57 protein-coding genes, 1 tRNA gene and 1 pseudogene (2 of these 59 running past the window's edge) are annotated in these 55,883 nt (G+C 60.5%); 36 read left to right on the top strand and 23 right to left on the bottom strand.

Features of this window, described 5'->3' with window-relative positions:
* Positions 1-1,464 carry the 5' end (the start) of an efflux RND transporter permease subunit gene (locus HAT86_RS04100; protein WP_167193679.1) on the bottom strand. The gene continues 1,638 nt to the left of window position 1, outside the view, so the window shows 1,464 of its 3,102 coding nt (coding positions 1-1,464); its start codon is at positions 1,462-1,464; its stop codon lies beyond the left edge, outside the window.
* Positions 1,465-1,484: 20 nt separating this feature from the next.
* Complete coding sequence (locus HAT86_RS04095) at positions 1,485-2,621, bottom strand: efflux RND transporter periplasmic adaptor subunit (protein WP_167193677.1); 1,137 nt, start codon at positions 2,619-2,621, stop codon at positions 1,485-1,487.
* 233 nt (positions 2,622-2,854) lie between these two features.
* Between HAT86_RS04095 and map the strand changes: the two genes are divergently transcribed.
* Positions 2,855-3,685 carry a type I methionyl aminopeptidase gene (gene map / locus HAT86_RS04090; protein ID WP_167193675.1) on the top strand — a complete coding sequence of 277 codons (831 nt, stop codon included), beginning with the start codon at positions 2,855-2,857 and terminating at the stop codon, positions 3,683-3,685.
* Here the strand turns inward: map and HAT86_RS04085 are convergent.
* A complete protein-coding gene (locus HAT86_RS04085) occupies positions 3,682-4,317 on the bottom strand; it encodes a TetR/AcrR family transcriptional regulator (RefSeq protein WP_167193673.1) in 636 nt (211 codons plus the stop codon). The two genes, map and HAT86_RS04085, sit on opposite strands and share 4 nt — an antisense overlap.
* A gap of 108 nt (positions 4,318-4,425) precedes the next feature.
* On the opposite strand from HAT86_RS04085, the gene HAT86_RS04080 reads away from it, so the two are divergent.
* The gene (locus HAT86_RS04080) at positions 4,426-6,468 is read left to right on the top strand and encodes an NADH:flavin oxidoreductase (protein ID WP_167193671.1); all 2,043 of its coding nucleotides are present in this window, start codon (positions 4,426-4,428) and stop codon (positions 6,466-6,468) included.
* A gap of 78 nt (positions 6,469-6,546) precedes the next feature.
* Here the strand turns inward: HAT86_RS04080 and HAT86_RS04075 are convergent, their stop codons facing one another.
* The 3 genes from HAT86_RS04075 to HAT86_RS04065 are packed head-to-tail and all read right to left on the bottom strand — an operon-like array spanning position 6,547 to position 9,403.
* Positions 6,547-7,545, bottom strand: coding sequence for a YcjF family protein (locus HAT86_RS04075; RefSeq protein ID WP_167193669.1), 999 nt, complete (start codon positions 7,543-7,545; stop codon positions 6,547-6,549).
* Positions 7,542-7,991 (bottom strand): GNAT family N-acetyltransferase, encoded by a 450-nt coding sequence (locus tag HAT86_RS04070; RefSeq protein ID WP_167193667.1) that lies wholly within the window; start codon positions 7,989-7,991, stop codon positions 7,542-7,544. Before HAT86_RS04070 ends, HAT86_RS04075 begins: the two co-directional genes overlap by 4 nt.
* Entirely contained in the window at positions 7,988-9,403 is a 1,416-nt protein-coding gene (locus HAT86_RS04065; protein WP_167193820.1) for a YcjX family GTP-binding protein, read from the bottom strand. The genes HAT86_RS04070 and HAT86_RS04065 overlap by 4 nt, the downstream gene beginning before the upstream one ends.
* A 109-nt stretch (positions 9,404-9,512) precedes the next feature.
* Here HAT86_RS04065 and truA point away from each other — a divergent pair, with 109 nt between their 5' ends.
* Positions 9,513-10,283 carry a tRNA pseudouridine(38-40) synthase TruA gene (gene truA / locus HAT86_RS04060; protein WP_167193665.1) on the top strand — a complete coding sequence of 257 codons (771 nt, stop codon included), beginning with the start codon at positions 9,513-9,515 and terminating at the stop codon, positions 10,281-10,283.
* Positions 10,284-10,339: 56 nt separating this feature from the next.
* On the opposite strand, the gene HAT86_RS04055 is transcribed toward truA, so the two are convergent.
* Positions 10,340-11,725: an aminotransferase family protein gene (locus tag HAT86_RS04055; RefSeq protein ID WP_167193818.1), complete on the bottom strand. Its 1,386-nt coding sequence runs from the start codon at positions 11,723-11,725 to the stop codon at positions 10,340-10,342.
* Between the two features lie 400 nt (positions 11,726-12,125).
* On the opposite strand from HAT86_RS04055, the gene HAT86_RS04050 reads away from it, so the two are divergent.
* The 6 genes from HAT86_RS04050 to HAT86_RS04025 all read left to right on the top strand — a co-directional run bounded on the left by HAT86_RS04050 (position 12,126) and on the right by HAT86_RS04025 (position 17,762).
* Positions 12,126-13,124, top strand: a complete 999-nt coding sequence (locus HAT86_RS04050) for a taurine ABC transporter substrate-binding protein (protein ID WP_167193663.1) — start codon at positions 12,126-12,128, stop codon at positions 13,122-13,124.
* 93 nt (positions 13,125-13,217) lie between these two features.
* Positions 13,218-14,027, top strand: a complete 810-nt coding sequence (locus tag HAT86_RS04045) for a taurine ABC transporter ATP-binding protein (RefSeq protein ID WP_167193661.1) — start codon at positions 13,218-13,220, stop codon at positions 14,025-14,027.
* Positions 14,024-15,289, top strand: a complete 1,266-nt coding sequence (locus HAT86_RS04040) for an ABC transporter permease (protein WP_167193659.1) — start codon at positions 14,024-14,026, stop codon at positions 15,287-15,289. Before HAT86_RS04045 ends, HAT86_RS04040 begins: the two co-directional genes overlap by 4 nt.
* 186 nt (positions 15,290-15,475) lie before the next feature.
* Positions 15,476-16,084, top strand: coding sequence for a LysE family translocator (locus tag HAT86_RS04035; RefSeq protein WP_167193657.1), 609 nt, complete (start codon positions 15,476-15,478; stop codon positions 16,082-16,084).
* Positions 16,085-16,244: 160 nt separating this feature from the next.
* A complete protein-coding gene (locus HAT86_RS04030) occupies positions 16,245-16,658 on the top strand; it encodes a Spy/CpxP family protein refolding chaperone (RefSeq protein WP_167193655.1) in 414 nt (137 codons plus the stop codon).
* 141 nt (positions 16,659-16,799) lie between these two features.
* Positions 16,800-17,762, top strand: a complete 963-nt coding sequence (locus HAT86_RS04025; RefSeq protein ID WP_167193653.1) for an acetyl-CoA carboxylase carboxyltransferase subunit alpha — start codon at positions 16,800-16,802, stop codon at positions 17,760-17,762.
* Between the two features lie 229 nt (positions 17,763-17,991).
* Here the strand turns inward: HAT86_RS04025 and HAT86_RS04020 are convergent, their stop codons facing one another.
* Entirely contained in the window at positions 17,992-18,639 is a 648-nt protein-coding gene (locus HAT86_RS04020) for a GntR family transcriptional regulator (protein ID WP_167193651.1), read from the bottom strand.
* Positions 18,640-18,687: 48 nt separating this feature from the next.
* Positions 18,688-19,380 (bottom strand): M48 family metallopeptidase, encoded by a 693-nt coding sequence (locus HAT86_RS04015; RefSeq protein ID WP_167193649.1) that lies wholly within the window; start codon positions 19,378-19,380, stop codon positions 18,688-18,690.
* Between the two features lie 116 nt (positions 19,381-19,496).
* Here HAT86_RS04015 and HAT86_RS04010 point away from each other — a divergent pair, with 116 nt between their 5' ends.
* Together HAT86_RS04010 and HAT86_RS04005 are read left to right on the top strand one after the other, a co-directional pair.
* The gene (locus HAT86_RS04010) at positions 19,497-19,820 is read left to right on the top strand and encodes a TIGR02300 family protein (RefSeq protein ID WP_167193647.1); all 324 of its coding nucleotides are present in this window, start codon (positions 19,497-19,499) and stop codon (positions 19,818-19,820) included.
* Positions 19,821-19,905: 85 nt separating this feature from the next.
* Positions 19,906-19,981, top strand: a tRNA-Ala gene (locus HAT86_RS04005).
* Positions 19,982-20,152: 171 nt separating this feature from the next.
* Here the strand turns inward: HAT86_RS04005 and HAT86_RS04000 are convergent.
* Together HAT86_RS04000 and HAT86_RS03995 are read right to left on the bottom strand one after the other, a co-directional pair.
* A complete protein-coding gene (locus HAT86_RS04000; protein WP_167193645.1) occupies positions 20,153-20,917 on the bottom strand; it encodes a BKACE family enzyme in 765 nt (254 codons plus the stop codon).
* Positions 20,914-22,236 carry an aspartate aminotransferase family protein gene (locus HAT86_RS03995; protein ID WP_167193643.1) on the bottom strand — a complete coding sequence of 441 codons (1,323 nt, stop codon included), beginning with the start codon at positions 22,234-22,236 and terminating at the stop codon, positions 20,914-20,916. Before HAT86_RS03995 ends, HAT86_RS04000 begins: the two co-directional genes overlap by 4 nt.
* A gap of 168 nt (positions 22,237-22,404) precedes the next feature.
* Here HAT86_RS03995 and HAT86_RS03990 point away from each other — a divergent pair, with 168 nt between their 5' ends.
* From HAT86_RS03990 to HAT86_RS03975, 4 genes are all read left to right on the top strand, one after another.
* Positions 22,405-23,211, top strand: coding sequence for a MurR/RpiR family transcriptional regulator (locus HAT86_RS03990; RefSeq protein WP_231125805.1), 807 nt, complete (start codon positions 22,405-22,407; stop codon positions 23,209-23,211).
* A 33-nt stretch (positions 23,212-23,244) separates the two neighbouring features.
* Positions 23,245-24,213 carry a TAXI family TRAP transporter solute-binding subunit gene (locus HAT86_RS03985; RefSeq protein WP_196780505.1) on the top strand — a complete coding sequence of 323 codons (969 nt, stop codon included), beginning with the start codon at positions 23,245-23,247 and terminating at the stop codon, positions 24,211-24,213.
* A gap of 107 nt (positions 24,214-24,320) precedes the next feature.
* Entirely contained in the window at positions 24,321-26,939 is a 2,619-nt protein-coding gene (locus HAT86_RS03980) for a TRAP transporter permease (RefSeq protein ID WP_167193639.1), read from the top strand.
* Complete coding sequence (locus tag HAT86_RS03975; protein ID WP_167193637.1) at positions 26,936-27,367, top strand: universal stress protein; 432 nt, start codon at positions 26,936-26,938, stop codon at positions 27,365-27,367. The genes HAT86_RS03980 and HAT86_RS03975 overlap by 4 nt, the downstream gene beginning before the upstream one ends.
* Here HAT86_RS03975 and HAT86_RS03970 read toward each other — a convergent pair.
* Positions 27,338-28,309: a LysR family transcriptional regulator gene (locus HAT86_RS03970; protein ID WP_167193635.1), complete on the bottom strand. Its 972-nt coding sequence runs from the start codon at positions 28,307-28,309 to the stop codon at positions 27,338-27,340. The two genes, HAT86_RS03975 and HAT86_RS03970, sit on opposite strands and share 30 nt — an antisense overlap.
* 118 nt (positions 28,310-28,427) lie before the next feature.
* Between HAT86_RS03970 and HAT86_RS03965 the strand changes: the two genes are divergently transcribed.
* From HAT86_RS03965 to HAT86_RS03890, 16 genes are all read left to right on the top strand, one after another.
* Positions 28,428-28,901: a TRAP transporter small permease gene (locus HAT86_RS03965; protein ID WP_167193633.1), complete on the top strand. Its 474-nt coding sequence runs from the start codon at positions 28,428-28,430 to the stop codon at positions 28,899-28,901.
* The gene (locus tag HAT86_RS03960) at positions 28,898-30,196 is read left to right on the top strand and encodes a TRAP transporter large permease (protein WP_167193631.1); all 1,299 of its coding nucleotides are present in this window, start codon (positions 28,898-28,900) and stop codon (positions 30,194-30,196) included. Before HAT86_RS03965 ends, HAT86_RS03960 begins: the two co-directional genes overlap by 4 nt.
* A gap of 49 nt (positions 30,197-30,245) precedes the next feature.
* Positions 30,246-31,238: a TRAP transporter substrate-binding protein DctP gene (gene dctP, locus HAT86_RS03955; RefSeq protein ID WP_167193629.1), complete on the top strand. Its 993-nt coding sequence runs from the start codon at positions 30,246-30,248 to the stop codon at positions 31,236-31,238.
* An 82-nt stretch (positions 31,239-31,320) separates the two neighbouring features.
* Positions 31,321-32,421 carry an NAD(P)/FAD-dependent oxidoreductase gene (locus HAT86_RS03950; RefSeq protein WP_167193627.1) on the top strand — a complete coding sequence of 367 codons (1,101 nt, stop codon included), beginning with the start codon at positions 31,321-31,323 and terminating at the stop codon, positions 32,419-32,421.
* Positions 32,396-32,704, top strand: coding sequence for a (2Fe-2S)-binding protein (locus HAT86_RS03945; RefSeq protein ID WP_331272494.1), 309 nt, complete (start codon positions 32,396-32,398; stop codon positions 32,702-32,704). The genes HAT86_RS03950 and HAT86_RS03945 overlap by 26 nt, the downstream gene beginning before the upstream one ends.
* On the top strand, positions 32,691-34,088 hold the full coding sequence (locus HAT86_RS03940; RefSeq protein ID WP_231125804.1) for an FAD/NAD(P)-dependent oxidoreductase: 1,398 nt from the start codon (positions 32,691-32,693) through the stop codon (positions 34,086-34,088). Before HAT86_RS03945 ends, HAT86_RS03940 begins: the two co-directional genes overlap by 14 nt.
* Before the next feature lie 12 nt (positions 34,089-34,100).
* On the top strand, positions 34,101-34,445 hold the full coding sequence (locus HAT86_RS03935; RefSeq protein WP_167193623.1) for a RidA family protein: 345 nt from the start codon (positions 34,101-34,103) through the stop codon (positions 34,443-34,445).
* A 193-nt stretch (positions 34,446-34,638) separates the two neighbouring features.
* Positions 34,639-35,202, top strand: coding sequence for a NifU family protein (locus HAT86_RS03930; RefSeq protein WP_167193621.1), 564 nt, complete (start codon positions 34,639-34,641; stop codon positions 35,200-35,202).
* Positions 35,195-35,791: a tRNA (adenosine(37)-N6)-threonylcarbamoyltransferase complex dimerization subunit type 1 TsaB gene (gene tsaB / locus HAT86_RS03925; protein ID WP_167193619.1), complete on the top strand. Its 597-nt coding sequence runs from the start codon at positions 35,195-35,197 to the stop codon at positions 35,789-35,791. Before HAT86_RS03930 ends, tsaB begins: the two co-directional genes overlap by 8 nt.
* Positions 35,781-36,230: a GNAT family N-acetyltransferase gene (locus HAT86_RS03920; protein ID WP_167193617.1), complete on the top strand. Its 450-nt coding sequence runs from the start codon at positions 35,781-35,783 to the stop codon at positions 36,228-36,230. The genes tsaB and HAT86_RS03920 overlap by 11 nt, the downstream gene beginning before the upstream one ends.
* 88 nt (positions 36,231-36,318) lie before the next feature.
* Positions 36,319-37,236, top strand: coding sequence for a sulfite exporter TauE/SafE family protein (locus HAT86_RS03915; protein ID WP_167193615.1), 918 nt, complete (start codon positions 36,319-36,321; stop codon positions 37,234-37,236).
* A 1-nt stretch (position 37,237) separates the two neighbouring features.
* Positions 37,238-37,999, top strand: coding sequence for a TIGR02186 family protein (locus HAT86_RS03910; RefSeq protein ID WP_167193613.1), 762 nt, complete (start codon positions 37,238-37,240; stop codon positions 37,997-37,999).
* Positions 38,000-38,050: 51 nt separating this feature from the next.
* Positions 38,051-38,977, top strand: coding sequence for a branched-chain amino acid ABC transporter permease (locus tag HAT86_RS03905; protein WP_167193812.1), 927 nt, complete (start codon positions 38,051-38,053; stop codon positions 38,975-38,977).
* Positions 38,974-39,921: a branched-chain amino acid ABC transporter permease gene (locus tag HAT86_RS03900; RefSeq protein ID WP_167193611.1), complete on the top strand. Its 948-nt coding sequence runs from the start codon at positions 38,974-38,976 to the stop codon at positions 39,919-39,921. The genes HAT86_RS03905 and HAT86_RS03900 overlap by 4 nt, the downstream gene beginning before the upstream one ends.
* Positions 39,918-40,631 (top strand): ABC transporter ATP-binding protein, encoded by a 714-nt coding sequence (locus HAT86_RS03895; RefSeq protein ID WP_196780503.1) that lies wholly within the window; start codon positions 39,918-39,920, stop codon positions 40,629-40,631. The genes HAT86_RS03900 and HAT86_RS03895 overlap by 4 nt, the downstream gene beginning before the upstream one ends.
* Positions 40,631-41,326, top strand: a complete 696-nt coding sequence (locus tag HAT86_RS03890) for an ABC transporter ATP-binding protein (protein WP_167193609.1) — start codon at positions 40,631-40,633, stop codon at positions 41,324-41,326. Before HAT86_RS03895 ends, HAT86_RS03890 begins: the two co-directional genes overlap by 1 nt.
* Positions 41,327-41,406: 80 nt before the next feature.
* On the opposite strand, the gene HAT86_RS03885 is transcribed toward HAT86_RS03890, so the two are convergent.
* The 4 genes from HAT86_RS03885 to HAT86_RS03870 are packed head-to-tail and all read right to left on the bottom strand — an operon-like array spanning position 41,407 to position 45,534.
* On the bottom strand, positions 41,407-43,518 hold the full coding sequence (locus tag HAT86_RS03885) for a molybdopterin-binding protein (protein ID WP_196780502.1): 2,112 nt from the start codon (positions 43,516-43,518) through the stop codon (positions 41,407-41,409).
* Positions 43,515-44,006: a molybdopterin-guanine dinucleotide biosynthesis protein B gene (mobB, locus tag HAT86_RS03880; protein WP_167193606.1), complete on the bottom strand. Its 492-nt coding sequence runs from the start codon at positions 44,004-44,006 to the stop codon at positions 43,515-43,517. The genes HAT86_RS03885 and mobB overlap by 4 nt, the downstream gene beginning before the upstream one ends.
* On the bottom strand, positions 44,003-44,647 hold the full coding sequence (mobA, locus tag HAT86_RS03875; RefSeq protein ID WP_167193604.1) for a molybdenum cofactor guanylyltransferase MobA: 645 nt from the start codon (positions 44,645-44,647) through the stop codon (positions 44,003-44,005). The genes mobB and mobA overlap by 4 nt, the downstream gene beginning before the upstream one ends.
* Complete coding sequence (locus HAT86_RS03870) at positions 44,644-45,534, bottom strand: formate dehydrogenase accessory sulfurtransferase FdhD (RefSeq protein ID WP_167193602.1); 891 nt, start codon at positions 45,532-45,534, stop codon at positions 44,644-44,646. Before HAT86_RS03870 ends, mobA begins: the two co-directional genes overlap by 4 nt.
* A gap of 55 nt (positions 45,535-45,589) precedes the next feature.
* Between HAT86_RS03870 and HAT86_RS03865 the strand changes: the two genes are divergently transcribed.
* Positions 45,590-46,312 (top strand): AzlC family ABC transporter permease, encoded by a 723-nt coding sequence (locus HAT86_RS03865; RefSeq protein ID WP_167193600.1) that lies wholly within the window; start codon positions 45,590-45,592, stop codon positions 46,310-46,312.
* Positions 46,309-46,635, top strand: coding sequence for an AzlD domain-containing protein (locus HAT86_RS03860; protein ID WP_167193598.1), 327 nt, complete (start codon positions 46,309-46,311; stop codon positions 46,633-46,635). The genes HAT86_RS03865 and HAT86_RS03860 overlap by 4 nt, the downstream gene beginning before the upstream one ends.
* Before the next feature lie 20 nt (positions 46,636-46,655).
* Here HAT86_RS03860 and HAT86_RS03855 read toward each other — a convergent pair whose 3' ends face one another.
* The 4 genes from HAT86_RS03855 to HAT86_RS03840 form a co-directional block, all read right to left on the bottom strand.
* Positions 46,656-47,318, bottom strand: a complete 663-nt coding sequence (locus tag HAT86_RS03855; protein WP_167193596.1) for a hypothetical protein — start codon at positions 47,316-47,318, stop codon at positions 46,656-46,658.
* A gap of 35 nt (positions 47,319-47,353) precedes the next feature.
* Positions 47,354-47,488, bottom strand: a complete 135-nt coding sequence (locus HAT86_RS03850) for an aa3-type cytochrome c oxidase subunit IV (protein ID WP_167193594.1) — start codon at positions 47,486-47,488, stop codon at positions 47,354-47,356.
* Positions 47,489-47,685: 197 nt separating this feature from the next.
* On the bottom strand, positions 47,686-48,741 hold the full coding sequence (locus tag HAT86_RS03845; protein WP_167193592.1) for an MBL fold metallo-hydrolase: 1,056 nt from the start codon (positions 48,739-48,741) through the stop codon (positions 47,686-47,688).
* Positions 48,738-50,456 (bottom strand): acyl-CoA dehydrogenase, encoded by a 1,719-nt coding sequence (locus tag HAT86_RS03840; RefSeq protein WP_167193590.1) that lies wholly within the window; start codon positions 50,454-50,456, stop codon positions 48,738-48,740. Before HAT86_RS03840 ends, HAT86_RS03845 begins: the two co-directional genes overlap by 4 nt.
* A 129-nt stretch (positions 50,457-50,585) precedes the next feature.
* On the opposite strand from HAT86_RS03840, the gene HAT86_RS03835 reads away from it, so the two are divergent.
* The gene (locus tag HAT86_RS03835; protein WP_167193588.1) at positions 50,586-51,533 is read left to right on the top strand and encodes an L-threonylcarbamoyladenylate synthase; all 948 of its coding nucleotides are present in this window, start codon (positions 50,586-50,588) and stop codon (positions 51,531-51,533) included.
* A gap of 102 nt (positions 51,534-51,635) precedes the next feature.
* Here HAT86_RS03835 and HAT86_RS03830 read toward each other — a convergent pair whose 3' ends face one another.
* Positions 51,636-52,163, bottom strand: a complete 528-nt coding sequence (locus HAT86_RS03830) for an invasion associated locus B family protein (RefSeq protein WP_196780501.1) — start codon at positions 52,161-52,163, stop codon at positions 51,636-51,638.
* Between the two features lie 177 nt (positions 52,164-52,340).
* Here HAT86_RS03830 and HAT86_RS03825 point away from each other — a divergent pair.
* Both HAT86_RS03825 and HAT86_RS03820 read left to right on the top strand, forming a co-directional pair.
* Positions 52,341-53,337: pseudogene (locus HAT86_RS03825) on the top strand (asparaginase).
* A 285-nt stretch (positions 53,338-53,622) separates the two neighbouring features.
* Positions 53,623-53,871, top strand: a complete 249-nt coding sequence (locus tag HAT86_RS03820; protein WP_167193586.1) for an EF-hand domain-containing protein — start codon at positions 53,623-53,625, stop codon at positions 53,869-53,871.
* Between the two features lie 90 nt (positions 53,872-53,961).
* Here HAT86_RS03820 and HAT86_RS03815 read toward each other — a convergent pair whose 3' ends face one another.
* Positions 53,962-54,330, bottom strand: coding sequence for a histidine triad nucleotide-binding protein (locus HAT86_RS03815; protein WP_167193584.1), 369 nt, complete (start codon positions 54,328-54,330; stop codon positions 53,962-53,964).
* Positions 54,331-54,342: 12 nt separating this feature from the next.
* Positions 54,343-55,883, bottom strand: the 3' portion of a protein-coding gene (locus HAT86_RS03810) for a DUF5928 domain-containing protein (protein ID WP_167193582.1). Its footprint extends 37 nt past the window's final position; the window shows 1,541 of its 1,578 coding nt (coding positions 38-1,578); its start codon lies beyond the right edge, outside the window; its stop codon occupies positions 54,343-54,345.

Raw genomic sequence — 55,883 nt, 5'->3', positions numbered from 1 at the left:
CAGCGTGATTGCCACCACCACCGACAGCGCCATTGCCGACACGATGGTGATCGCGAATTGCTGATAGATCACACCGGTCGAGCCGGGAAAGAACGCCATGGGCACGAACACCGCCGATAGCACCATGGCAATCCCGATCAGCGCGCCGGTGATCTGCCCCATGGATTTATGCGTGGCCTCGCGCGGTGGCAGGCCTTCTTCCTCCATGATGCGTTCGACGTTTTCGACCACGACGATGGCATCATCCACCAAAAGGCCGATGGCCAGCACCATCGCCAGCATGGTCAGTGTGTTGATGGTAAATCCTGCCGCTGCAAGCACCCCAAAGGTGCCCAGTAGCACGACCGGCACGGCCAGCGTCGGGATCAGTGTGGCGCGCAGGTTTTGCAGGAACAGGAACATCACCAGAAACACCAGCCCGATCGCTTCGAACAGGGTTTTGACCACCTCCTTGATCGAAATCTCGACAAACGGCGTGGTGTCATAGGGGATGACGTAATCCACGCCTTCGGGGAAAAACCGGGCGAATTCGGCCATCCGCTCTTTCACCGCTTCGGCGGTGTCCAGCGCGTTGGCCCCCGGTGCAAGGCTGATCGCCATACCCGCCGCCGGGGCGGCGTTGAAGCGGGCGATGGTCGAATAATTCTCGGCCCCGATTTCGACGCGCGCCACATCATCCAGCAGAACCAGCCCGCCATCGGTTTCGGCGCGCAGCACGATCTGGCGGAAATCCTCGGGCGTGCTGAGCAGGGATTGCGCGGTGATCGTTGCGTTCAATTGCTGACCATCGACCGCAGGGCGCGCCCCGAACGCCCCGGCCGAGATCTGGGCGTTTTGGGCCGAGACGGCGGCCACCACATCGGCAGGGGTCAATTCGAACGCGGCCAGCTTGGCCGGGTCCAGCCAAATTCGCATGGCGTATTGCCCGCCAAACACATTGACCGATCCAACACCGTTGATCCGGCTTAACTCATCCACAAGGTTGGTGACCATGTAATCGGCCAGATCGACCTGTTCGAGGCTGCCATCGGATGAAATCAGCGCCACCACCATCAGGAACCCGGCGGATGATTTTTCAACGGTCAACCCCTGCCGCTGGACGGCCTCGGGCAATAGCGGTGTGGCCTGACTCAGTTTGTTTTGCACCTGCACCTGCGCGATATCGACATCGGTGCCGGTTTCAAACGTCAGGGTCAGTTCCACAGTGCCCGCCGCCGTTGATGAGGACGAGAAATAGCGCAGCCCGTCCAGCCCGGTCATCTGTTGTTCGATCACCTGTGTCACCGTATTGGCCACAGTGTTCGCCGAGGCCCCCGGATAGCTGGCAGCAACCGTCACCGAAGGCGGCGCGATTTGCGGGTATTGCGCGACCGGCAACATACGGATCGCCAAAATGCCGATCCCCATGATGATGATCGAGATGACCCACGCAAATACGGGCCGGTCGATGAAAAAACGTGCCATGTGCTATACGCCCCCGTGCGTCACTGATCGTCGCCCGCGTCATCCGGCGTGGCGCGGTTTTCGGGGGTGACGGTGTCCCCGGGCGCAGCTTTTTGGAAGCCCGCCACAACCACGCGGTCGCCCGGTTCCAGCCCGGTGTCTACAACCCAGTCCGAGGCACGATCCTGAAGGATGTTCAGCGCGCGGTCCTCGATCACGTTGTCGGCGTTGACAACCCATGCGGTTGGTCGTCCGCGACGATCACGCACCACGCCCTCTTGCGGGACCAGATAGACATCATCCACGACCTCGACCGGCATGTTCACCTGCACATACATGCCCGGCAAAAGCAGCGTTTTGGGATTGTCGAACTGCATGCGCAGCGTGACCACGCCGGTTTGCGGGTCAACATTCGGCTCGGCCGCCTGCAAACGGCCGGTTTCGCCATACTCAGATCCATCTGCCAAAGTCAGCCGCACGGTGTTGTCGGCCCCGGCCAGCTCTTCTTCGGTTTCGCCCCGCCGCCAGCGCAGCAGTTCGGCGGCGGATTGGGTCACATCCACATAAACCGGGTCAATATTTCGGATCACGGCCATTGGCTGTGCCTGACTGGCCGTGACCAGCGCGCCGGGGCTGGTCTGCGACAGGCCGATGCGCCCGGAAAGACGAGCACGAATGGTGGTGTGCGATAACTCGATCTCGGAGGCGTTCAGTTGCGCGCGCGCCAATTCCAGCGCGGCTTCTGCCGAATCACGGGCTGCCTGTGCCTCGTCCAGCGCTTGCTCGCTGGCAACATTGCGGGCCTGCAACTCGATCAGGCGTTCTGCATCGCGGCGGCCGGCGCCCAATTGCGCCTCGGCCTGCGCCACGCTGGCGCGAGCTTGTTGAACGGCGGCTTCGTAGCTGGCGGCGTCGATCTTATACAGTGGGTCACCGGCCTGCACTTCGCCGCCTTCGGTGAACACCCGTTCGGTGATGATGCCGTTGACCTGCGGGCGCACCTCGGCCTGCGCCGACGCGGCAACGCGGCCCGGCAATGTCGAGGTCAGGGTGACGGTCTGCGGCTGCACAGTTACGACAGTGACCGCCACGGGCTGGTCTGATTGCTGCGCAATGCCGGGCACTGTGGCGGAAAACAGGACGGCTAGGGCCACCAGAGGCCTGGAAAAAGACAGCATGACAAACCTTTCAGGAAATCAAGATAACGTCTGCGCGACGAACCGCTCGTATCATCTTAGCTTAATCTTGTCGCGGCCCTCTTTGCAACCAAGCACGCTATGCCCGATTTGCACAGGATACGGTGTGCATTTGCACAGAAACCTAGGTATGTAACACGCCGTTACAGCCTCTGGCGCTTTGGCGGAAAAAGTCTTAGATACAGGCAATATAGATCAAGACTTGGTAGGCACGCGTGACCCAGAAACACACCGGACGAGTGACCAGAGATGGTATTCGAATTCATGAACAGGCCGACTTTGCCGGCATGCACAAAGCCGGTGAACTGGCGGCGCGCATTCTGGATGACGTGGCTCTGCACGTCTTTCCCGGACAAACCACCGGCGAATTGGACCGCATCATCGAAGACAAGGTGAACGCCGCTGGCGCGACATCCGCAACCATCGGCTACAAGGGTTACAAGCACGCCAGTTGCATCAGCGTCAATCACGTGGTCTGCCACGGCATCCCCGGTGACAAAAAGCTGAAAGATGGCGATATCCTGAACATCGACGTGACGGTGATTGTCGATGGTTGGTTCGGCGACACAAGCCGCATGTTCGTGGCGGGCAAGCTATCGCGCAAGGCCGAGCGGTTGATTAAGGTGACCCATGATTCCTTGATGAAAGGGATCGAGGCGGTCAAGCCCGGCAACACCTTCGGCGATATTGGCCATGCGATCCAAACCTATGCCGAGGCACAGCGCATGTCGGTGGTGCGCGATTTCTGCGGCCATGGTCTGGGCCGGGTGTTTCATGCGCCGCCCAATGTTTTGCACTATGGGCGCGCGGGCACTGGCCCGGTTCTGGAAGAGGGGATGTTTTTCACCATTGAACCGATGGTCAATCTTGGCCGCCCCGAAACCAAGGTTCTGGCCGATGACTGGACGGCGGTCACGCGTGATAAATCCCTGTCGGCGCAGTTTGAACATTCCATCGGCGTGACCGCACAGGGCGCAGAGATCTTCACCCTGTCACCGGCTGGCCGGTTCCATCCTACATGGGCTGACGATCAGCCCAAGGACTAAGGCGCTGCCGGGACATAATTGAACCGGGCATAAAAGCGGGCGAGTTCATCATCACTGGGCGCAGTCCCTGTATAAGTGCGCGTGTAAAACGGCACCCGTTTCATCCGGGTGTCCAGCGTTTCCTCAACCTGCATCGAGATATAGCCAATCTGCCCGTGATAGAGCGTGCTGATGCGCACATAGGCATCTTGCCGGTCATAGCCATGGCTTTGCAGCGTGGTTTGCAAGGCGCTGATGCGCTGCTGGTCGTTGTCGCGCAGGCGGGTCATCACCTCTGGCGATTGTAGGGCCCATCCCCGGATCGCGAATTCCAGCCGCTGATCGAACTGCGTGTTGTCGATAAAACAGGCGATCACGTTCAAAACAGCCTCGTTCGCGGTGGCGGCATAGGCGTTTGCAGACTCCAGTAGGTTGGCGGTGTTCAAGGCCTCCCAATGGTCCAGCAAAGCCGCCAGAAGGTCAGCTCGATCTTTGAAAAACCAATAAAAACTGGTGCGTGACAGGCCCATTTCACTGGCCAATGGCTGAATTTTTACCGCATCGACCCCACCGTCGATCAGTGCCGTAAGGGCGGCATTTAACCAGACGTCGCGCGATCCACGCCAGCCGCTTTCTTTTTGCTTATCCGTCATGGGCGGGCCATCGTTTTAAAAAATATACACTGATGTCTTAAAACTTGACACATATGAACATTATTCGCAACCTGCCGCTGAACCATCCAGATTCGCGAAGGTGTGCAGATGTCCAGCGATCCCTTGCTTCAGCCCTATCAATTGAAACACCTGACCCTGAAAAACCGGGTCATGATCTCGTCTCACGAACCGGCTTATGCCGAGGATGGGATGCCCAAGGATGCCTACCGCGCCTATCATGTCGAACGCGCCAAGGGTGGCGTTGCGATGACCATGACCGCCGGATCGGCCGTGGTATCGCGCGACAGCCCGCCAGCCTTCAGCAATATTCTGGCCTATAAGGATGAGGTCGTCGGCTGGATGAAAAAGCTGACGGATGAATGCCACGATCACGATTGCGCGGTGATGATCCAACTGACCCATTTAGGCTGGCGCACCCGCTGGGACAAAGGCGATTGGCTGCCATCCGTGTCGCCCGGCCCCGAACGCGAACCGGCGCACCGCGCCTTTCCCAAAGTGGTGGAAGACTGGGATATTTCGCGCATCGTTCAGGACTACGCCGATGCCGCCGAGCGGATGCAGGCGGCGGGCCTCGACGGGATCGAACTTGAGGCCTATGGCCACTTTATGGATGCCTTCTGGTCGCCGCGTCTAAATGCGTTGGATGCCCCCTATGGCGGCGATCTGGAAAACCGCATGCGCTTTGGCTTTGGCTTTGACGTGCTACGGGCTATTCGGGATCGTGTCGGCCCGGAATTCATAGTCGGTATCCGCTATGTCGCCGACGAACAGGCCGAAGGCGGGATCACCAAGGCCGAAGGGGCCGAGATTACCAAGCGGTTGAAAGCCAGCGGGCTGGTCGATTTCCTGAACGTGATCCGCGGCCATATAGACACGGATGCAGCCCTGACCGATGTGATCCCCGTGCAGGGGATGCGCAACGCCCCGCATCTGGATTTCGCGGGCGATTTGCGCGCCGAGGTGGATATTCCGGTCTTCCATGCATCCAAAATCCCCGATGTCGCCACCGCCCGCCATGCCATATCCAGTGGCAAACTGGATATGGTCGGCATGACCCGCGCCCACATCACCGAGCCGCATATCATGCGCAAGATCATGCAGGGCCAAGAAGACCGCATTCGCCCCTGTGTCGGCGCGAATTACTGCCTTGATCGCATTTATCAGGGCGGCAAGGCTTTGTGCATCCACAATCCCGCCACGGGGCGGGAGCTGTCTCAGCCGCATATCATCCCGTCTGCCAGTCAGGCGAAATCGGTGTTGATCGTCGGGGCCGGCCCCGGCGGGATGGAGGCCGCCCGCGTTGCCGCGGAACGGGGTCACAACGTGGTCGTGCACGAGGCCGCCAATGATCCGGGTGGGCAAATTCGCCTGACCGCGCAATCGCCCCGCCGCCGCGAGATGCTGTCGATTATTGACTGGCGGATGGCCGAATGTGAACGGTTGGGCGTTGAGTTTCACTTCAATTCCTATGCCGAGGCTGACACTGTTACCTCTGCTGCGCCCGATGTTGCCGTGATCGCGACCGGCGGTCTGCCCCATACCGAGATGCTGCGCGACGGCAACGACCTTGTTGTATCAACGTGGGATATCCTGTCGGGCGATGCGCAGCCGGGCCAGAACGTGCTGATCCATGACGAGGCAGGCGACAACGCTGCGTTGCAAGCCGCTGAAATCATCGCGCAGGCCGGTGGTAAAGTGGAAATCATGACCCCCGACCGCGCCTTTGCGCCCGAGGTGACGGGCATGTCGCTGACGCCCTACATGCGCGCCTTGCAACAGTTGGATGCCACGTTCACCGTCACATGGCGGTTGCTGGCCGCGCGGCGGGACGGCAATGAAGTGCTGGCCGAGATCGGCAGCGATTATGGCGGTGTCACGCGCGAACGGCGGGTGGATCAGATCGTGGTGAATTATGGCACCCGGCCATTGGACGATCTGTATTTTGACCTTAAACCGCTGTCGTCCAATCTGGGGCAGATCGATTATGACGCCCTGATTGCAGGCAAGCCACAGGCCTTGGCCCCCAATCCCGACGGCGCGTTTCAGTTGTTCCGCATCGGCGATGCGGTGTCGTCGCGCAACACCCATGCGGCCATCTATGACGCCTTGCGCCTGTTGAAATCTGTCTAAGCGGGGCGCGCCCACGCCGGGGCGTTGTTCGTCGGCACCTTGGCTGCGCATACGCTTTTTGGCCTGACGGCACAGGGTTTAGCGCGAGCTGAAAAGGCCCGTCAAAGCGCGTTTGACAAGGCCGGTCACAGATGGGCGGCGGGTTTGCGCAAAGGGCAGCGGTCGGCAGACCTCCATCGCGGCCACACCCACCCGCGCGGTCAGCGCGCCGTTCACCACGCCCTCGCCAAACCGGCGCGAGATTTTCGACACAACACCACCGCCCGCGACCGAACTGATCAGATCATCGCCCACGGCCACGGCGCCTGTGGCCACCAGATGCGTCATCACGGCGCGCGCCAGCCGCCAACTGCCCAAGGTGCCCGCGCGCCCGCCATAGATTTCCGCGATGCGCCGGATCATGCGCAGGTTCGACGTCAGCGCGACCACCACATCAGCCAGCGCCAGCGGCACAATAGCGGTGACTGTGGCCACCTGCCGTGCGGCGGCTTCGATTTCTTGCATGGCGACCTGATCCAGCGGTATCAGAATTTCGGTCTCGGCCAGCCCAAGCAATGCGCCGGCGTCGAATTGATCACCGCTCAGATCGGCAAGGCGCTCGCGCCCCCAACTTGTATCGTCGCGCCCGGAATAAAGCCGGGTCAGATCGGACACCACGGCACGCGCGTCACGCAGGCTGTCGGCGCTCAGTGCAGCGTCGGCGCGCGAGTGTAGTCTGTCAAGTCGCGCCAATCTGGATATGGCCTGCAATTCGCGCAGCGCGATGATCAACAGCACCAGCAAAAAGGCCGCTGCCAGCCCTGTGACCGCATAGCCCAACAGCGGCGCGCGCGTCATCAGCCCGGTGATGAAATCCCAAGCGGCCACCGATACAGCCGCGCCAAGGAACGCCAGCAGTAACCCCCAGAACAGTCGTGCCAGCTTTGATGGTTTGCGCGCGGCCAGCGTGGCCACGGTTTGCATCGCGCGCCCCTCGGGTGGGGGTGGTGCATCGGGGTCGGGCACCGGCGGCGCGGTGGCCGGGGATGGCGCATCTGCGTCATCTTCCAGATCAATCAGGATCGGGCCTTTGGTCATTGCGGTCCCCTGTGCGATGCCTGCCAGACCATACGGATATCGGGCAAGTTTTCATCATTGCCCGCGCCGTGGGTGCGGGTGGTCTCGGCAAAACCGTGGCGCGCGTAAAAGCCCCGCGCGGCTGTATTGGCCTGCAAGACCCATAAATCCAACTGACGGGCGCGCGCTTTGGCATCATCCAGCAACGTCCGGCCCAGCCCCTGACCACGGGCGCGGGGATGCACATAAAGCGCATGGATGCGCCCACCGTCGCGTGCGATGAACCCGGCCGGGCCGTATCTGTCATACACAACTTGCACCCAGCCCCGGTGGATCACCTTTGCCATGACTCGCATATCGGTCAGCCGAGAGCGGACCTGCGGCAGCCACGGCGTGGCGCGGGTGAACGCCCAGAGGATGGCCAGAAGATGCGGTGCATGACCGATATGGGCGCGCACCGGGGTCACAACCGATCCCCGATCAGGAACTGCGCGGCCCGGTCCAGCCGGATATGCGGCGGGCCTTCGCCGGGTCTCAGGCTCAGACGGGCGGGCGCGAAATTCATCACCTGATAATCGGCGTCTAGCCAGTGTTTTGCGCCCTCGCGCGCCGGGGCCAGCAGGCGGGCGGGGTCTTGGGGCAAGTCACCGGGATAGAACGCCGCCTGCTTGCCGGTGTCCAGCAGCCGCCCGCGCACGCACTCAAGCGGTCGCCCGTTGTGCTGCACGGTTTCCTCGACTGTGGCGCGCAGCGCGGCGATGGCCATGGCTTGGGTGTCGGCCCCGGCGAAATCGGCGCGGTCGCGGGCGTCGCGCGTCAGTGCCGCCATGATCGCCGTCAGGCGGGCGTGTTGGGTGTGGTGCAGGTGGTCGGCCTTGGTGGCGGCAAACAGGATTTTTTCCACCCGGCGGCCCATCAACAGGCGGGTCAGAAAAGCGTTCCGCCCCGGACGGAAGGCTGACAGGATGTCGGCCATGGCGCGGCGCATATCCTCGACAGGGCGGGGCCCACGATGGATGGCACCCAAGGCATCCACCAGCACGATCTGCCGGTCGATCCGGGCGAAATGATCGCGGAAGAACGGTTTGACGATCTGCGCCTTGTAGGCTTCGAACCGGCGCTCCATTTCGCGCCACAGCGATTTGCGCGACGGTTTGTCGGGCGGGGCCAGCGGGGCAAAGGTCAGAGCGGGGGATCCGGCCATGTCGCCGGGCAGCGGGAACCGCCCCGGCGTGCAATCGTAAAACCCGGCATCGCGGGCCGCGTTCAGATAGGCAGTGAACCCTTTGGCGAGCGATTGCGCCACGGGTTCATCCAGCGCGGCGGCGGGGTCGGTGGCCTGCGCTTGTGTCAGGTAATCGGTGGCTTGCGGGCGATCTGCCAGACGGGCCAGCACCTCGGCCGACCAGTCTGCATAAGACTTGTCCAACAGGGCCAAATCCAGCAGCCATTCACCGGGATAATCCACGATATCCAGATGCACGGTGCGTGGCCCCGACAACCCCGACAGCAGCCCTGTGGGACGGACCCGCAGCGACAGGCGCAATTCCGATACGGCGCGCGTGCTGTCGGGCCAACGCGGTTCGGGCGCGGTCAGCGCGGCAAGGTGGGTTTCATAGTCAAATCGCGGCACGGTATCGTCTGGCTGCGGTTGCAAAAACGCCGCGCTGATCCGGCCTTCAGAGGCGGCCAGCAGGCCGGGCATCCGGCCCCGATCCATCAGGTTGGACACCAGCGAGGTGATGAATACCGTCTTACCGGCGCGCGACAGTCCGGTCACGCCCAGCCGTATCACCGGCTCGAACAGGGATTCCGACAGGGTGTCGGTCACAGTCCCGACCTTACGTGTCAGGCCATCGGTGATATCGGTGATGATCAATTGCGGCCCCCTGCCTGTGCCCTGACCAAGATAGCCACGCACACGCTCAGTTGCCAGAGGGGAGGTTTGGGGGATTGTTCCCCTAGGGGCGGCGGGGTATTGGGCAGCTATGCCAAGATACGCGTTGAAAGTGGAATATGACGGTGCGCCTTTTGTCGGTTGGCAAAGGCAGGTCGATCAGCCCTCGGTGCAGGGTTCGATCGAGGCGGCGCTGGCCCGGTTGGAGCCGGGGCCGCACAACATTGCTGCCGCTGGCCGTACGGATGCGGGCGTGCATGGGTTGGCGCAGGTGGCGCATTGCGATCTGACCAAGGATTGGACGCCGTTCCGCCTGTCCGAGGCGCTGAATTATCATCTGAAGCCTGAGCCGGTGGCCATCGTCGCCTGCGCGCGGGTGGATGAGGACTGGCATGCCCGGTTTTCCGCTGTCGAACGGCGCTATCTGTTTCGCCTGCTGATGCGGCGCGCGCCCGCGACGCTGGACAAGGGGTTGGTTTGGCAGGTGCCGCATGAATTGGATATCGCGGCGATGCGCGAGGGTGCGGCGCACCTTCTGGGCCATCATGATTTCACCACTTTCCGGTCGTCGATCTGTCAGGCGCAAAGCCCGGTTAAAACGCTGGATGCTCTTGAGATTGAGCGCGTCGAGGGCGTTGGCGGCCCCGAGCTGCAGTTTCACCTGCGCGCCCGGTCGTTCCTGCACAATCAGGTGCGCAGTTTTGTCGGCACGCTGGAGCGTGTGGGGGCAGGCGCGTGGGCACCCGAGGATGTCAAGCACGCGCTAGAGGCGCGCGACCGCGCGGCCTGTGGCCCGGTTTGTCCGCCGCAGGGTCTGTATCTGGCCGGGGTAGGGTATCCGGACGATCCTTTTGCCCCATAAAAAAGCCCGGCACGCGAAGGCACCGGGCAGGAGGGGAAATCAATGGCCGGATTGATTTAGCCAAAGACCTTGGTCAGCGCCTTGTCGGTGGCCGCGATGATCTGGTCGATATCGTCGCGGGTGGCGATCAGCGCCGGGGAGTAACACAGTGTATTGTTGAAGCCGGGGATCGAGCGGTTGGTCACGCCAATCACCACGCCCTGCGCCATGCAGTCGGCGGCGACGGCCTGTGCGTGCTTTTCCGGCACCGGCTCTTTGCTGGTGCGGTCAGCCACCAGTTCGGCCCCCAGAAACAGGCCCTTGCCGCGCACGTCACCGATGACCTTGTGCTTGTCTTTCAGGGCGTGCAGCTGGTCCAGCATGTAGTCGCCCATGACCGTTGTGTTTTCCAACAGGCCCTCTTCCTCGATGATGGCCATGTTTTCCAACGCCGCGGCTGGCCCGGCGGTGCAGCCGCCAAAGGTCGAGATGTCGCGGAAATAGTCCATTGGATCGGTCATGTCTTCTTTGAACATGTCGAACACACGCTCGTTGGTGACACAGCAGGCGATGGCGGCATATCCGCTGGCCACGCCCTTGGCCATGGTCACGAAATCGGGTTCAACCCCGTAATGCTGATAGCCGAACCAATGCGTGCCGGTGCGGCCCACACCGCAGACGACTTCGTCAATATGCAGCAAGATATCGTATTTGCGGCAGATTTCCTGCACGCGCGGCCAGTAGCCCTCGGGCGGGGTGATCACGCCGCCACCTGCCGTGACAGGCTCAAGGCAGAGCGCGCCCACAGTATCGGGGCCTTCGGCCAAAATCACCTCTTCGATGGCATCGGCGGCGCGCTGGCCATATTCCTCGCCCGACAAATCCCATTGCGCGCGGTATTCCAGACAATGCGGCACCCGCACGAACCCCGGCGCAAAGGGGCCGTATTGCGCATTGCGTTCGTCCTGCCCGCCACACGACATCGCCCCGATGGTCGACCCGTGATAATCGCGGTCACGGTAAAGGATCTTGTGCTTTTTGCCGCCATACCGTTTGTGCGCGATCTGGCGCACCATCTTGAACGCTTTCTCGTTCGCCTCCGAGCCCGAGTTTGTGTAATATACACGGCTCATCCCCGGCATTTTCGAGATCAGTTTTTCCGAAAATTGCGCACCGGGCACAGACCCTGCCGAGCCTGCGAAATAGTTCAGCTTGATCAACTGGTCGCGCACGGCATTCGCGATGCGTTCGCGACCATAGCCCACGTTCACCGTCCAAACCCCGCCCGAGACGGCATCAAGGTGTTCCTTGCCGTGCTGGTCCCACACGCGCATGCCGCGCCCTTCGACGATGATGCGCGGCTCGCCGGTTTCCAGTGGTTTGTGTTGGGTCAAGTGATGCCAAACGTGGGCGCGATCGGCCTCGACGATTTTTTCGATGTCGTTCTGCAGGTTGCCATCCATGAGTGGGTGCTCCATCCGATAAGGCCCGGCCAATGGCCGGGGTGGCAGGCAAAGGCCTGCGCTTTATTCTAGGCTCTATTCAGCCTTTAATGCCAGGTTTCCGATATATCCAGTTGGACATTAATCTTATGACCAGTGGGCGACACATATAAATAGTGTTATCTACAAGGCCCCGCGGAGCTGCGACAATTTCGTGCATTTTGCCCGAATTGGCCTTTCCAAAAATCCGAAATACCAAGGGCGAGATCATAAAAACATTGATCGGAATCACAAATTCGGATCGGATATCGTTACAAATCACAGGTTTGGTGGGATTTGGTGTGTTTTGGGTCTGACCGGGCCGGGAACTGCGAAAATTCCGCCCGACGACAAACAAAAGACCAACAGGAGAGTTTGCCACATGAAGATCAAATCCACCCTTATATCCGCCGCAGCGGGAGCTGCCCTTTTGGCCAGCAGCGCCGCCGCGACGGCCCAAGATCTAACCGTAGCGTATTTCCTTGAATGGCCGATGCCGTTCCAATACGCCAAGGTTCAAGGCACCTATGACGAAGCGCTTGGCATGACCGTGAATTGGCGTGCCTTCGATACCGGCACCGCAATGAGTGCGGCGATGGCCTCGGGTGATGTGCAACTGTCGGTCAGTCAGGGCGTGCCGCCCTTCGTCGTGGCCACCAGCGCCGGGCAGGATTTGCAAGTGGTCGATGTCGCTGTGTCTTATGCCGACAACGACAACTGTGTTGTCGCCGAAGTACTGGAAATCGACAAAACGAACGCGGATGAACTGGCCGGGAAAAAAGTTGCCGTGCCGCTCGGCACCGCCGCGCATTACGGATTTTTGAAGCAGATGAACCATTTCGGCGTCGATATCTCGAGCATGGATGTGGTCAACATGGCCCCGCCCGAAGGGGCTGCCGCCATCGCACAGGGTGCGGTTGATATGTTCTGTGGCTGGGGCGGATCACTGCGCCGTGCCAAGGAGCATGGCAACGTGCTGCTGACCGGGGCGGAAAAGGAAGAACTGGGTATTCTGGTGTTTGACGTCACCAGCGGCCCGGCCGATTTCATTGCCGAAAACCCCAATGTTGTGGCCAATTTCCTGAAAGTCACGGCAGACGCCAACGCCATGTGGGCCGATCCGGCCAATCGCGATGAAATGTTGCCTGTCATCGCCAAGGACAGCGGTATGGATGTCGAGGCGACGGCAGCCACCATTGACACATTCGTGTTCCCAACCGTCGAAGACCAGTTGACCGCAAAGTGGCTGGACGGTGGCGCACAGGAATTCATGAAAGGCGTGGCTGACGTGTTCGTCGAGGCCGGCAGTATCGATGCGGCGCTCGACACGTATGTGGACAATGTCAATCTTGGCCCGCTGACGCAGGCAAGCGAGATGTAAGCAAAGCGTGATCGCGCGGGCCGCTGGAACACCACGGCGGCCCGCGCCCCTTCCGCCCGCAAAAATTCAAAATAACAACCGAACGGAGGTGGGATGTCGACGCTATCCATCGAAAATATCTCGATGCGTTTCGATTTGCCCAATGGCAGTCACGTGCAGGCCCTCAAGGACGTATCTCTGACCCTCAATACCGGCGAATTGATGAGCGTTCTGGGCCCGTCGGGCTGTGGCAAGACCACGCTTTTGAACATCCTTGCCGGTTTTCTGGCCCCCACCGAGGGGCGGATCATGCTGAACGACCATCTTGTCACCGGCCCGGATGCCGAACGCGGCATGGTGTTTCAGCAAGGCGCGCTGTTCGAGTGGATGAGCGTGCGCGACAATGTCAGTTTCGGCCCCCGGATGGCCGGAAAACGTGAAAAACAATGGGGCGAAACGGTTGATCACCTGCTGGATGTTGTCGGCTTGCAGGGCTTCAAAGACAAGGCCGTTTACGAATTGTCAGGCGGGATGCAGCAGCGCGTTGCGCTGGCGCGCTGTCTGGCCAATGATCCTGACGTGATCTTGATGGATGAACCGCTGGGCGCGCTGGATGCGCTGACACGCGAAAAGATGCAGGGTCTGGTCCTCAAGCTGTGGAAAGAAACTGGCAAGACGATCATCCTGATCACCCATTCCGTCGAAGAGGCGCTGTTGCTGGGCGAACGGCTGTTGGTCATGGCCCCGCGCCCCGGCCGCATCCATAAGGAATACAGCTTGCCGTTTGCCGATGACGGCGTGGGTCGCGATCTGCGCGAGGTCAAGAAAAACCCTGAATTCGGGGAAAAGCGCGAAGAAATCCTGTCGATGATCTGGGACATGGAAGAAGAGATCATGGGCCGCTCCGAGGAGGCTTCGGCATGACTATTCTGATACTCTATGTCGTGATATTCGCGGCGGCTTTTTTCTTGGTGCGTTTCGGGGTCCGTAAATTCCGCCAAATGCAGGATTTCACCTCGCTGAAAACCGTGACATTCGGAGATGAAAGCGCGGTCAAACCCGATCGTTGGGCCAGCGTGATCTCGATTGTTGCTATTTTCCTGCTGTGGGGGGCCTTCACCGGGTCGCAATGGGTGCCGATCCATGCGCCAGGCCCGTTTGTGGGCGATACGCAATTCACCTACACGCTTGAAGCCCCGGATGGCCGCCGCGACGATGCCACGGTTTATGCCCGTGTCTTCAAGGTGGGCGCAGACGCCGAGGAGCCCGAGATTCAGCCCGGCGACGGCTTTGCCAAAAACGATGCGATCAAGGTTGGCGCTTGGCGGTCCGAACTTTTGCTGATGGACAAGAACGACGAGGTCAAGCGCAAGGAGGGCGCCAAGGTGGTGGCGATTGACGGCCAGCCGGTCGCGCCCGGTGAGACCGTGCGCGTTGTCGATGGATCGGTTGCCGTGACGGCGAAAGGCTCGCTCAATTTCAGCCCGGCCAAGGGCATGCAAATGGAACCGATCTGGCTGCCCGCGCCCGAGGCTGTGGTGGCCCGTGTCGGCGAGATCGCCAGCGAAGGCTATCAGAACTTCACCCTGTGGGAGCATTTGTTCTGGTCGCTGTTCCGGGTGATCGTGGGCTTTGTCATCGGCGCGGCGGTGGGTATCCCGCTTGGCTACGCGATGGGGTTGAGCAACTGGTTCCGCGGCTGGTTTGACCCGATTGTGGAATTCATGCGCCCGGTGCCGCCCTTGGCCTTGATCCCGCTGGTCATCATCTGGGCCGGGATCGGTGAATCCGGTAAGATCATCCTGCTGTTTCTGGCGGCGCTTTGGATCATGACAATTTCGGCGCGCGCGGGCGTGTCGGGTGTGGCGATTTCCAAGGTGCATGCGGCCTATTCGCTGGGCGCCAGCAAGTGGCAGTTGATGCGCCATGTGATCGTGCCCAACAGCCTGCCGGAAATCTTCACCGGTGCGCGGGTGGCCATGGGGGTATGCTGGGGCACTGTTGTGGCCGCCGAACTTGTCGCCGCCGAGAAAGGTGTCGGGATGATGGTCATGGTCGCCGCCCGCTTCCAGAACACCGATATCGTGATCATGGGTATCATCCTGATTGGTATTATTGGCTATGCCATCGATATCCTGACACGCAAGGCCGAGGCATGGCTGGTGCCATGGAAGGGCCGGATCTAGGGTGCAGCTGCTCACCGGGCCTGACGGCCCGTTTCGCGAGGCCGCCTGACAGGGCGGATGAGCGGGCCGTCAGATCGGCCGCTGCGACGCTTCGCAGGCGCGGCACGGGGGATCGCCCGACGCGGTCGGTCTAAATCGGCCTGATCCAGATTGCCGATCTGACCATCGCGGTTTAGGGATGCGGGCATGACGTTTGATTTGCTGACCGCCCTCGTTGCCTTTGCCTTTGTCACGGTAATCACACCGGGGCCCAATAACCTGATGCTCATGGCGTCAGGGGCGAATTTCGGGTTTCGCCGCACGGTGCCGCATATGCTGGGCATCGGGCTTGGGTTTCCGGCTATGGTGTTTTGTGTTGGCATCGGCGTGATGCAGGTGTTCGACCTCTGGCCGCCCAGCTATACAATCTTGAAAACGCTTAGCGTGGCATATCTGCTCTATCTGGCGTGGAAAATCGCCAATGCCGCGCCCCCGGCGCGCGCGGCCGATGGTCATGACGGGCGCCCGCTGACATTCTTGCAATCGGCAGCATTCCAGTGGGTCAATCCCAAGGCGTGGTCCATGGCCCTGTCGGCGATCACGCTTTATGCCAGCGGCCGCGATTTGGCGGCCGTGCTTTGGGTGGCCGCTGTCTATGTTCTGGTATCGGCCATCAGCACCACCAGCTGGACCGTGCTGGGCCAGCAGATGCGCCGCCTTTTGAAAAACCCGGCGCGCCTGCGGGTGTTCAACTGGATCATGGCCGCGCTGTTGGTGGCGACGTTGATTCCCGTGCTGTGGCCTGCGCAAGGCTGACCTATCCAAGACGCTTGAGTTGTGCGGTATCTTCTATGTTTAAATTATGAACCTAGGACTCTTGATTTAAATCAAAGAAAACATTCTGGAATCGCTATGTATTGAGTCTCAACACGGGCCAGCCATGGTCTGCGAGATGAGGGGCGTCATGATAAATGTAATGAAATCCGCCTTATTGGCCGCAAGTATTCTGATCGGCACGACCGTGCCGCAGTCGGGCCACGCGCAAGAGGTGCGGGAATTGTCAGCCCCCATTGTTACTTATACCGCCGTCATCAACAAAAACGCAGACGCGCTGGAGTTGACCGAGGCGCAGCGCGCCGATCTGGCGCAATGGATGGATCGCAAGCCAGCGCAGCGCAAGGCCGTCGAGGCCGAGGCGCTGGCTGCGCGCGCCGCGCTGCGCGCCGCCATCGACACCGGTGCCCCCCGCGTTGAGCGGCAGACATTGGCCGACCGTATTGGCGCGCTTGAAGCGCAGCTTGTGATGATGCGGTCGGACTGTACGGATCACTGGCGGTCTGTTCTGACAGAGGAACAGTTCGCCAGGATGCTTGCAATGGCCCGGAGCTGACCGGGCAGATTGCGTTTCCTTCCAACTTGCAGCCCCGTACCATTGGTCGGGGCTGCCTTTTTCGTAGGGGTTAACGCGCGGGTGATTGCAAATCGTGCCGCAGAAGGCCATATATCGCTGCGTCAATCTTTGGAGTTTGCGATGACCAATTACCTCGACTTCGAAAAGCCTTTGGCCGAAATCGAAGGCAAGGCGGAAGAGCTGCGCGCCATGGCGCGTGCGGGCGAGGGGGTGGATGTCGAAGACGAAGCCGGCGCATTGGATAGCAAAGCTGCCGACATGCTGCGCGATCTTTACAAGACCCTGACACCGTGGCGAAAATGCCAAGTGGCGCGCCACCCCAATCGCCCGCATTGCCGCGATTATATCGAGGCTTTGTTCGCCGAATATACCCCCTTGGCCGGGGATCGTAACTTTGCCGATGACCACGCTGTGATGGGCGGCTTGGCACGGTTGAACGACCGCCCGGTGATGGTGATCGGCCACGAAAAAGGCAACGATACCAAATCACGCATTGAGCATAATTTCGGCATGGCCCGCCCGGAAGGATACCGCAAAGCCATCCGACTGATGGAAATGGCCGACAAGTTCAACCTGCCGGTTGTCACGCTGGTCGACACGCCCGGTGCCTATCCGGGCAAAGGCGCCGAAGAACGCGGCCAATCCGAGGCGATCGCGCGAGCGACCGAAAAATGCCTGCAAATCGGTGTGCCGCTGGTCAGTGTGATTATCGGCGAGGGGGGCTCGGGCGGGGCGGTGGCCTTTGCCAGCGCCAACCGTGTCGCCATGTTAGAGCATTCGGTTTATTCTGTCATCTCACCCGAGGGCTGCGCGTCGATTCTATGGAAAGACGCTGAAAAAATGCGCGAGGCCGCCGAGGCATTGCGCCTGACGGCGCAGGATTTGATCAAGCTTGGTGTGGCTGACCGCATAATCGATGAGCCCATGGGCGGTGCACATCGCGACCCGCAGGTGGCAATCAAGGCCGTTGGCACGGCCATCGACGCCATGTTGAGCGAGTTGGACGCCAAGGACCGCGCCGCGCTGATCAAAGACAGACGCGAGAAGTTTTTGGGCTTGGGGGCCCAAGGTCTGGCGGGCTGATCGAGAGGCAGGTGTTGGAAAGGGGGCGCTGCCCCCGTCGCCAAAGGCGACTCCCCCGGAGTATTTGGGGAACAATGAAGCGAAGTTTCTCGAAAAGACGGCATGTGTGAGGGCGCGCTGTGGGGCCGCGCCGGGCCAGGCAGCAGCTTGACGGTGGTGCCAATCGTCATGCTCCTCTGATCCAGACATCGCCCCGGTCGTCAGGGGGTCACAGGCGCATTGGTCACGTTTAGGCCACCAACATCCGCAGGCCTTGTGTCACGTCCGAGCGCACGGCAAGGCGCAGCCCGGGTTCGTCCCCGGCCTTCAGCGCGGCAATGATCAGGCGATGATAATGCGGCGGATCCTTGCGCCGCAGCCGTCCATACAGCGCCCGCATCGTTGGCCCTAGTTGTAGCCAGACGGTTTCGGCCATGGCCAGCATCGCCGGGGCTTGCGCGCGCAGATACAGGGTGCGGTGAAACTCCAGATTGCGGCGGATATAGGCCACGGCATCCTGTCGCGCGATGTCTTCGGCGATGCGGGAGTTGATGCTTTGCAAACGCTCGATCAGGGCGATATGTGCCCGCGGCAGGGCGCGGCTGGCGAGTTCCACTTCAAGCAGGGCGCGTAGCGCGGCCAATTCCTCGATGCGGTCATTGCTTAGATCAGGGGTGGTCACGCGCCCTGAGTTCGAGACCGTCAAGGCACCTTCGGCCGACAGGCGGCGGACGGCCTCGCGTGCGGGGGTCATCGACACGTCGAATTCTGCTCCGATGCCGCGCAGGGTTAGGGCTTGGCCGGGCGGCACTTCTCCGTGCATGATGCGGCTGCGCAGCCCGCGATACACACGGTCATGGGCCGATGTGGCCGGTTCTGGACGCGGATTCAGCAGCATCCTTTATTTGTGATCACAATTTGGGCGCAGGTCAATCCACAATCCGTCTCAGGTGTTAAAGCGGTAGCGATGTAGATCGGTGCCATATCTGCGCAACCATTGCCGGGGGCGTTCATAGTCGGGGTAGAGCTGCGCCACCACGGCCCAGAAGGCAGGGGAGTGGTTCATCTGAGCCAGATGCGCCACCTCGTGTGCGGCGACGTAATCAAGTACCTCGGGCGCGGCCATGATCAAGCGCCATGAATACATCAGCCCCCCCTGAGACGAGCACGACCCCCAGCGCGACCGCGTATCGCGTAAGGTCAAGCGCGTGTAGGGCCGCCCGAGTGCGGCTGCATATCGGTCAGACGCAGCGGCCAGCCTGTCACGCGCCTGCGACTTGAGCCACGCCTGCAGGCGTGTGGCCACGCTGTCGCCGGGGCCGGGGACGGCAAGTGTGTCTTCTGTCAGACTGATCCGGCGGCCCGTGCCGGCCACGATTCGGCGCATGTCCCCCGCGAATGGGATATCATCGCCGACCGCAACCTGAATCATCTGTGTTTGCGCTGATAGCTGTTTGCGCAGCCAGCTTTCCTTGTCGTGGGCGAAATTCAACGCTGTCGCCTCGGGCACGCCCTGTGGTACGGTCAGGGTAACCCGCCCGTCGAGACGCGACACGCGCAGCGAAATTTGCCGGGCCCGTGGTGACCGGCGTAAAATCAGCGCAACCGGGGGATTGCCCGGCAGGATATGTTGGCCCATATGCCCTCCTGAACACGCGGAATGCGCCGCGCCGCTTAAAGGCTTTGACACCTTCGCCGGGTTATGGCAGGTGGCGCTGATCGTCGACAAGACAGAAAGATGTGAGGGGATCACCCATGCCCAAAGAAGAATGGGGCGTCAAACGCGTTTGCCCGACTACCGGAAAACGGTTCTACGACCTGAATAAAGACCCGATTGTCAGCCCGTACACGGGCGAGATCGTTGAGATGGAAACCGGCAAAAGCCGGTCTATCACTGCGGATGACGAAGACGCTGAAACCAAGAAAGCAAAAGGCACCGAGGTTGATTCGGATGGCGAAGTGCTTGCGGATGATGATGTCGATGTCGATCTGGGCGATGACGTTCTCGAAGATGACGACGACGACAGCGTGTCGTTGGACGAGATCGCCGACGTGTCCGACGAGGACACCGACACCTGATCGCGAAAAGGCGGGATTTTTCACTTGATCCCGCCTGCCGCTTTGCCTAGATAGCGGCGAACACGGGGCACACGCCCCATGTGATGGGGCCTTAGCTCAGCTGGGAGAGCGCTTGCATGGCATGCAAGAGGTCAGGGGTTCGATCCCCCTAGGCTCCACCAATTTTCCTTGGACATTGATAGCACTGTACAAATTACACTGCCGGACCTTAGGACAGGTTGGCATCGCGCGCATTTGTGGTTCTGGCTTTTCACCGGTCCAGCCACGATATGGTCGGGCGCATCTTTGGTGATCTCTGGCCACGTCCAAAACACGACTTGGTTGTCAACCGCTTATGCGCAGGCTTGTCGCACATGCCGAACGCGATCGGCGTTGTCGCGCGCTAGGCTGCCATCGGCGTGCCACAATGAATTTTCGAACCCGACCCGAAGTTTGCCGCCCTGCCGGTGTGCTTCGACAAGACAGGCGGTTTCACCGCGCCCAAAGGCGCAAACAGCCCAATCGGGCGCTAGGCCCACCTCGGTCATACGCTCAAGGAACGGGTTCAAGTCCGCCGGGTCACTGTTTTGATCCACGCTGTAGCGGCCAAGAACAAAAATCAGTTGCAACGCCGGGTCATCCAGAGCCGCCTTTGGCAAAAGCCGGATAAGCAGATCGAAATCGGCCGCGTCATACAAGATATGCTGAACCGCGATCCCACGGTCTGTGCAGTCACTGTAAAAGGTAGCTGCGGTGGCATCGGGCGTGTCCTGCACCATCTCGCGTAGGGCCACGGACACCATATCGGCCCCGGCCGCCAACGCCACCTGCCGCTGGTGCGGCGCGGCATAGCACCCTGCGGCTTCGGTCGTGATCTGCAAGGCCATGCCGGGAACCTGGGTGCGCAATTCGGCCAAGGCCTCGCGATAGCGCCCGGCATCCAGCAGGTGTCGGCCTTCGGCGTCGCGCAAATGCAGGTGCAAGCCATCGGCGCCCGCGGTGGCGCAGGACTTTGCCGTTTCGATAATGTCAGATAGCGTGATCGGAAGCGCTGGATGATCCGATTTCGTACGCCGCGCCCCGTTGGGCGCGACCATCAGGTTTGGTAATGCGGTCATGGCAGCACCGCGTTCATCGCGGTTGAAAGTTTGTCCATGAGTTCACCGATCTGATCTTCGGTCACGATGAAGGGCGGGGCCAACAGCACGTGATCGCCGCGCCGCCCGTCTATCGTGCCGCCCATCGGATAGCAGATCAGGCCCGCCTCGAACGCCGCCGCCTTCAGCGCCTTGTGCAGCCCAAGGCCCGGACCGAAGGGCTCTTTGGTGTCGCGGTCGGCCACCAATTCAAGCCCCCGGAACATGCCGCGCCCGCGAATGTCGCCGACATTGGGGTGCTGGCCAAACGCGTCATGCAGGGCCGTGTTCAGCACGTCGCCCATCCGGGCGGCGCGGTCGGTCATGCCGCCATCGGTCAGTTTTTGCACGACAACATCCGCGGCAGCGCAGGCCATTGGATGGCCGATATAGGTGTGTCCGTGCTGGAAAAATCCAGACCCAGCTTCAATGGCGGCATAGATCGCCGAGCTGCACAGCATCGCGCCAACCGGTTGATACCCGGCACCCAGGCCCTTGGCGATGGTCACGATATCGGGGGTGACGTCGTCTTGTTCGCAAGCAAACAGCGTGCCGGTGCGCCCCATCCCGCACATCACCTCGTCAAGGATCAGAAGAATGCCGTGGCGGTCGCAAATCTCGCGGATACGCTTGAAATACCCCGGCACGGCGGGCACGGCCCCGGCGGTGGCCCCAACAACCGGTTCCGCGACAAAGGCGATCACGGTTTCGGGGCCAAGGCGCTGCAATTCGCCTTCAAGCTCATCGGCCACGCGTTGGCCATAGGCTTCGGGCGTTTCGCCGTCCTCGCGTCCGCGATAGTCGTAGCAGGGCGAAATATGGCTGGTGTCGATCATCAGCGGGGCAAAGGGCTCGCGTCGCCACGCATTGCCGCCGGTCGAAAGCGCGCCCAAGGTGTTGCCGTGATAGCTTTGACGTCGTGCGATAAATCGCGTGCGCTGCGGCTCTCCGCGTTCCAGAAAATATTGTCGCGCCAGCTTGAGCGCGGCCTCCACCGCCTCCGAGCCGCCAGACACCAAATACACCCGGTCGATGCCCTTTGGCGCATGCGCAACAAGACGGTCGGCCAGCCGTTCTGCAGGCTCGGACGTGAAAAAGCCGGTGTGGGCAAAGGCGATCTGATCGGCTTGCCCCTTGATCGCGTTGATGACATCGGGGTCGGAATGCCCAAGGCACGACACCGCCGCGCCACCCGATCCGTCGAGATAGCGTTTGCCCGACGTGTCGATGATATACGCGCCATCGCCTTTGGCTGCGATGGGTGGGCGGGCTTTGGTGTGCCGTGGGAAAATGTGGTTCATAGCGTCTGCATCCTGAAAGTTGACGTGACTGAAACAGATGATTCAATCGTTGACAATATATGAAACAAATGGAACGAATTCTTTCGTGGTCAATCAGGGGGGATTGCCGGCTTGCCACAGTCGTTTGAACAGAAATTTGCACAAAACGCTGAGGCTCTCAGTGAAAAGTTGCGGCGTGCCGGTGAATATGTGGCGCTGAATCCTGTCGATACGGCAACCCGTTCCCTGAGGGCTGTGGCGCAGGATAGCGGGCTTGCCCCGGCCACGTTTTCTCGTATGGCGCGCGCCATTGGCTATGACAGCTATGAAGGCGTCCGCGAGGCGATGCGCGAAAAGATCGGTCGCCGGGTCCGTAGCTTTGCGGAGCGGGCCGAAGACCTGCAAAACACCCATTCGACCGACCAAAAGGTGTTTTTCCAATCCCACGTCTCAGCTTGTCAGAACAACATCGCGACGATGCTTCAGGATATCGACCGTGATTTGCTGGAATTGACGGTCACCCGCCTGCATCAGGCGCGCAACGTGCGTCTGCTGGGGGCACTTGGGTCGACCGGTGTCGTCGAATACATGGCCTATATGGCGAATTACTGCACTACCAACTGGGCCATGCTTAGCCGGATGGGGGCCTCGCTTGGGGCGGGGCTGGCGGGGCTTGATCAGCGGGACGCGTTGATCGTCGTCACCAAGCCGCCCTTTTCGACTCGGTCGATCGAAGCGGCAGATCTGGCCGCGCGTCAGGGCGCTTTTGTCGTGGTGATCACCGATGCCCCGGCGTGCCCGGCGCTGCAGCATGCCTCGGCGGGGTTTTTGGTGCCCACCGAAAGCCCGCATTTCTACTCGTCCTTCGCGGCGACGATTGTTCTGGTCGAGACGATCATCGGCATGATCGTCAGCCGTTCCGGTTCAAGCGCGCGCGCGCAAATCGCGCAGGTCGAGGATATCAATCGCCGTCTCGGAGAAGTCTGGAGCGGCTGACCTAACCCAAACATCAACAAAAGGGAGAAAAAGATGTTTTCCAAGTTCAAGATCACAATGGCCGGTGCGGCGGTTGCCGCGATGATGGCACCGGCGGCACAGGCCGAAGAGTTCATCACCATCGGCACTGGCGGCGTGACCGGGGTATATTACCCCACGGGTGGCGCGATTTGCCGTCTGGTCAACAAGGGCCGCAAGGATCATGGCATTCGCTGCTCGGTCGAATCGACGGGCGGATCGATCTACAATATCAAAACCATCCGCGCCGAAGAGCTGGAGTTTGGCGTTGCGCAGTCGGATTGGCAGTATCACGCCTATAACGGCACCTCTAGATTCGAAGATGATGGCGCCTTTGAGGGTCTGCGCGCGGTGTTTTCGGTTCATCCCGAACCCTTCACCGTGGTCGCCCGTGCTGATGCCGACATTAACAATTTTCAAGACCTCAAGGGCAAGCGCGTGAATATCGGCAACCCCGGGTCGGGCCAGCGCGGCACAATGGAAGTGCTGATGGACGCCCTTGGCTGGACGACTGATGATTTCGCCCTCGCAACCGAGTTGAAGGCCGCCGAGCAAAGCCAGGCGCTGTGCGACAACCAGATCGACGCGATGGTCTATACCGTGGGCCACCCCTCGGGCTCGATTCAAGAGGCGACCACCGCATGTGACAGTGTGCTGGTCAACGTCAGTGGCGACGCGGTCAGTGGGTTGGTCGATGAAAACTCGTACTACCGCACGGCGACGATCCCCGGCGGCATGTATCGCGGCAACGACGATGAAACCCAGACCTTTGGCGTCGGTGCAACCTTCGTGACCTCGGATGCCGTCAGCGAAGAGGCGGTTTATACCGTGGTCAAGTCGGTCTTTGAAAACTTCGATGATTTCAAAAAGCTGCACCCGGCCTTCGCCAACCTCAACCCCGAGGAAATGGCCACCGCAGGCCTGTCGGCCCCGCTGCACGCCGGTGCTGCGAAATTTTACAAAGAACAGGGCTGGATCGAATAATTCGGTTTTGCCTGCGAAGGGGGGCCGTGTGGCCCCCCTTTTATCAGAATAAAAATAACAAGTAGAGCGACGCGCCATGCGCTGTCACGCACAGGGAGTTGACCGGTATGACTGAGCCTTCAGGTGGCAAAGGACCGCTGAGCGAATCCGAACTGCAAGAGCTTGTATCCTCAACCGATGGCGGCGCGCGCGATCCGGCTGGTTCCGTCGGCCTGTTTCTGGCGGGTGTTGCCATCGTCTGGTCACTGTTTCAGGTGCTTTTGGCCTCGCCCATATCCAACTACGTCCTGCCCGGTGATCTGATCAACAACTCGCGCCAGATCCATTTGGCGTTTGCGATCTTTTTGGCCTTCATGGCCTACCCGATGTTCAAATCCAGCCCTCGCAGCTATGTGCCGATCTATGATTGGGTGCTGGCGCTGGCGGGCACGTTTATCTCGCTTTATGGCTATTTCTTCTATCAGAAAATCGTCGATAACGGTGGCTTGGCCGACCACATGGACAAATGGTTCGCGCTTGCGGGGCTGATCATCCTGTTCGAGGGCGCGCGTCGCGCGCTTGGTCCGGCCATGGCGATTATCGCCACGATCTTTCTGGGCTATGTGTTTTTTGGCGCGTCCTCGTGGATTCCCGAGGTGATCCGCTGGAAGGGCGCCAGCCTGCAAAAGGCCATGAGCCACATGTGGATCACCTCGGAAGGTGTGTTTGGCATCGCCCTTGGCGTGTCCACCAAGTTCGTTTTCCTGTTCGTGCTGTTCGGTGCCCTGCTGGATAAGGCCGGCGCGGGCAATTATTTCATCAAGATGGCCTTCGGCGCATTGGGCCACCTGCGCGGCGGTCCGGCCAAGGCCGCTGTTGTCGGCTCGGCCGCCACCGGCCTGATCTCGGGGTCGTCCATCGCCAACGTGGTGACCACCGGCACCTTCACGATCCCACTTATGAAACGCGTGGGCTTTACCAGCGAAAAGGGTGGCGCGGTCGAAGTGGCCAGTTCGGTCAACGGCCAGATCATGCCGCCGGTCATGGGGGCTGCGGCGTTTCTGATGGTGGAATATGTCGGCATCTCGTATGTCGAGGTGATCACCCACGCCTTCCTGCCCGCCGCGATCAGCTATATCGCGCTGGTCTATATCGTCCATCTGGAAGCGGTGAAAAACAATATGCCCACATTGGGTGACCGGGTCGTCAGCCTTGGCCGCACCATCGGCGGTATGTTTGTCTTTTTCGTGGGCTTTGCAGGGCTGTGCTATGGCGTTCAATATCCCGTCGGCTGGATCGTGTCGATGTTCCCCGAAGGCTCGGGCATGGTGCTGTCGGCGCTTCTGGTGCTGGCGTATCTTGGGCTTTTGTGGCTGGCGTCAGGCGTGCCTGATCTGGAACCCGACGATCCCAATGCCGAAGACCTGCGCCTGCCTGTGGTGGGAGAGATCTACAAGGCGGGGCTTTATTTCCTGCTGCCGATCATCGTGTTGGTCTATTTCTTGATGATTGAACAGAAATCGCCGGGACTGTCGGCCTTCTGGGCGACGGCGCTGCTGTTTGTGATCTTGCTGACGCAGCGCCCCCTCAAGGCGATGTTCCGGGGCCAAGGGGCGGCGGGCACGGCCACCCGCGCCGGCATCATGGACTTGTTGCAGGGCCTGATCGCGGGTGCGCGCAACATGATCGGCATTGGCCTTGCCACCGCCACGGCGGGCGTGATCGTGGGCACCGTCACCCTGACAGGCGTGGGGCAGGTGATGGCAAGCCTTGTCGAATTCCTGTCGGGCGGCAACCTGATCTTGATGCTGGTCATGGTGGGGCTTCTTAGCCTTGTTCTGGGCATGGGCCTGCCGACCACGGCCAATTACATCGTGGTCAGTTCGCTGATGGCGGGCGTTGTCGTGGAACTGGGCGCACAGTCGGGCCTGATCGTGCCACTGATCGCGGTGCATCTGTTCGTGTTCTATTTCGGGATCATGGCCGATGTGACGCCCCCCGTGGGGCTGGCCAGTTTTGCCGCCGCCGCTGTGTCTGGGGGCGATGCGATCCGCACCGGGTTCATCGCGTTTTTCTATAGCCTGCGCACCATCGCGCTGCCGTTCGTGTTCATCTTCAACACCAACCTTTTGCTGATTGATGTCACATGGGTGCAGGGCATCATAACCTTTGTCGTCGCGACCATCGCAATCCTTGTTTTCACTGCGGGCACAATGGGCTGGTTCCTGACCAAGAACCGGATCTACGAAAGCGTTGTGTTGGTGGCGATTGCCTTTGCCCTGTTCCGGCCCGACTATTTCATGGACCGTATCCAACCGCCGTTCGAGATGGTCGAGCCCGTCAATCTGGAACAGGCCCTTGGGTCGGCCAGCCCCGGTCAGGAGTTGCGCATTGTCGTCTCGGGCCCGGATTTCATCAGCGGTGAGCCGAAGGACACCACATTGGTGCTGACGGTCAAAGAGGGCATGGATGGCGCGGCGATACTACAGGACTACGGGCTGGCCCTGATGCAGGACGGCGGCAACGTCGTGCTGGAAGAACCGATGTTCGGCACGCCGTTTTCGGACACCATGCAGGGCTTTGATTTTTATGGCGCCGATCCGGTTGTGATCCAGTCGGTCAAGGCACCCGTCAGCCAATGGCCGCAAGAGTTGATCTTTATTCCCGCGCTTGTGCTTTTGGGGCTGGTCGCCCTGTTGCAGCGGGCGCGTATGACCAAGCAAGCCAATGAAGGAGTGCCCGCATGACCGGTCCTGTTCTTTGCGCCGTCGATATCAGCAACCCGCATCGCGACGACAATGTGGTGAAGGCCGCCGCGCGTCTGGCTGCTTTGGATGAGGCTCAGCTTGATGTGATCACCGTTGTCCCGGATTACGGCATGAGCGTCGTGGGGGCCTATTTCGACCAAAACCACCACGACAAGGCCGTTGCAGAGGCGCGCAAGCGTCTGAACGATCTGGTCTTGGATGTTCTGGGCGAGGAGGCCAACAGCAAGGTGCGCCATATCGTGGCCACGGGCAATGCCTATGATGAAATCCTGCGCGTTGCCGAGGCCGACAAGGCGTCACTGATCGTGATTGGCGCGCATAAGCCTGATTTCAAGGATTATCTGCTGGGGCCAAACGCGGCACGGGTGGTGCGTCATTCAGACTGTTCGGTCTTCGTGGTCCGGTAATCCCGCCGGCCCATCACCGATACTCGCCTGCATGGCGCGTTTCATGTCGTGGATCGCGCCTTCCAAATGTGCGTGCAGCGCCCGCGTGGTCAGCGACTGTGTCGCGTAGCCGGGGGTCAGGATCGACACGCTGTTGCTGATCCGTGGCCGGAACCGGCGAATGACAAGGTTTTCCGTTGCCCGGCCCTGAATGATGTAGCCATAGGCGGTGATCATGTCGCAGATTACATAGCACATACCAGCCGCTACAAATTGCAGCCCCGGCAGGAAGGTGCGCAACTCGACCCGTTTGTTCAGGCGGCACCCTGCGGCCTCGAAAACATCGGCCGTCTGCACCGCCGTGGCATGATTTTGATACAAAACCGCCAATGGCTTGCCGTCCATATCCTGCGGGCTGAGCACATCTTTGCGCGCCAACGGATCATCGCCGGGCAGAACGCAGACGCATTCCAGATCGAAATCCATCTGGTCAATCGCGGCGCGCCGTTTTGGGGTTTCGGCAAACGCCAGATCATACTGCTGCGAGGCGATCAGATCTTCGATCACCCCCGAGGACCGCATGATAAACTCCAGCTCCAGCCCCGGCTTGTCGGCCATGAACTCCGTCAACAGGCGCGGCATGAACAAACTGGACGCGGCCGGATGGCAGGCAATCCGCAATTTTCCGCCCTCTAGCGCCCGAATCTGGCTGACCGTGCGTTGGGTGCGTTCCAGCCGGGCCAGAATATCCTCGCATTCTTCAAGGAAATAATACGCTTCGGGGGTGGGCGACAGCTTGCCATGCTCGCGCACGAACAGGCTAAATCCCAATTCGGCCTCAAGGGTGGAAATCATCGAACTTACAGCAGGTTGCGTGCGCATCACGGTGCGTGCCGCCTGACTGATCGAGCCACTGCGCATGACCTCTCGGAAGGTGGCGATCTGGCGAAAAGAAATATTCATCGGTCTCAGGGTATAAATAGAATTTATTTAGGTAAAGAAATTTTGAAATTGAATTTATACCTCATGTCCAGTGAAATCCTGTCCAACCGGTGCATTGCGACAACCGGAAGGGGAGACGATGAACAATTTTGCCAAATATCTGCTGACGGGGCTGATCTGTATCGTGGCCTTGGGCCAGTTCGTGCAGGTGATCACGCGTTATGTGCTGCAAGTGCCGGTGATGGGGCTTGAGGAAAGCATGCTTTACCCCACGATCTGGCTTTATATCCTTGGGGCGGTCAACGCCTCGCGCGAGGATACGCATATCCGGGCAAACGTTCTGGAAATTGCCATCAAAACCGAACGCGGCCACACCATCCTTGCTATCGTGGGTGAGGTGATCAGCCTGATCGTCGGGCTGTGGCTGCTGTCTTGGGCGTGGGATTTCACGCAATACGCATGGCGCGTCTGGAAAGAAAGCCCCACGCTTTACATCCCCACATTCTATTCCGATGTCGCGCTGATGATCGGCTTGGCGTTGATGATGCTTTACACCGCTGGCCACCTTCTGCGCCACATCAAGGCCCTGCGCGGGCCGGAGGCCCCCCAATGATCGAGATCGCACTTCTGGCCATCGCCGTTCTGGTGATCACGCTGACCTTGGGTGTGCCGCTGCCCTTCTGTTTCGGTGGCGCGCTGATGGTGATGTATTTTCTTGGCGACGTGACGATGAAAGGCATGATGCTGTGGGGCGCGCAGCAACTGGGCAATCCGGTGCTGCTGGCCATCCCGCTTTTCGTGCTGGCGGGCACGATCATGTCGGCCAGCGGCATCGCCGCCAGTTTGCTGAACTTCGTGAACGCGTTCATCGGGCATGTCCGGGGTGGGCTTGGGGTTGTGGCGGCTGTGTCCTGTGCCATCATCGGTGCAATCTCAGGCTCGGGGCTGACAGGAATCGCCGCCATTGGCCCGCTGTTGATCCCTGAGATGGAAAAACGCGGCTACCCGCGGGCCTACGCCACCGCGCTGATTGCCAATTCATCTATCCTTGGGCTTTTGATTCCGCCCTCGGTCACCATGATCGTCTATGGCTGGGTCACCGATACCTCGATCTTGGCCTGCTTTCTGGCCACGCTGGGGCCGGGCCTGTTCATCATGTTCAACTTTTCCATGATGAACCTGTGGATGAGCCGCAAGTTCAACCTGATCCTTGATGATAAGCCCACGCTGTCGGCCTTTACCGCGGATGTAACCAAAAGGGGGTTTAACGCCACACCCGCCCTGTTGATGCCAATCATCATTCTGGGCGGTATCTATGGCGGCATCATGACGCCGACCGAGGCTGCGGCGATTTCGGTGATCTACGCACTTCCCGTGGGCTTTTTCATCTATCGCGGCCTGACTTGGGATAGCTTCCTGAACGCCGGGAAAGAAGCTGCGACAGCCGTCGGCGCGATCATGTTGATGATCCTGTTTTCCATGATCCTCAGCCAGATGTTCGTCTACGAGGCGATCCCGCAAAAAATGGTCAGCGCGATTTTTTCGGTGACTGAAAACAAGGTGCTGTTGCTGATCTTTATCAACATCCTGCTGTTCCTTGTCGGCATGGTCGTGAACGACGTGACTGCGATCATCCTGATCGCGCCTCTGTTGCTGCCGTTGATGCAAGCCATCGGGGTCAGCCCCGTGCAGTTTGCCGCCATCATGGGCGTCAACACAGCCATGGGCGGGGTCACGCCGCCCTATGCCTCGATCCTGTATCTGGGCGCGCGCATTGGCAACGTCAAAGTGACCAAGGTCATCCCCTACGCGATGATCCTGATCGTCACCTGTTATGTGCCGGTCGTGTTCCTGACCTCGCTTTGGCCCGACCTGTCGCTCTTTTTGCCGCGTCTGTTTGGCTATTAACCACGACCTTCACCCTTAACTGTTCCAACAAAAACGGAGGATTCCACCAATGAAACACTTTTTGACAACCACCGCCGCCACGGCACTTATCGCACTGGGCAGCATCGCCAGTGCCGCCGACCTGAAGATGAGCCACGTGCGCCCGCAGGACGCCACGATCGACAAGGAATTGCGCGCGTTTTCCGAACAGGTGGCCGAGGCCACGGGCGGCGACGTGTCGATCAATATCTTCCCGGCCTCGGCACTGGGCGATTACACCACCGTGCAGGAACGCATCAGCGTCGGCGCGATCGACATGGCCACACAGCCCGCCGCCACCGGCGCTGACCGCAAAATGCAGATCAGCTCGTTTCCGTTCCTTGCCGCAAACTGGGATCAGGCGCGCGACATCTACGGCCCCGGCGGCGTGGTGCGCGATGTGATGGCCGGGCTTTATGCCGAACAGGGCATCACCATGCTGGCCGCTTACCCGGTGTATTTTGGCGGTATTTCGCTGAATACCGATCCGGTCAATCCCGGTGATCCGTCGCAATCGAACGGCATCAAGGTGCGCGTTCCGGGCATCAAGTCGTTCCAGCTGACCGGCGAAGCCTTGGGCTACATCCCGTCGCCCATTCCCTTCTCGGAAGCGTTTACGGCCATTCAGACCGGCGTGGTCGATGGTGTCATCGGTTCAGGGGCCGAAGGCTACTATGCGTCGTTCCGCGACGTAACCAAAGCCTATGTCCCGGCCAACACGCATTTCGAGGTTTGGTACATGATCATCTCGGATGAATCGCTGGCCGCGCTGGACGAAGACGATCAAGCCGCGCTGATGGCGTCTGCGGAAGAGTTCGAGGCGACCCGCTGGACCGTCGCAGAAGAAGATCAGGGCAAATGGGAACAGCGCCTGTCCGATGAACTGGGCGCGACCGTCGTTGACCTGACCGACGATCAACTTGCCGCGATGGCTGACAAGGTCCGCGCCGAGGTGTGGCCCGTCGTTCTGGAAGATGTTGGCACCGAGTGGGGTCAGGCCATCCTCGACAAGGTCGGGCAGTGATCTGACCTGACGTGTCTTATGAACCACCGGGGGCGGCGATACTCGCCGCCCCGATCCGAACACTTAGCACCATGAGGGCCACATGCAGGCGGATTATGCGATCATCGGCGGCGGCGTTGTCGGCCTCTCGATTGCTTGGGGCCTGTTGAAAAAGGGCCGCAAAGTCATCGTGTTAGATGGTGAGGATGGATCGTTTCGTGCCAGCCGCGGCAATTTCGGGCTGGTCTGGGTGCAATCCAAAGGCCTCAATCAGCCGGCTTATGCGCGGTGGTCGCAACGCTCGGCTGCCCTTTGGTCTGACTTTGCGGCTGAACTTGCCGACACCACCGGGCAGGCCGTTCCGTTGGAGCAGAAAGGCGGGTACGACCTGCATTTTTCTGACGAAAGCCTGTATCAAACCGTTGAGAAATATAAAAACTTACAGGCGCAACTTGGCACAGAGTATCCCTTTGACGTGCTTGGCCACAATGCCTTGCGCAAAGAAGAACCCAACATAGGGCCAAAGGTATCCGGCGCGATCCTGCATCACCAAGACGGCCACGCCAACCCTTTGCGCTTGCTTATGGCGCTTAGCGCGGCGGTGCATCAACAGGGCGGCAAGGTCTTGACCGGCAAGACCGTCACCGAGGTCACAAAACCCGATGGCTTTGTCATGCGTTGCGCGGATGGCACAACGGTTGAGGCCGGGAAACTGGTTTTGGCGGCAGGGCTTGGCGCTGCGGTTCTTGGTCCCAAGCTGGGTTTCAAAGCCCCGGTGCGCCCGCAGCGTGGGCAGGTCTTGATCACCGAAAAACTGCCCAAGCTGATCAACCGCCCCTCACTGATTGCCCGTCAGGTTGATGAAGGCGGCATTCAGATCGGGGCCACCAACGAAGAAGTGGGCCATGACGACAGCGTCACCCAATCCGGCATCTCAAGCCTTGCCGCCAAGGCCATTGCGGCCTACCCGGCCCTGGCCAAGGCACAGCTTGTCCGAAGCTGGGGGGCGTTACGGGTTCTGACGCCGGATGGCTTGCCGATTTACCAAGAAAGCCAAACCATGCCGGGTGCCTATCTGGTGACCTGCCACAGCGGCATAACCTTGGCTGCGGTGCATGCCCAAGTCTTGCCTGACTGGCTGGATCAAACAGCCGCCGCCCCGGATCTGGAGGTGTTCAGTGAGCAACGATTTACCATTTCTTGAGATGGAGAAGAAACCAACCGTGCAGGTCACGTTCGATGGCCAGCGCCTTGATTTGCCCGAGGGTGAAAATCTGGCCGCCGCTTTGTTGGCTGCTGGTATCCAGACCTTTCGCCACACGGCCAAAACAGGCGCGCCGCGCGGCCCGTTTTGCATGATGGGGGCGTGCTTTGATTGCCTGATCGAGATTGATGGCACGGTCCGGCAGGCCTGTATGCTTGAGGTTCAGCCGGGTCTTCAGATCGCGCGGCCCAGTGCCGGTGGGGGTGATCATGACCCAGAGTGATATCGCCATCATCGGGGCTGGCCCGGCGGGCATGGCCGCAGCAGCAACGGCCGCCCGGCACGGGGCAACCGTTACACTGCTGGATGAACAACCGCGACCGGGGGGGCAGATTTACCGCGATGTGGACCGGGTGAACCAGCCGCGCGCGGATATCCTTGGTAAGGATTATCAATGTGGTGCAACCTTGACGCGTGGTTTGCGCGACGCCGGGATCACGCATGTGAAAGGTGCCGTTGTCTGGGCCATCGAAGACAGTTTTACCGTGTCCTACACGCAGAACGGGCAGGCGGCGCAAGTGTCTGCCGACCGCGTTATTTTGGCCACGGGCGCGCTTGAGCGTCCGATGCCACTACCGGGCTGGACCTTGCCCGGCGTCATGACGGCAGGTGCCGGGCAAATCCTGCTCAAGCAATCGGGCGTGCTGGCGAGCAACGCGGTGCTGGTGGGGTCGGGTCCGCTGCTCTACCTGATCGCGGCGCAGATGGTGCGGGCCGGAACACCCCCCCGCGCGCTTGTCGAAACGCAAAGCCGCTATGATCTGCTGCGCGCCGGCAAGCATTTTGGCGGTGCGCTGCGCGGGGCGGGCTACCTTGTCAAAGGGTTGAAACTGTTGGCGCAGATCATCCGCGCGCGTGTGCCGCGCTATACCGCGGCCACTGATATCACGATCGAGGGGGACACCCGCGCCGAGGCTGTGACGTTCCGCAATCGCGGCCGCACACATCGTATCGCATGTGACACCGTCCTGTTGCATCATGGTGTCGTGCCCAACACACAAGCTGCGCGTTCAATTGAGGTTCCGCACCTTTGGGACAATGCGCAGCACTGTTTTTCGCCGGTGACGGATCAATGGGGTGCGACGCCGGTTGAGGGTGTATTTATCGCAGGCGATAGCGCGGGGATCGGCGGCGCGACTGTGGCCGAACGTGCTGGTCGGATTTCGGCCTTGAAAGCATTGGAAGAGCTTGGGCAAATCAGCCCGCAGGCGCGCGATGATCTGGCAACGTCCTTGCTGCGCCAGAAAGCCAAGGAAAACGCGGTGCGCCCGTTTTTGGACACGGCATATCCGCCTTGTGCGCAGGCGCTTTCGCCCGCCGACAGCACGCTGGTGTGCCGCTGTGAAGAAGTCCGCGCCGGGGATATCCGCCAATACGCCAAGCTGGGCTGTCTTGGGCCAAATCAGGCCAAAGCCTTTGGGCGGGCTGGTATGGGGCCGTGCCAAGGCCGATATTGCGGGTTAAGCGTCACCGCGATTTTGGCGCAAGAAAACAGTCTTGGCCCCGATGACACCGGATACCTCCGTATCCGCCCGCCGATCAAGCCGGTGACATTGGGCGAACTGGCGGCCATGCATCAAAGCACGCCAGCCGATGCGGCTGAATGAAAGGAACGCGACATGATCGAACGGATCGACACAGCCACCCGGATGAGCAAAATTGTCAAACATAACGGCGTTGCTTATTTATGCGGGCAGGTTGGGGATGGCAGCACTGTGGCCGAGCAAACCCGCGATTGCCTGTCGCGGGTCGAGGCCCTGCTGGCCAAAGCAGGATCGCACCCTGACAGGATGTTGCAGGCCATTGTCTGGCTGTCGGACATGGCGGATTTCGAAGAAATGAACGCGGTTTGGGATGCATGGGTTCCGCAGGGCCACGCCCCGGCCCGCGCCTGCGGCGAGGCCAAGTTGGCGCGCCCGGATTTGAAAGTGGAAATTATCGTGACGGCAGCTTGTGAGGGCTGAGCCTGTCGGGGCAGGGTGCCGGTTGGGCTGATAAAAACGGGTATGCCACGGCATGGAATGGCCCGCCTTGTGCGGGTCATAGCGCGCGATTCGCGTGGCTCGAGTCTGACCTCTATCCAGTTTAGAATCATTCCAAACCTTGACAGGCGCCTGTTCGACGCGCATATCCATTGCAACAACCAAGAGGTCCGTCATGTTCATCCAGACTGAATCCACACCGAATCCTGCGACGCTCAAGTTCCTGCCCGGCCAAACGGTTATGGAGGCTGGAACCGCAGATTTCCCGACCTCCGAGGTGGCTGGAAAATCCCCTCTGGCACAGCGCATTTTTGGCGTTCCGGGTGTCACGGGCGTGTTTTTCGGCAATGATTTCGTGACTGTCACCAAGGACGATGGCACCGAGTGGGACCATATGAAGCCCGCCATTCTGGGTGCGATCATGGAGCACTATCAATCCGGTGCACCGATCATGACCGGCGAGGCCGATGCATCATCCGGCCATGCCGAGCACGAGGGTGAGGATTCCGAGATCGTTGGCCAGATCAAGGAATTGCTGGATACCCGCGTGCGCCCGGCGGTGGCCCAGGATGGCGGCGACATTACCTTCCACGGCTTCGATAAGGGCGTCGTTTATCTGCATATGCAGGGGGCCTGCGCCGGTTGCCCGTCCTCGACCATCACATTGAAGATGGGAATCGAGAATTTGCTGCGGCACTACATCCCCGAAGTGACAGAGGTGCGCCCCGTTGGTGTCTGACGCGCCTTTGATATTGGGGTTCGACACATCGGCCGCGCATTGCGCGGCCGCTTTGCTGTGCGGGGAACAGGTTTTGGCCGTTCGCGCCATTGAAATGGGCCGGGGGCAGGCGGAACATCTGATACCCTTGCTGCAAGATGTTCTGGCCGATGCGGGTGTGACATGGGCTGATCTGGACCGGATCGGCGTTGGTGTTGGCCCCGGTAATTTCACTGGAATCCGTATTTCCGTTTCGGCGGCGCGTGGGCTGGCCTTGGCATTGGATGTCCCAGCTGTGGGCGTGTCCGGGTTTGAGACCGTCGCGATGGTCCACCCGGCACCGCATATAGCGGTGCTTCCGGGCCCTCGGGGCATGTGTTACGTGCAGGCCCACGGGGCACAGCCCAAGCTGGTGCCCGAGCAAGAGGCACGCGATACGACGCTGCCCGTCGCCCATCTGCCCGCCCCGGCCGATTTGGCCGTAGCGATTGCGCGGGTTGCGGCGCGGCGGGCAGACAAGCCCGACGAGCCGCCCGCCCCGCTGTATCTAAAGCCCGCTGATGCTGCGCCCTCACGCGATACGCCCCCGGTGATACTGGATGACACCTGAGGACATGGCCGCATTGCATGCGCGCGCTTTTGCTGGGCAAGGGCGGGCGTGGTCGGCCACGGAATTTTCTGATCTGCTGGCTAGCCCTTTGGTGTTTGCCGTAGGCGATACGCGCGGTTTCGCGCTTGCGCGTGTCATCGCCGACGAGGCGGAATTGCTGACCATCGCAACCGATCCGCAGGCGCGACGCCAAGGCGTGGCGCGCGCTTGTCTGGCCGCATTTGAGAGGACGGCCGCGAAGCGCGGGGCACGATCCGCATTCCTTGAAGTGGCTGACGACAACAGCGCTGCAAAAGCGCTATATAGCGCGGTGGGCTACAGTCAGGCGGCCCTGCGCAAGGGCTATTATCCGCGCCCGAACAGACCTGCCGTGGATGCGCTGGTGCTGCGGCGCGACCTTGCCGCAACGCCTGTCGGCTGCGGAAAATCCGAAATCTAGGTCCAGATTTGAAAAATTGATCAGCCCTGCGATGATCTGTGTCGTGCAACATCTTGCAAACACGATGAAACTGCGGCTAGGAACAAGCATGCAAATCTACCTGCCCATAGCCGAGGTGTCGGTGAATGCCTTCCTTCTTTTGGGGTTGGGCGGCATCGTGGGCATTTTGTCGGGTATGTTCGGTGTGGGCGGCGGTTTCTTGATGACGCCGCTTTTGTTTTTTATCGGCATCCCGCCTGCGGTTGCGGTGGCCACCGAAGCCAACCAGATTGTTGCCTCGTCGTTTTCCGGTGTTCTGGCCCATCTCAGGCGTAAGACCGTCGATTTGCGAATGGGCACGGTGTTGTTGATCGGCGGCCTTGTCGGTGCGGGCCATGGCGTGATCTTGTTCAACTACCTCAAGTCGTTGGGTCAGGTCGATCTGCTGGTCAAGCTGTGCTACGTCGCGTTTCTGGGCGTCATCGGCGGCATGATGTTTGTCGAAAGCCTGCGTGCGATCCGACAGACGCGGTCGGGCAAAAAGGTTCCCAAGCGCAAAAAGCACAATTGGGTGCATGGTTTGCCGATCAAGATGCGGTTTCGCACCAGCGGGTTGTATATCAGCGTGATACCGCCCCTTCTGGTCGGGGTGTTGGTTGGCATTCTGGCCGCGATCATGGGCGTCGGTGGCGGTTTCATCATGGTGCCTGCGATGATCTATTTGCTGGGTATGCCCACGAAGGTGGTTGTTGGAACCTCGTTGTTTCAGATCATTTTTGTCACCGCGTTCACCACGTTGTTGCATGCCACCACGAACTATACCGTCGATATCGCCTTGGCGGTCTTGCTGTTGGTTGGCGGTGTGATCGGGGCGCAAATCGGCACCCAGATCGGAACACGCATGCAGGCGGAACAGTTGCGCATTCTGTTGGCTATCATGGTGCTGGCGGTGTGTTTCAAACTGGCCCTTGATCTGCTGCTCCAACCGTCCGAGTTGTATTCTATCGGCGCGGTTGGGGGGCATTAGGATGCTGTTTCGGCTGATCTTTCTGCTGTGTCTGGTCGCCTTGCCAGTGCGTGCTGAAGAGGTCGTTTTGGGCCTGTCCAGTGATAGGGTCCGGATCACTGCCACGTTCGAGGGCTCGGATATTCTGGTGTTCGGCGCGGTCAAACGCGAAGGCCCCATTCCACAAGACCCGCTGGATGTCATAGTGGCCATCTCCGGCCCGTCGCAGCCGTTGACGGTGCGCCGCAAAGAACGGGTTCTGGGTATTTGGGTGAATACCGATGCGATCGAGGTTGACGCCGCGCCCAGCTTTTACGCGGTGGCCACGACCGGGCCATTGGATCAGGTCTTGTCCAATGTCGAGGATCTGCGCCATAAAATCAGCATCGGGCGGGCCATCCGGTCGGTGGGGGCCCCTGGCTCTATTGCGGATGCGCAGGTCTTTACCGATGCCTTGATTCGCATACGTGAAAACAATGATGCCTATCAAATGCTTGAGGGCCAAGTTGCACTGGACGAACAGACCCTGTTTCGAACGGAAATCGGCCTGCCTGCCAATTTGACCGAAGGGGAATACCTGACCCGTATCTTCCTGACACGTGACGGTGATGTTGTGTCACAATTTGAAACCGTGATCGACGTGCGCAAGGTTGGGCTGGAACGTTGGCTGTATACCTTGTCGCGTCAGCAACCGCTGATGTATGGGCTGATGTCTTTGGCAATCGCGATTGCCGCGGGCTGGGGGGCCTCGGCTGTGTTCCGTATGCTTCGGCAGGGTGGATAAAGCACCTTTGCACTTGCCCTGCAGCGCGCGCCGGGGCATGGCTTGATCACTATGGAGATCGGTCCTTATATCCTGCTGGCCAGCCTTGAAGGCGCTGTGACCGCTGCCGTTCTGGCACTGACGGCTGTTGGTCTGTCGCTGGTCTTTGGCGTCATGCGCGTGGTGAACATCGCACATGGGGAGTTCTTCATGCTGGGCGCCGTCCTCGCGTGGTGGGTTGCCAACACCGTGGGCGGGCATCCTGCCATCGGATTTGCGGCAGCCCTGATCGTTGCGCCCGTGCTGGTGGGTGTTCTGGCGGCTCTGGCTGACATGACGATCCTGAAACGCCTGAACTATGACCCCGAGCGCACGATCGTCGCCACCATCGGCCTGTTGTATATCCTTCAGCAGCTGACCCTGATGACCTACGGCCCCGACGCGCGCCCGGTCGAGGCACCGTTCAATCAACGCATCGCCCTGCCTTGGATCGAACATACCGAGGCTGGCTGGCAGATGTATTATCCATGGGGGCTGTCAACGACCAGTTACAAACTGGCCGTGATCGGCGCGGCAGCGGCGGTATTGGCTGGGGTCTGGGCGATGATGGCACGCACCCGGATCGGGTTGCTGATGCGCGCAACGCAGGCGGATCGCGAGATGGCGCTGGCCTTCGGTATCCCTGTTGAAAAGGTTTATGCGCTGGTGTTCGGCATCGGCGCGGGATTGGCGGCACTGGCGGCCGTGTTGATCGTTCCCATTCAGCAGGCGCATTACCTGATGGGCGCTGACCCGTTGTTGTTGTCGTTCATCGTGGTGATCATCGGCGGGCTGGGAAGTTTGCCCGGCACTGTGGTTGCTGCCCTGTTGATCGGGCTAAGCGATGGGATCATCTCGGTCTTTTTCTCGCCGACGCTGGCGAAAATTCTGGCAACACTTCTGGTGGGCCTTGTGCTGGTGTTCCGGCCTCGGGGCCTGTTTGGGACACGCGCGCCATGAGCCGCGACACGGCCCGCATCCTGGCCCTGCATGGCGGTCTGCTGGTGCTGCTGTTCGTAGCGCAGTTCGTGTTGCCGGCTTATCACCACGGCAACCTTGCGCGGATCATGGTGCTGGCAAGCTACGCCATCGGCTACAACATCCTATTTGGCTATACCGGGTTGCTTAGCCTTGGGCATGCCCTGTTTTTCGCCGCTGGCATGTATGGCATGGGGCTTGGCATTCAGCATGGCGGCTTGTCGCCCGCGCCTGCGCTGTTGGCCGGGGTTGTAGCGGGCGCTGTGGTGTCGGGCGCACTGGCCCTGTTGGCGCTGCGCACAACCGGTGTGGCGTTCATGATCGTGACGCTGATGTTCGCGCAGGCGGGATACCTGACGATCCTGTATTTCGGCGACTACACCCGCGGTGACGAGGGGTTTGTTTTACAAACCGCGCAGCGCATGCTGTGGGGTATTGACCTGAGCGATCCGACAAATCGCTATTTCGCGGCCTTCACCCTGTTTGCCCTGTGCCTGTGCCTGAGCTTGTGGCTGGTGCGCGCGCCGTTTGGCCGTGTTCTGGTGGCGATCCGCGAAAACGAGGATCGTGTGCAGATGCTGGGCTATGACACCCATGCGCATAAGCTGGCGGCGATGGTGATCTCGGGCACCATCTCGGCCGCGGCGGGCGCGGCCTATGGCCTGCTATTTGGCTATGTGGGGGCCAGTTTCGGCAGCGTGCAATATTCGATCCTACCGCTGCTATGGGTATTGCTGGGGGGCGCGGGCACTGTTTTGGGCCCATTCATCGGCGCGCTGTTCATGTTCTACCTGATCGACCTTAGCTCGGGGCTGACCGCGGCCTACATGCTGATCGCGGGCGTCGTTCTGGTGGTGCTGACGCTGTTTGCGCCACAAGGTCTGGTCGGGGAACTGCGCCGCCGGTTCTGGAAGGGCTTGCCATGACCGTGCTGCTGTCCACACGCGGCCTGACCAAACGGTTTGACGGTCTGCTGGCCGTATCTGACGTAGATCTCGATCTGACCGCCGGCGATGTGCATGCGCTTATCGGCCCAAATGGTGCGGGCAAGACGACGCTGGTCGGCATGATCTGCGGGCGCATCGCGCCGACCGCTGGCTCGGTTACCTTTGACGGCCGCGATATCACGACCCTGCCTGCGCACAAGCGGATCGGCCTGGGGATGGCGTATACGTTTCAGATCACTTCCGTTTTTGCGGGGCTGTCGGTGCGTGAAAACGTGGCCTTGGCCGCGCGCGGCCAGCCGGTGCAGGGCGATCAGGTTGACAGGGCCGTGTGCGCCGCATTGGACAAGGTCGGGCTGTCCGACCGTGCCCAAGAGGTGGCGGGTAATCTGAGTTATGGCCATCAGCGCCTGCTGGAAATTGCCATGGGGCTGGCGCAGGCCCCCCGCCTGCTTATTCTGGACGAGCCGACACAAGGCTTGTCGGACGGCGAGATTGCGCGGTTTACTGCGCTGATCGAGGGCTTGCGCGGCCACACCACCGTTTTGCTGATCGAGCATAACATGCGCGTCGTCTGGGAGGTGGCCGACCGGGTCACCGTGCTGAACTTCGGCGAGGTTCTGGCCGAGGGCACCCCCGAGGATATCCATGAAAACCGCGCCGTGCAGGCCGCCTATCTGGGGACGGGCTGATGCTGAGATTGGACCATATCGACGCGGGCTATGGCGGCGGCCGGGTGTTGCAAGACGTCTCGCTTGAGGTGGACGCAGGCGAAATCGTTTGTTTGCTGGGCCGCAACGGCGCGGGGAAGACAACCTGTATGCAGGCGATCATGGGGCTGCTGCCGTTGATGGCTGGGCGGATCACGCTTGCGGGGCAGGAGATCAATCGGCTGCCCGCGCATCAGGTGCCCAAGGCGGGCATCGGATATGTTCCGCAGGGGCGGCGGCTGTTTGCTGGGCTGAGCGTGGCGCAAAACCTTGAGATTGGGCTGCGCGCCCGTGGCTCGGGCCGTGACACGCTGGAGGAGGTGCTGGACCTGTTTCCGCGCCTGCGCGACCGGCCGGATCAGCCCGCACAGACCCTGTCGGGCGGCGAGCAGCAGATGCTGGCCACGGCGCGCGCCCTGTGCCTGCGGCCCAAGCTGTTGCTTCTGGACGAGCCGACCGAGGGCTTGCAGCCCTCGATGATCGAGGCAATCCGGCGCGCGATCGTGCAGATGCGCGATGCGGGTGTCGCGGTGTTGTTGGTGGAACAACGCGTGGATGCGGTGCTGTCGGTGGCGGACCGGGTGGCGTTTATCGAAAATGGCCGCAACGGCGAAGTGATGCAGGCCGAGGCCTTGCGTGCCGATCGTAGCATCGTGGAGCGTTACATCGGGGTCTGAGCGGTTTTGGGGGCGCTGCCCCCGTCGCCCGATGGGCGACTCCCCCGGAGTATTTTGAGAACAATGAAGGGCAGGGCGGGCTAAAGAAAGCTGGTGAAGGGCAGGAATGTCACAGGGCTGCCGGGCGTGATATTGGCCGGGCCGTCGGGCAGTTCAACCAGACCTTCGGCCCAGCTAAGGCCGCTGATGCGCCCCGAGCCTTCGGATTTGAACACTTCAGCGCGGCCATCGCGGATGCGCGCGCGCAGGTATTCGCGGCGTCCGGGCTTCTTGTTTTTCGTGAAGGCGGCCGGAAGGGTGAAACCCTGCGGGATGTGCCACCCGGCCCCGGCCAGCCGCGCCATGGCGGGGCGCGCGAAAATGAGCGTGCAGACCAGCGCCGCAACGGGGTTGCCGGGCAGGCCGAACACCGGGGTTTTGTGCCATAGCCCAAGGGCTAGCGGACGGCCCGGTTTGACGGCGATGCGCCATTCGGCCATCGCGCCGGCCTCGTTCAGCAGGGCCGAGACGTGGTCTTCGTCGCCCGAGGAGGCACCGCCGGAGGTCAGGATCAGGTCGGCCTGTTCTGTGCCACGATCAAGGGCGGCGCGCAGGGCGGCGCGATCATCCGGGACGCGCCCCAGATCGACGGCGTCGAAGCCGAATTGCCGGGCCAGAGCCAGAAGCATGGGGCGGTTCGCGTCGAAAATCTGGCCCGGTGCGGCGGGGTTGCCCGGTTCGACCAATTCATCGCCGGTCGAGATCACGGCCACGCGTAGGCGGTTATGGACGGGAAGGGTAGATAGCCCGGTGGCCGAGGCCAGCGCCAGATCGGCGGGAGTCAGGATGCGCCCGGCCTGAAGGATTGTGTCACCTGCGGCGACGTCTTCGCCCGCGCGCCGGGTGTTGGCACCGGGCTTGATGCCCGCGCGAAAGGCGATTTCGGCCTCGGCGGCGTTGACATCTTCCTGAAGAATGACGGTATCGACCCCGGTGGGCAGCGCCGCGCCGGTCAGTATGCGGATGGCATGGCCGGGTGGCACGGCACCTTCAAAGGGCACGCCAGCCGCGGCGCGGCCCTGCACCAAGGGCAGCACCGGATCGCCCGGCGGCAAGGTGGCATGCGCAAAACCATAGCCGTCCACCGCCGTGTTGGGCTGTGACGGGTTCGACCGCTGTGCCGTCACGTCACTGGCCAAAACCCGGCCCTGCGCGTCGGCCAAAGGCGTGCTGGCCCGTCCGACAACCGGGTGCAGGCGGTCGTGCAACAGGGCAAGCGCCTCGTCCACCGGGGTCCAGTCGACACCGGCGGGCAGGGCAAAGCAATCGTCGCGCAGCGGGGGCGGTTGCAAGGCGCGGTCGCTTGCGGCGCGGTTCAGCTTGTCCTCGTGGCCAAGGCCCATGATCCAGCCCTCCTCGGGTGCGGTGATGGTCAGCATGGCCTGCAGATCGGGCAGGGGCAAGTGGGCAAGAGCGCGCGCCAGAAGCCGCACCTGATGGGCATCGCGAATGCCTCCCTGTGCCTCGGCCTGCTTGACCGCGGGGTTGATCAGCCCGGGCCAGATTTCAACAAATGTGACTGGCGTTTCAAGTGGTTCAAAAGGCCAGACCGCGATCTGGCCCGCAAAGCGGCGGCGCAGACGATTGAGCACGGGCAGTCCCATCAGAACCTGCGAGCCTACGGCACCGGCCCCGGCCAGTTGCCAGCAGGTGAAACTTCCCTGCGCGCGGGTTTCGCAGGCCCGCATGTCGGGGAATGGATTGTGATAGCCTTGTTTGCGGCGCGGCAGACCGGGCACGTCATGGTTGGGCCGCGCATTGCCCCAAAACGGCCCAACCCCTTGCCCAAGCTGGCGATTGATGTCGCCCGCCACGTCAAAACGGTTGTTGGTCTTGGGTTTGTCGTGAATTCTGCACTCGAGCCAATCCCAGACAGCCAACGGATCGCTTTGGCCGGTCAGGGCCTGTGCAAAGCCTTTGGGGTAGCCAAAGGGAAAATCAAAGCCGATCAACAGGCGACGGCCTGCGGCGCGTTCGGTTTCGATCAGGTCGGTCAGGGCCTGTTCGGCGACGTGCCGATTGCGAAGGTAGATTGGTGGCGCATCCTCACCTTGGCGGGTCAGGCCCAGCCAGATGGCGTCAGGCTTGGGTGTGGCGCCACGATCATTGCCGCCGGACCAGTCGACTATGGCGATCGTGTCGAATGGGATCAAAGCCCAACCTCGGACAGGATGAAATCGGCGATGACCGTCGTGTCGTCCAGATCAAAAACCGGGCGATCCAGATTAAGCGGTGTGTCGCTGGCCACGGCCCGCACGGTGGGATCATCGGGCGCGATCAGCGGATTGCCGGTGACGGTGCGGTGCGCCTCGACCTTGGGATGGCTGTCGCGTTTGTAGCCTTCGATCAACACCAGATCGACGGGGGCCAGTTTTTGCAGCAACTCTGACAGGCTTGGCTCGTCCTCGTTGCGCAATTCGTGCATCAGGGCAAACCGGTTGCGCGAGGCCAAAAGCACCTCGGTCGCGCCGGCCACGCGATGGCGGTGGCTGTCTTTGCCGGGATGGTCCACGTCAAAGCTGTGATGGGCGTGCTTGACGGTCGAAACCGAGATGCCACGGCTGGTGATCTCGGTGACAAGGCGCTCCATCAGGCCCGTTTTGCCGGCATTTTTCCAGCCGACAACGCCATACAATCTCATGCGGTGTCCTTTTGCATGGCCTGTGCCTGTTGCAGGTCTTCGGGTGTGTTGACGTTGAAAAATGGATCGTTCGGGTCGTCAAACAGCGCTTCGCGGCCTGCGTGCTTGTCGGTCCATATCACCACTTTGCGCAGCCCGTCGTGGAGTTCTGCGCGCAGATCGTCGCGCAGAGCCACGGGCCACAGGCCGAAGGTGGGGTGCCGGATCAGGCCCGACCGGCTGAGGGATTTGGTCTGTTCGTTGTCGGGGCGCGGGGTGGCCGCCAAGACCAGCGGATGAGGCATGTCTTGGGCGGTCGCAAGCAGGCGCGCCACCAGATCGCACGGAAAAAACGGCGTGTCGGCGGCGACGGTGACGATGGTTTGTGCCCCTTGCTGTGCAGCCCAATCCAGCCCGGCCAGAACACCGGCCAGCGGTCCAGGAAAATCTGCGATGCTATCGGGCAAAACCGGCAGGCCATAATCGGCGAACCGATCAGGATTTCCATTGGCGTTCAGCGCCATGCCCGCCACCTGTGGCGCAAGCCGGTCCATCACGTTCGACAGGATCGTGCCATCGCCAAGCGGCAACAGCCCTTTGTCACCACCGCCCATGCGTGTCGCCTTGCCCCCGGCGAGGATGACGCCAAGCGGCACAGTCATGTCGGGGCGCCTTTGCGGCGGTGTTTCTTGTCATCATCCGGCACGGCAGAGGGATCCGCATCGCGCAACAAACGGTCTTCGCCGCTGAGACAAACAAAGCGCTGTCCGCGCATCCGGCCGATCAATGTCAGCCCCACTTGGCGGGCAATCTCAACGCCCCAAGCGGTAAACCCCGAGCGTGACGCCAAAACGGGAATGCCCATCAGCGCCGTTTTGATCACCATTTCCGAGGTGAGCCGCCCGGTGGTGTAGAGAACCTTGTCATCGGGCGAAACGCCGTCCGAGAACATCCAGCCCGCGATTTTGTCGACGGCGTTATGGCGGCCCACGTCCTCCATATAAACCAGCGGAAGGTGGTCCTTGCACAAAACGGTGCCATGAATCGCGCCCGCCTCAAGATACAGCGACGGGGTGCGGTTGATGGTCGAGGCCAAGGCGTAAAGATCAGAAGTTTTTACCTGCAAGTCGGGCAAGGTGACCTGTTCCAAACCCTCCATCATGTCGCCAAAAACGGTGCCCACGGCACAGCCGCTGGTGCGGGTCTTTTTCTTGAGCTTTTCCTCATAGGTGGTTTGGCCATCCGTGCGCACCACGACGGTTTCCAGATCCTCGTCATAATCGACGCGATGAACGGTTTCATCAGGCCGCAGCATGCCCTGATTGCGCAAAAATCCAAGCGCCAGATATTCGGGGTAGTCGCCGATCGTCATGGCCGTGACGATTTCCTGACCATTGAGGAAAATGGTCAAAGGCCGTTCTTCGACCACGGAAATTTCGGTCGGCTGACCGTTTTGATCAACCCCTTCCACAGAACGGGTCAGACGCGGTGCTTGCGGATCGGGTGCGATTATATAGCTGGACAGATCGACGGTGGTGTCCAATTGCATCTCCTTCGGCTTCGGTCTAGGCCTTTGGCATCAGGAGTTAATCTAAGGCGTAGACGTGGCGACGGAAACCACCAAATCCATCTTCTGGCAAGGCGCGCGGGACGGGGCACCGTTTATCCTGGTGATGATCCCGTTTTCAACCCTGTTTGGCGTTGTGGCGACCGAGGCCGGGTTGAACGTATATGAAACCGTCGCATTCTCGTTTCTGGTGATCGCGGGGGCAGCGCAGTTCACCGCGGTCGAGTTGATGCGCAATGATGCGCCAACGATCATTGTTCTGATCTCGGCTTTGGCCGTGAATTTGCGGATGGCGATGTATTCGGCGTCGTTGGTCCCGTATCTGGGCAAGGCTAAAGTATGGCAACGCGCGTTGGCCGCGTATTTTACGGTTGACCAAACCTATGCCTGTTCGATCATCAAATTCGACGAGCGACGCGATTGGACGGTGGGCCAGCGCCTGACTTATTTCTTTGGCGTGGCCGCGCCGATCTGCCCGCCATGGTATTTTTTCACCGGTGTCGGCGCGATGATCGGCACGGCAATTCCCGACGGGCTGGCGCTTGATTTTGCGATTCCCATCACCTTTCTGGCGCTGATCGGGCCGATGATGCGGACCCGCGCCCATGTAGCTGCTGGATTCGTCTCGGTTACGGCGGCGCTGGTTTTCGCGTTTTTACCCTTTAATCTGGGCCTTTTGGTGGCCGGTGTTTTGGGCATGATGACAGGTGCACAGGTCGAGTTGATCGACAGTCGTCGCGCGGACAGGTCAAGCTCATGATCGACACAGGCGAATTGTGGCTGGTGATGGTGGTGCTTGGATTGGGCAGCTTCGGCCTGCGGTTTGTTTTTACCGGATTGATCGGTGATCGGCCGTTGCCCGCATGGGTCTTGCGGCACCTGCGTTACACCGCCGTTGCGGTGTTGCCGGGGCTGGTGGCCCCTCTGGTGGTCTGGCCCGAGGCGACCGGCGGAAGCCTTGATGCCCCACGGATGGCTGCTGCGGTGGTCACGATCACCGCAGGCCTGCTGTCGCGCAATGTGCTTTTGGCAATTTTTCTTGGTGTGTCCACCCTATATGGTGGGCTGTACCTGCTAGGGTGACGCGGGCGCATTGTGCGCGATCACCCGTCAGTGGCTTGCTTGGCGACGGCTGTATCCTGTCTGGCCGCTTTGCGTTCGGCCGCATGCCGGGTGGGATCCCATTCTTCAAGCACCTTGGAATTGTCGTCGCTGTCGTATTCCCGCAACCGCTCTTCGGTCACGCCGGGCAGGCTGGCGAATTGATCGGCCAGTTTGCGCGGGCCCCACGTCGTTGAAATGTTTTCGGGAAACACTTGCGCAAGGATCGCCGATGTCGAGCGTGCGCATTGAGCTGATGGAACAGCGCCATACCCTTTGGCAAGTTGCATGACCCGCTCGGCGGTTTCCGGGGGCACGTCCAGTTCTTGAACCTGAACATGATAAGAGGCCCGCGCATGATAGCGTTTGTAGACGTCTTCCACCGCCGGGGTGATACCAAAAACCACATCGTTCCGTTCGGGGATGCTTTCGTGCTTGAACGACCCAGCCGGATCGAAAATGACCCGTTGTGAGCCGTTGATCATCAGCGATGTATGCGCGCCTGACCCATTGTTATTGTTGATCATGGTGTAAAGGGTCAGGTTTGGGGGACCATCGTGGCGATAGGCGGCGCGGGCGACATCCTCGTCTGGGGCCCAGACGGATTCCGCGGCGCAGGCCCCAAGCGACAAAACGGCACAACATGCCAGAACCCAACTGCGCATCTACGCCCCCAAAGTCATTCGCAAAATCGGCTGACTCAGCCGTTGACGATTGCGATGAACACCAAAAGCACGATGCACGCGATTGACGACCATGTGACGGCCTTTATGAAACCGTCAAAGGTCTTTTCCTGAACTTCGATATCCATTTCGCCGTGCTTGTGATCAGCCATAGTTTTGTTTCCTTCGTGTTCTCACCGGGCTTTGGCCCTGAATTTTGACGATGGGATACTGCATTTACAATCGTCTGTCACCCTCTAAGCGGCCGAGGGCGGGGGCGTTGGTCAGGCTTTTTTAAGGTCTTGGACCAGTTGAAAGCCAATGCGGCGCGTCTTGTTGGCCTTGGTGCCGGTGTCGTTATTCATACGCGTTAATGCTTCAACTGCCAAAGCCACGCCCCATCGTCCCTGCGGGTCCGAGACACCTGACCCGCGTGCCACAGATGATTTAGATGCGCGACCGCTTCGACCAGCGCGAGACCGTAGGTTCCTTCATCAATTTTTCGTTTGAAGAGCGGTGCAAAGCAGTCCGCAGCCGTTTTGGGGGTGGCCAGATGGTCACGCAAACGATCAAGCGCGCTGTGGTGATTCTCGATCAATTGGCGCATCCGCAACGGCAGGCCTTGGAAGGGCAGTTTGTGGCCCGACAAAACCAGATGATCGTCATTTGCCAGCCCGGCCAGCCGCCCGCAGGCTTCCAGCCAGTCGGCCACCGGATCGGCGTCAGGCTCGGTGGGATAGACGCCCAAATTGGGGCTGATCGAGGCAATGATCTGATCCCCGGCAATGACCAGAGTGTCATCGCGGCTCCACAAGGTCAGGTGTTCGGGGGCATGTCCATTGCCGATATGCACGTCCCATGTTCTGCCGCCTGCGACCAAGGTGTCGCCTTGTTGAACACGGGTATAGCCAACGGGAATTGGATAGGAGGTGTCGGCAAAGTTATAGGGGCGCGATGTTTTGCGCGCCTCGTAAATTTCGGGGTCCATGCCAGCACTGCGCCAATAGGCCAAGGCCTGCTTGGTCGGGCGCTCTTCGACATCAAGGATCAGCATCCGGGCCAACAGCCATGCCGTGCGTGTGGTGACCAATTCGGCGTCAAAACGCTGCATCAACCAACCGGCCATGCCGATGTGATCGGGGTGATGGTGGGTCAGGATCACGCGGCCCACGGGCCGGCCTTGCAAAGGCCCGGTCAGTATCTCTTCCCATAACGCGACCGACCGTTTTGAATGAATGCCGGTATCGACAATGGTCCAACTGTCGCCGTCATCCAAAGCGTAGATGTTGACATGGTCCAACGCCATCGGCAGCGGCAGGCGTATCCAAAGAACACCCGGCGCGACCTCGGTCGCGGTGCCGTGGTCCGGCGGTTCGGCCCAAGGATAGCGCAGTTTCCCGCCGATGTCGGTGATTGCGTGTGTCATGCCGACAAGTCCTCGGGCGATAGCGCATAAAGACCGTCCGTCCCGGCGGTGGCATGGGCCAAAAGCCCTTCATGCTCGGGCAACAGGCGGGCCAAATAGAACCGCGCCAAGGCGCTGCGCGGCCCGGTGCCGCCTTCGGCCAGCGCCGCCGCCAGATGGTAATGCGCCCCCAAGACCCGCGCAAAGGCGCGTAGAAACGGCACGGCCCCGGCAAAGCGTTGGTTGAGATCGGACCGCGCCAACATCCAGTCCAGCCCTTCGCGCAGGGTTTCCGACGCCTGCCAGACAGGTTCAGCCAGATCGGGCAATGTGCTGCGGGCCGCTTCGGCTTGGGCCTCGATCTCGTCGATCAGGGCATGGGCGGCCTCGCCCCCATCCGACAATTTGCGCGCGACAAGGTCCATCGCCTGAATGCCGTTGGTGCCTTCGTAAATCGCCGAGACCCGCACATCGCGCAGATACTGGGCCGCGCCGGTTTCTTCGATATAGCCCATGCCGCCATGCACCTGAACGCCCATGTCGGCCACCGCGATGCCGGTGTCGGTGCCAAACGCCTTGGCAATCGGTGTCAGAAAGGCGGCGCGGGCGGCCCATTCGGCTGTGCCAGTGGCGGTTTCCATATCAATCGCCACCGCGCAGGCAAGCGCAATGGCCCGTGCGGCAAATGCGTCGGCCTTCATCGTCATCAGCATGCGGCGCACATCTGCATGATCGACAATCGCCCCGGTGCCGCCGTCGATAGGCGTGCGCCCCTGTATGCGATCCAGCGCATAGGCTAAGGCATGCTGATAGGCACCTTCGGCCACGCCAATGCCTTGCCCGCCAACGCCAAGCCGGGCGTTGTTCATCATCGTGAACATGGCGCGCATCCCGTCATGTTCTTTTCCTATCAGCCAGCCGGTGGCCCCGTCATATTGCATGACGCAGGTCGGGCTGCCGTGCAGGCCCATCTTATGCTCAAGGCTGACCACCGACAGGCTGTTGGCTTGGCCGGGCTGGCCAGTGTCATCGGGGATGTATTTCGGCACCAGAAACAGGCTGATGCCTTTGGTGCCAGCCGGACCATCGGGCAGGCGGGCCAGCACAAGGTGGCAAACATTTTCAGTAAAATCGTTGTCACCCCAGCTGATATAGATTTTCTGCCCGGTTATCGCATAGGTGCCATCACCATTGGGGTCGGCCTTGGTGCGCAGGGCACCCACGTCGGACCCGGCCTGCGCCTCGGTCAGGTTCATGGTGCCGCACCATTCGCCGCTGACCAGCTTGGGCAGATACACATCTTTGATGGCGTCGCTGGCGTGATGCTCCAGCGCTTCGATCTGGCCTTGGGTCATCAAAGGGTTAAGCTGAATGGACAGGCAGGCGCTGCTGATCATGTCGTTGACCGCCGTGGTCAGGGCCATCGGCAGGCCCATGCCACCATGCGCGGGGGCGGCGCTGATCGACACCCAGCCACCGGTCGCGATGGCCTTGTACCCGTCGGCAAACCCCGGCGGCGTGCGCACAACCCCGTTTTCCAGATAGGCGGGGTTTTGATCCCCGACCCTTTGCAGCGGATGCAGCACATCCTCGCACATCCGCGCGGCTTCGGTCAGGATGGCGTTGGTCAAATCCGGCGTCGCTTCGGAAAAGCGGTCGGTCTGCGAAACCTGATCGAGATCGACAACATGATCGAAAATGAACTGATAGTCGTCCACGGGGGCACGGTATGGCATGGGGCTGCTCCTGATCTGTCGCTGGGGCGGTGCTTGGCATCGCGCCGCGCCCACTATATGCGTTTGTTTCGACCAGAGACTAGCCGAAGATCACCGACCAGCAACCGCAACGCCGCGTCAGAGCCAGATATGCCGCAAAACACAAGACATCTTTCCGCCAATTCCCAAGGCTATGCCGAGGCCGCGCAGATTTTGCGCGAGGGCGGGCTGGTGGCCTTCCCAACCGAGACGGTCTACGGGCTTGGCGGGGATGCGCGCAACGACATGGCCGTGGCCGGTATTTTCGAGGCCAAGGGCCGGCCGCGCTTCAACCCGTTGATCGTGCATGTCGATAGTATCGAAACCGCGCAACGTTATGTGGACTGGTCCGACGCGGCCAACCGGCTGGCGCGCGCCTTCTGGCCCGGGCCATTGACGCTGGTCTTGCCGCTGCGTGCGGATGCGGGCCTGTCGCCTTTGGTGACCGCCGAGTTGCCGACGCTGGCCATTCGCGTGCCGGCCCATCCGGTGGCGCAGGATTTGCTAGGCACCTTCGCGGGACCGGTCGCCGCGCCCTCGGCCAATCCGTCTGGGCGGATCAGCCCAACCACGGCGGCGCATGTGACGGCGGGGCTGGAGGGCCGAATCGCGGCTGTTCTGGATGGAGGGGCCTGCGAGGTTGGCGTTGAATCCACCATTCTTGGTCTGACGGATGGCCCGGTTCTGCTGCGTCCGGGTGGTTTGCCGGTCGAGGCGATCGAGGCCGCGCTTGGCGGGCCGGTTGCACGGCGCGGGGCAAGCGCGCCATTATCCGCACCGGGGCAATTGGCCTCGCATTATGCGCCGGGCGCATATGTGCGGCTGCAGGCGCACAAGGCGCAGGAGGGCGAGGTTTTGCTGGGCTTCGGCGCGGTCGAATGCGATTTGAATCTGTCGGCCTCAGGTGATCTGCGCGAAGCGGCGGCCAATCTGTTTCATCATTTGCACGCCTTGGATGCCTTGGGTGCCAAAGGCATCGCCGTTTCGCCCATTCCCGATCATGGTCTGGGTGCGGCCATCAATGACAGGTTGCGCCGTGCCGCGGCCCCGCGCGAATAAGTTCTGGTATCAAAAGGCCTGCGCAAGCGCAGTCAGGTTAGCGGGATGAGGGGCGCTGCCCCTCAAACTCCCCGGGATATTTTCGAACAGAAGAAAGCCGCATCACTGACAGCGTTTTTCCGCTTCTTCCAGCGCGGCGGTGTACCCCAGCAAAGAGAACGTGTCCTTGGTGGTGGTGCCGCGCGAAGACCGGGCCTGCAAAACCGCATCTGCGCCACGTTTCATTGCCGCGATGATCTTGGCATCGTCCGACGCGTTGGCAGGCCAAGCCCATTCGCCTTCGGTGAACAGTTCGAATTCAGTTCCGTCTATGTTGACATTCACGGTTGAACCGCTCGCAAACGGGTAACCACCAGTAAACGCCACTTGGCCCTGGACGTCCGCGCCGGGACGGAAAAATGTCATCAAAAGGATATCGCCGCGTCGGACCGCAACGACACGTCCGTCTTTCATGTTCACCGTTTCGGTCGGTGATGACACGGCCCAGCATTCGCGAGGGTCTTTGTCTTCGAACACACTCCAAGCTGTTTCAGCAGCAACCTGATTTGTGCTTTCTTCTTGTGCCCAAAGCCCTGTGGCGGCCAATGCCAGAAAGGCGCCCGAAAATCCGCGTGCAATCCATGATACCATGTGTCCAGCCTCCAGCTGTCCGTAGCCTCAATCCTGTCGGCCGCGCACCTCCGTTCTGGGGAGTTGTGTTTTGCGCGGCCATCTCATACTCGACATACTAATAATAGCCTGAAAAAGGCGACACATGAAAGATGCAATTGGCGGAAAACCGCATAGGTCCGCCGATCGGAGGCCATAATGACTGATGCCGTTCCTCTGACTGAAATATGGCGCGGGCCTATGGCTGAAAGCGTGCATCGCGGGCACGCGGTGATTTGTGATGCGTCTGGCAATGTTGTTGAGGCTTGGGGCAATCCGGGCGCCACGGTTTTGCCGCGTAGTTCGGCCAAGATGATTCAGGCGTTGCCCTTGGTGGAAAGCGGAGCGGCCAAGGCCAGAGGGCTAACGGATGAGCATCTGGCATTGGCCTGCGCGTCGCACAATGGGGCTGCGATCCATACCGACCGGGTGCGGGCATGGCTGAACGACCTTGGGCTTTCAGATGATGATTTTAGATGTGGCGCGCATTTGCCCAAAGATAATGACACGCGTCATGCGATGATCTGCGCTGATGAGACGCCCTGTCAGGTGCATAACAATTGTTCTGGCAAACATGCCGGGTTTTTGACCCTGACACAGCACATGGGGTGGGGACCGGAATATGTGGCGCCAGACCATCCAATGCAAAAAGCTTGTCTTGAGGCCTTTGAGAATGTCACGGGTGAGGACAGCCCTTGCTATGGCATTGATGGATGCTCGGCGCCGAATTTCGCGACGACATTGCACGGTATGGGCCGTGCGATGGCATGGTTTGCAAATGCGCAAGACGGACGAAACGCACGTGAAACCGCCGCAGTCAGGCTGTGGCAGGCCATGGTCGCACACCCTGCCTTGGTTGCGGGCGAAACGCGCGCTTGCACCGAATTGATGCGCGCCTGCACCGAACCTGTCGCGCTTAAAACCGGGGCCGAGGCCTTTTTTTGTGGCGATCATTCCGGGCCGTAAACTGGGAATTGCCCTGAAAATCGAAGATGGCGGCACCCGTGCGGCGGAATGCACGATTGCGGCGTTGTTGGTGCGTTTGGGGGTGTTGGAGGCCGATCACCCTGCAACCCGCCGCTTTATGAACGCGCCGATCACCAATTGGCAGGGGATGGAAACCGGCATGATCAAACCTGTCGCTGGGCTTATCTGACTCGGTCATTCGGAGCAGGGCGGATTTGTGCCACGGCCTATGCCCTGCTTTTTGGCGCGGGTCTTTGCCTAAAATGCGCATCTAATAGAGCGGCCTGCCGCCAACAGGGTCCAGCCTGTCGCAAGGTGGCAATCCTACGCCGGTTCCAAGGACTGGTTTCAGCCAGTTTTTGCATGTTTTTGCGCCGATCGCCAAAACAAAAGACATCAGCCGCTGCAGGTCACAATTTCGGCTCCAGAGGGTGCAACGACCCTCGCCAACACGAACCGGAAAAGGATGTTTGCAATGTTCAAGAAAATCACCGCCGCCACGCTTGCCGCTGCTTTGGTCGCGCCGGGTTTTGCCATGGCTGAAACCATGGATGCAAACGATGATGGGTTGGTCTCAATGTCGGAATTCCAGACCATGTATCCCGACTTGGGCGCTGATATCTTTTCAATCATCGATACCAACGCTGACGGCGCCCTGAGCGAGGATGAGATCGAAGCGGCCCGTGCGACGGGCACGCTGCCAGAGGCCCCGACCGACGATTAAGCCTAACCAGCAACCGGGGTGGTAACAAAGCCGCCCCGGTCTATCCGCGCAGCGCCCGTGTCGGCAAAGATGCGGGCGTCAGCGTTGACTTTAGGCCTTTTGCAGCATCCGCCCCAAGGGACGCCCTGCCAGAATATGCACATGTAAGTGCGGCACCTCCTGAACGCCGTGGTCGCCCGCGTTCGAGATCAGGCGAAAGCCGTCTTGGTCCAAGCCTTTGAGCTTGCACACCTCGCCAATGGCGCGGGTGTAATCGGCGATCTCGGCATCGCTGGCCGTTTGCGCGAAGTGATCGTAGCAGACATAAGGCCCTTTGGGGATCACCAGAACATGCACCGGCGCCTGCGGTTGAATATCGTTGAAGGCAAGGCTGTGTTCGGTTTCCAGAACGGTATCATTGGGGATTTCAGCACGCAGAATTTTGGCAAAGATGTTTTGATCGTCATAGGCATAGGTCATGCGGGTCGCTCCTCAGTCGGCGAAAAGATGATCGGTTTGCGCCACGTCTTGTGCATTTTCCGGAGGGATATCAAGAAAGCGGGCCAAAATATTGGCATGTTGTTCGATGCTGTCGCCCTCGCGCAGGATCAAATGGTTTTCAAACTCGGCATCGCGAATACGGTCGCTTTCGAAATTTATGTCGCCACGGATTGTGGGCAGCAAGCGTTCCAATGTCTCAGGCGGGGTTTGTTCACCTGCAAGCCCCACGCGCATGGCGTGGCCGATCAGGTAGTCGTCGGAAAACTGGCATTGGATTTCCATGATCTTGGTGGTTGATCGGTCGCCGGCGAAATCGTGCAGCAAATCCAAGCTGGCCGGGTCGATGCACACCAACAGACGATCGGTGTCGTAATAATCGAACAACATACGCATCAAGGCGCGCCGGTGCCGTGTGCGTTTGCCAAGGGTGGCTTGAATCCCGCCGAGATCGGGTAGCTGGGTATCTTCTTCGCTGAACAGATATTCGATCGCCGGCAGGTTCACCACATGGCGGACCTTTTCCAATAGGCGCTTGGCGACATGCCACTTCTTGCAGACCACGATCATCAATTCCCGGTCACGGCCAAGGGTGCTTTCGGTTTCCCAGAACCGGCTGGCAAACCGGCGGCCGATCCGGCCCCGACCGGTCAGAAACTTGAACAGGCTGCGCCCTTCGTTCGAGATTTTGAACTCGGCGGTGTCATCGGCGTAAAGCGCGCCAAGCCGCTTCTTGAGTTGCTTGGCCTCGGGGCTGATCTTGCGGGCGAACAGGAAATCCTGACTGAGTAACAGATCATAATGATCATTGTAGAACGTCACGGGCATCCCGTAATCGGTGAACATCAAAAAAGTCAGCGTGCGGGTGCGAATTTCGTTTTCCGGCACGACATGGCGCACGAGGGTTTGGAAAAATGTCTCATCGGGAATCCAGGTTGTGCGGAAAAACCGCATGACGTCGCGCCGTTTGCGGGTGAACTGCAGAATCCACTCGATCGTGCGGCGGCGCAGGCACCACCACTGGCTGCCGATTTGAATCTGGATATCCGCAGGGATGTCGCGCGTCAGCCCCAACCGTTTCTGAAGTGAAAAGCTGGCATAAAAACGCTTGGATTGTGTGCGTTCGTTAAAGAAATGGCGGTAGATCAGCCGCTCTTCCTTCATGCCGGTTTTGATCCAGTCGCTTTCGAAATAGTCAAAGCTTTCGATGAAATCGACATCGTTGGCATCAAGAAATTCATGCGCGTAGGCCGCCGATTTGATCGCCGCGCAATCGCCGGACAACATGTAGAAATGCGTGGCCCGCGGAAACGCCTCAACAGCGGCTTCAACCGCATAAAGCGTGGCCTGCACCAAAGACCATTCGCCCCATCCGCATTTGATGCGTTTTCGGGCGAATGTCACATTGGGGTTTTCTGCCAGCGCCTTGCGGATTTTTTGATAATGCTCGGGCTTTGCGCGCGCATCGAAGTGAATCGACATGCAATCGCCCGCGGCAGTCAGCATGTTTGCCTGCCCGATGATCGCGTCCGGGT

The organism is Roseovarius gahaiensis, assembly GCF_011601345.1.
In the GTDB taxonomy this organism is placed as follows: Bacteria; Pseudomonadota; Alphaproteobacteria; order Rhodobacterales; family Rhodobacteraceae; genus Roseovarius; species Roseovarius gahaiensis.
The sequence above is the reverse complement of the archived record's forward strand: the minus strand, read 5'-3'. Positions and strand labels throughout refer to the sequence as shown.

Bases quoted from the DNA above. Each gene is read 5' to 3' on its own strand.
- HAT86_RS04095 (WP_167193677.1), bottom strand. From the start codon at position 2,621: ATGCTGTCTTTTTCCAGGCCTCTGGTGGCCCTAGCCGTCCTGTTTTCC.
- HAT86_RS04085 (WP_167193673.1), bottom strand. From the start codon at position 4,317: ATGACGGATAAGCAAAAAGAAAGCGGCTGGCGTGGATCGCGCGACGTC.
- HAT86_RS04080 (WP_167193671.1), top strand. From the start codon at position 4,426: ATGTCCAGCGATCCCTTGCTTCAGCCCTATCAATTGAAACACCTGACC.
- HAT86_RS04075 (WP_167193669.1), bottom strand. From the start codon at position 7,545: ATGACCAAAGGCCCGATCCTGATTGATCTGGAAGATGACGCAGATGCG.
- truA (WP_167193665.1), top strand. From the start codon at position 9,513: ATGCCAAGATACGCGTTGAAAGTGGAATATGACGGTGCGCCTTTTGTC.
- HAT86_RS04055 (WP_167193818.1), bottom strand. From the start codon at position 11,725: ATGGATGGCAACCTGCAGAACGACATCGAAAAAATCGTCGAGGCCGAT.
- HAT86_RS04050 (WP_167193663.1), top strand. From the start codon at position 12,126: ATGAAGATCAAATCCACCCTTATATCCGCCGCAGCGGGAGCTGCCCTT.
- HAT86_RS04045 (WP_167193661.1), top strand. From the start codon at position 13,218: ATGTCGACGCTATCCATCGAAAATATCTCGATGCGTTTCGATTTGCCC.
- HAT86_RS04040 (WP_167193659.1), top strand. From the start codon at position 14,024: ATGACTATTCTGATACTCTATGTCGTGATATTCGCGGCGGCTTTTTTC.
- HAT86_RS04035 (WP_167193657.1), top strand. From the start codon at position 15,476: ATGACGTTTGATTTGCTGACCGCCCTCGTTGCCTTTGCCTTTGTCACG.
- HAT86_RS04030 (WP_167193655.1), top strand. From the start codon at position 16,245: ATGAAATCCGCCTTATTGGCCGCAAGTATTCTGATCGGCACGACCGTG.
- HAT86_RS04025 (WP_167193653.1), top strand. From the start codon at position 16,800: ATGACCAATTACCTCGACTTCGAAAAGCCTTTGGCCGAAATCGAAGGC.
- HAT86_RS04020 (WP_167193651.1), bottom strand. From the start codon at position 18,639: ATGCTGCTGAATCCGCGTCCAGAACCGGCCACATCGGCCCATGACCGT.
- HAT86_RS04015 (WP_167193649.1), bottom strand. From the start codon at position 19,380: ATGGGCCAACATATCCTGCCGGGCAATCCCCCGGTTGCGCTGATTTTA.
- HAT86_RS04010 (WP_167193647.1), top strand. From the start codon at position 19,497: ATGCCCAAAGAAGAATGGGGCGTCAAACGCGTTTGCCCGACTACCGGA.
- HAT86_RS04000 (WP_167193645.1), bottom strand. From the start codon at position 20,917: ATGACCGCATTACCAAACCTGATGGTCGCGCCCAACGGGGCGCGGCGT.
- HAT86_RS03995 (WP_167193643.1), bottom strand. From the start codon at position 22,236: ATGAACCACATTTTCCCACGGCACACCAAAGCCCGCCCACCCATCGCA.
- HAT86_RS03985 (WP_196780505.1), top strand. From the start codon at position 23,245: ATGTTTTCCAAGTTCAAGATCACAATGGCCGGTGCGGCGGTTGCCGCG.
- HAT86_RS03980 (WP_167193639.1), top strand. From the start codon at position 24,321: ATGACTGAGCCTTCAGGTGGCAAAGGACCGCTGAGCGAATCCGAACTG.
- HAT86_RS03975 (WP_167193637.1), top strand. From the start codon at position 26,936: ATGACCGGTCCTGTTCTTTGCGCCGTCGATATCAGCAACCCGCATCGC.
- HAT86_RS03970 (WP_167193635.1), bottom strand. From the start codon at position 28,309: ATGAATATTTCTTTTCGCCAGATCGCCACCTTCCGAGAGGTCATGCGC.
- HAT86_RS03965 (WP_167193633.1), top strand. From the start codon at position 28,428: ATGAACAATTTTGCCAAATATCTGCTGACGGGGCTGATCTGTATCGTG.
- HAT86_RS03960 (WP_167193631.1), top strand. From the start codon at position 28,898: ATGATCGAGATCGCACTTCTGGCCATCGCCGTTCTGGTGATCACGCTG.
- dctP (WP_167193629.1), top strand. From the start codon at position 30,246: ATGAAACACTTTTTGACAACCACCGCCGCCACGGCACTTATCGCACTG.
- HAT86_RS03950 (WP_167193627.1), top strand. From the start codon at position 31,321: ATGCAGGCGGATTATGCGATCATCGGCGGCGGCGTTGTCGGCCTCTCG.
- HAT86_RS03940 (WP_231125804.1), top strand. From the start codon at position 32,691: ATGACCCAGAGTGATATCGCCATCATCGGGGCTGGCCCGGCGGGCATG.
- HAT86_RS03935 (WP_167193623.1), top strand. From the start codon at position 34,101: ATGATCGAACGGATCGACACAGCCACCCGGATGAGCAAAATTGTCAAA.
- HAT86_RS03930 (WP_167193621.1), top strand. From the start codon at position 34,639: ATGTTCATCCAGACTGAATCCACACCGAATCCTGCGACGCTCAAGTTC.
- HAT86_RS03920 (WP_167193617.1), top strand. From the start codon at position 35,781: ATGACACCTGAGGACATGGCCGCATTGCATGCGCGCGCTTTTGCTGGG.
- HAT86_RS03915 (WP_167193615.1), top strand. From the start codon at position 36,319: ATGCAAATCTACCTGCCCATAGCCGAGGTGTCGGTGAATGCCTTCCTT.
- HAT86_RS03910 (WP_167193613.1), top strand. From the start codon at position 37,238: ATGCTGTTTCGGCTGATCTTTCTGCTGTGTCTGGTCGCCTTGCCAGTG.
- HAT86_RS03905 (WP_167193812.1), top strand. From the start codon at position 38,051: ATGGAGATCGGTCCTTATATCCTGCTGGCCAGCCTTGAAGGCGCTGTG.
- HAT86_RS03900 (WP_167193611.1), top strand. From the start codon at position 38,974: ATGAGCCGCGACACGGCCCGCATCCTGGCCCTGCATGGCGGTCTGCTG.
- HAT86_RS03895 (WP_196780503.1), top strand. From the start codon at position 39,918: ATGACCGTGCTGCTGTCCACACGCGGCCTGACCAAACGGTTTGACGGT.
- HAT86_RS03890 (WP_167193609.1), top strand. From the start codon at position 40,631: ATGCTGAGATTGGACCATATCGACGCGGGCTATGGCGGCGGCCGGGTG.
- mobB (WP_167193606.1), bottom strand. From the start codon at position 44,006: ATGAGATTGTATGGCGTTGTCGGCTGGAAAAATGCCGGCAAAACGGGC.
- mobA (WP_167193604.1), bottom strand. From the start codon at position 44,647: ATGACTGTGCCGCTTGGCGTCATCCTCGCCGGGGGCAAGGCGACACGC.
- HAT86_RS03870 (WP_167193602.1), bottom strand. From the start codon at position 45,534: ATGCAATTGGACACCACCGTCGATCTGTCCAGCTATATAATCGCACCC.
- HAT86_RS03860 (WP_167193598.1), top strand. From the start codon at position 46,309: ATGATCGACACAGGCGAATTGTGGCTGGTGATGGTGGTGCTTGGATTG.
- HAT86_RS03855 (WP_167193596.1), bottom strand. From the start codon at position 47,318: ATGCGCAGTTGGGTTCTGGCATGTTGTGCCGTTTTGTCGCTTGGGGCC.
- HAT86_RS03850 (WP_167193594.1), bottom strand. From the start codon at position 47,488: ATGGCTGATCACAAGCACGGCGAAATGGATATCGAAGTTCAGGAAAAG.
- HAT86_RS03845 (WP_167193592.1), bottom strand. From the start codon at position 48,741: ATGACACACGCAATCACCGACATCGGCGGGAAACTGCGCTATCCTTGG.
- HAT86_RS03840 (WP_167193590.1), bottom strand. From the start codon at position 50,456: ATGCCATACCGTGCCCCCGTGGACGACTATCAGTTCATTTTCGATCAT.
- HAT86_RS03835 (WP_167193588.1), top strand. From the start codon at position 50,586: ATGCCGCAAAACACAAGACATCTTTCCGCCAATTCCCAAGGCTATGCC.
- HAT86_RS03830 (WP_196780501.1), bottom strand. From the start codon at position 52,163: ATGGTATCATGGATTGCACGCGGATTTTCGGGCGCCTTTCTGGCATTG.
- HAT86_RS03820 (WP_167193586.1), top strand. From the start codon at position 53,623: ATGTTCAAGAAAATCACCGCCGCCACGCTTGCCGCTGCTTTGGTCGCG.
- HAT86_RS03815 (WP_167193584.1), bottom strand. From the start codon at position 54,330: ATGACCTATGCCTATGACGATCAAAACATCTTTGCCAAAATTCTGCGT.